This window comes from Chloroflexota bacterium (assembly GCA_018825785.1).
Classification (GTDB): Bacteria; Chloroflexota; Dehalococcoidia; order JACVQG01; family JAHKAY01; genus JAHKAY01.
Window position 1 is genome coordinate 57,672 of sequence record JAHKAY010000007.1, and the last position, 51,649, is coordinate 109,320.

The window sequence follows — 51,649 nt, forward strand, 5'->3', positions numbered from 1 at the left end:
TGGGGCTCTCCAGGTTCCGGTGACGGTGAGGGCCAGCCCGCCTACCCGTGGAGCATCGCGGTTGACCCATCGGGCAATGTCTATGTTGCCGACGTTTTCAGTCATCAAATTCAGAAGTTGACCAGTTCGATGGAGCCCATCACCAAGTGGGGCTCTTTGGGTTCTGGTGACGGCGAGCTCAACGATCCGCGTGCCGTCGCGGTTGATTCTTCGGGCAACGTCTACATCGCGGATAGTTCCAATAATCGCATCCAGAAGTTCACCAGTTCAGGGGAGTTCATCACCAAATGGGGCTCCGCGGGTTCCGGTAGTGGCCAGTTCAACCTTCCAGCGGGTTTGGCGGTTGATTCTTCGGGCAATGTGTATGTTGCCGATACTTTCAACAATCGCATCCAGAAGTTCACCAGTTCAGGGGAGTTCATCACCAAGTGGGGTTCTAGGGGTTCTGGTGACGGCGAGCTCAACGGTCCGCGTGGCATGGCGGTTGATTCTTCGGGCAATATCTACGCTACGGATACTTCCAATAATCGCATACAGAAGTTCACCAGTTCAGGGGAGTTCATCACCAAGTGGGGCTCTACGGGTTCTGGTGACGGCCAGTTCATAGGCCCGTTCGGCGTTGCAGTTGATTCCTCCGACAATATCTATGTTGCCGAGGTGAGCAATAATCGCATTCAGAAGTTCACCAGTTCAGGGGGGTTCATCACCAAGTGGGGCTCTCCGGGTTCCAGTGACGGCCAGTTCAGGGGCGCAACGGGCGTGGCGGTTGATGCCTCCGGCAATGTCTATGTTGCCGACTATTTGAATAATCGCATCCAGAAGTTCACCAGTTCAGGGGGGTTCATCACCAAGCGGGGTTCTTATGGCAGCAGGGAGGGCGAGCTCAACCACCCAATGGGCTTGGCGGTTGATGCCTCAGGCAATGTCTATGTTGCCGATAGGGAGAATCATCGCATACAGAAGTTCACCAGTTCAGGGGAGTTCATCGCCAAGTGGGGTTCTATGGGTGAGGGTGACGGCGAGTTCAACCATCCAATGGGCGTTGCGGTTGATGCCTCCGGCAATGTCTATGTTGCCGATAGCTGCAATAATCGCATCCAGAAGTTCACCAGTTCAGGGGGGTTCATCGCCATCTGGGGCTCCACGGGTTTTGATTACGCCCAGTTCCTGAATCCACGGGGCGTGGCGATTGATGCCTCCGGCAATGTCTATGTTGCCGATTGGGAAAATAGGCGCGTCCAGGAGTTCACCAGTTCAGGGGTGTTCATCACCCAGTGGGGCACCCCGTTCACTATTAGCGAACTCTATAGCCTAGGTCTAATCCAGTAACATGAGCTCGGCGGGCGTCGCACGGGCGAAAAAGGAGAGTGAAATGCGCCGGACACTATTGCGAACTGCGTTTACATTGGCCTTGTTCCTCTCGATGGTGACGTGTGGAGCACCCCAAGCTACCCCAACCCCTGCTGTGTCACCTGCGCCAACCCCCACTTCTGCACCCGGACCAATCACAGTTCCTAAAGCTGTCGCAATCCCCGTAAGCGTCGTCTGGGCCCGCCAGTTCGGCACACCGGATGAAGACCGCGCCCAGGGCGTGGCGCTGGACAGCGCACGGAACATCTACATCGCGGGCGATACCCTTGGTAGCCTGCCAGGCCAGACCTCAGCGGGGAGCTGGGATACCTTCGTGCGCAAGTATGACCCCAATGGCAAGGAGATATGGACCCGCCAGTTCGGCACACCGGATGAAGACCGCGCCCAGGGCGTGGCGCTGGACAGCGCAGGGAACTTCTACATTGTGGGCGAGACAGGTGGGAGCCTGCCGGGGCAGGCATCGGCAGGCAAGTCGGACGCCTTTGTGCGCAAGTATGACCCCAATGGCAAGGAGATATGGACCCGCCAGTTCGGCACATCCGATGTAGACACGGCCGCGGGTGTGGCGGTGGACAGCGCAGGGAACATCTACATCGTGGGCGAGACAGGTGGGAGCCTGCCGGGGCAGGCATCGGCAGGCAAGTCGGACGCCTTCGTGCGCAAGTATGACCCCAATGGCAAGGAGATATGGACCCGCCAGTTCGGCACATCCGATGTGGACACGGCCGCGGGTGTGGCGGTGGACAGCACAGGGAACTTCTACATTGTGGGCGATACCCTTGGTAGCCTGCCAGGCCAGACCTCAGCGGGCAGCTACGACGCCTTCGTGCGCAAGTATGACCCCAATGGCAAGGAGATATGGACCCGCCAGTTCGGCACACCGCTCCCCGATGTAGACACGGCCACGGGTGTAGCGGTGGACAGCACAGGGAACGTCTACATCGCGGGCACTGTGTATGGGAGCCTGCCCCGGCAGGCCGCGTTGGGCATGTGGGATGCCTTTGTGCGCAAGTATGACCCTGATGGCAAGGAGATATGGACCCGCCAGTTCGGCAGCTCGGTCACGGATAATGCCCGGGGCGTGGCGCTGGACAGCGCAGGGAACATCTACATCGCGGGCGATACAAATGGGACCCTGCGGGGGCAGGCCTCGGCGGGGAAAACGGACGCTATTCTGCTTCTGGCAGGAACGAGTCCTGCTCCGAGTGTGCCTCTGGATCCTTCGGACACAACAGCGCCTGTGGTTACCTGGGTCGGGTATTTCGGACGCGAATGGGAAACTGCAAGCATTGCTTGGAAGACCAACGAGCCAACTATCGGCCGAGTAGAATATTGCATATGGAATGGCCCGACCCCCGAATATGAGATGATTACTGATTGGACTGAGGAGCCAGATACCACCGGCGCTGTTACCCTGACAGAGCTTGAATGGTGGGTCACGTATCAGTACAGAGTGAGGGTGAAAGACGCTGGAGGAAACGAAGCAGTATCCGAAAATAAGAGTTTCTACACTTACATCCACGGATTCGTGAACCCCTAGCAGGGTGTTGAAAAAGTCCGACTTCTGTTCGCTCCAGCTTTGGCCGACTGAGGAGCGCTGAATTTGGCTGCTGAGAGGGGCTCCCAACCCCAGCAGTGGGTTGGGAGCCCCTTGCTGTTGGGGGTCGGGGGCCCCCTTTTTGAGCCTCTAGGATTCGCCCTTGATGTTGACGTAGGTAGCTGGCTTGTCAGCGAAGCCGCAGGAGCGCGTAGAGCAGCAGGGTCAGGGATACCCCTGCCACACCGGCCATCAGGTCATTGAAAGACGAGGACCGATAGGGGAGGAGCTTCTGGGCAGCCTCTGAGGACACTGCCAGGAAAAGCCCGAATATCAGCCCGAACAGGATTCGCATTCTCATGGGTTTAAGGAAGTCGGCGCTATAGGCTGCCACGAGGCCGGTAATCCCAAAAAGACCAAAATGGGCAACCTTATCCCAGTGGCTGAAGGCTCCAGCGGTGGGCAAGCCAACATCTCCGACAGGGCCAAGGAGCAGCCCGAGAAGGAAGAGAGTCCACAGGCCAAGGAGGACCATCTTTCGTTTCATGAGGGCCTGACTTCTGGCCGGGGGTAGAGGCCGGACTTTTCCACCAGAGTGGGGACTGCTTCCTCCTCCCAGCCCACCGCCATGATGTGGATTCCGTGGACGCCGGGGACCTGCCTTAGCTGCTCTATGTCCTCCAGGGCAATCTCTATCCCCTCCTCCTTGGCGACCTTGGCCCCCTTCATCCGCTCCACAACCTGGTCGGGCACAAAGCACCCAGGGACGGAGCTCTGCATATATCGGGCCATACCTGCCGAACGGAGGGGGATGATGCCCGCCAGGATATGGACCTGTTTGTCCAGGCCCCTCTCCCGGACCATCTCCATAAACCGGGCGAACTTGGGTATATTGTAGACCGCCTGGGTCTGGATGAACTGGGCCCCCGCCTTCACCTTTTTGGCCAGGCGGACCGCCCTGAACTCAAAGGGGTCGGCGAAGGGGTTCTCCGCCGCCCCGATGAATATGGGCACCTCCCCCGAGATGTCATCGCCGCAGAGGAACTTTTTCTCGTCCCGCATCTTCTTGAGGGCAGCGATGAGCTGGATGGAGTCCAGGTCAAAGACATTCTTGGCCGTGGGGTGGTTGCCGAACATCTGGTGGTCCCCGCTAAGGCAGAGGAAGTTGCGGATGCCCAGGGCTATGGCCCCCAGGACATCGCTCTGGATGGCGATGCGGTTCCTGTCCCGGCAGACAATCTGCATAACCGTCTCCACTCCCACCTGGCGGAGGAGGGCACACCCCGCCAGGCTGGAGAGGCGGACGATGGCGGTCTGGTTATCGGTGACATTCAGGGCATCGCAGTAGTCCTTTAGGCGGGTGCCCTTCCTGGTGACCAGGACGGGGTCGGTCCCCTTGGGCGGGCCCACCTCAGAGGTGACGGCGAATTGCCCCGCCTCCAGCACCCGTTGGAGCCTGCTTACAGGTTCCATCCTATTTCTCCTTCAGTTGCAGGTCCTGCCGGACGAAGCTCCGGGGGCCCAGGGCTTCGTTGGACTTCCAGTCCCGGACAGGTATCAGCTCCTCCAGGCTGGCCAGCTGGCCCAAGCGGGCCAGCCTATCGTATATCATCTGCCAGATGCAGGGGATGTCGGGGGAAATTTCACAGTGGCCCTCGCAGGAGCCGCCGCAGGGGCCATTGAAGAGGTGCTTGGCACAGCGGGCGATGGGGCAGAGACCGCCGGTGAGGTGGATGATGCAGTCCCCGCAGGCCACGCACCTTTCAGCGAAGACCCCCAGCTCCCGGGGGAGGCCCAGGAACATGGTATCATTGCCGGGGAGAACCGGCTTCTCGGGGAACATCTCGGCCACAAAATTCATCCCCACGCCGCAGGCCAGAGAGAGGACCGCGTCATGGCCCTGGATTAGCTCCCGGGCCTCCTCCACAAATTCCCTCTCGCACTGCCGCTTCACCACAAATTCCCCGAGCTCTTTTTGCTGACCGTTGAGCCGGCTTTGCAGGCGGAGGGTGGAGGCCAGGGTGGCCACCTCCTTTTCTCCCCCAGCCAGGCAGATTGCAGAGCAAGTATTGCAGCCCAGTACCAGGACCCGGGAGAAGGGGGCAACCATCGGGGCGATATCCTTCATGGGCTTCTGACGGGCCTTTATCATGCGGCCTCCTTGGCAGATGGTGCCAGGAACTCCGACAGGTGGGCAAACTCTTGCGGAGCAAGCTGCAGGAGCCTCACGACCCCCTCACCCAGCCCCGCCCCCTGGAGGAGCCTGTTGGCAGTCTCTACCCGGCACTGGGCCCAGCGGAGGGTCCGCTGGTAGGGGCAGTCGGCATCAGCACAGCCAATCAGCGTTATCCGTTCCGCCCCCAACTCTGCCGCCTGAAGGAGGTGCCTAACATCAATCTTTCCCAGGCAGGGCACAGGTACCATGCCGGAGGTATCAGCGCCCTGGAGGAAGACGGTGTCATAGCTGCAAAAGAAGACCGTTTCTTTTCTTCCCCCCTTCATGGCTGCCCGGACCCTCCGGGGGATGTCCTCCACCCCTGGCATGCGGAAGGCGATGGCCCCGGCAGGGCACTCACTGACACAGATACCGCAGGCCTGGCACTGGTCCACCCGTATATCCACCTTGCCTGCTGCCCGGACCACGGGGACCCCGTAGGGGCAGACCCGCACGCAGGTGAGGCAGGCGACGCACTTCTCCTCCCGGAGCTCGGCACCATTGCCGCAGTTCAAACAGCGGCGGCCCTCCCGGGCCCCAACCTGAGGGCTATAGCCCAGGTCCACCAGCTCAAAGGAGGTTATCCTCCGCCCCCCTTCTGAGAGGGGCAAGGGGTGTCTTTCTACCCTCTCTATGTCTTCCACCACCTCCGGGGCCAGAGCGCCCAGGGCTGAAGGCTCCTGGAAGGTGAATTTATCCCCGCGGAGGTAGGCATCCACGGCCAGGGCAGCCCGGCGGCCGTGGGCCATGGCCCGCACAGCCGAGCCGGGCCCCAGCACGGTCTCGCCGCAGGCAAAGACACCCTCCCTGCCGGTGGCCATGGTCTGGGGGTCAAAGACGAGCTGCCCTCTATCGTTCAGAGGGATGCCCAGCTTGGGCAGCATACCGATATCTGGGGCCTGGCCGATGGCCAGGATGATGATGTCCCCCTCCATCAGGGTGCAGCGGTCTTCGTAGAAGGAAGGGTTGAACCTCCCATGCTCATCAAAGACCGCCTTCACGGCCATGCAGTTTATCACTGCCACCTTGCCGTTGCGGCGGATAATCTCCTTGGGACCCCAAGAGCAATTGATTTCGATGCCCTCCTCCTGGGCCTCGGCTATCTCCCAGGGAGAGGCGGGCATCTCATGCGCAGCTTCCAGGCAGACCATGATGACGGTCTTGGCCCCTGCCCGCAGGGCGCTGCGGGCGGCATCCACGGCCACATTCCCCCCCCCGATGACAATGACCTTTTTCCCGGGGGGCAGGCGGTGGCCCTCAAGGTTTACGGCTCTGAGGAAGGGCAGAGCCAAGAGCACCCCTTCCCCCTCCTCCCCCGGGATGCGCAGCTTGCGGCTCAGGGGAAGGCCCAGGCTGAGGACGACGGCCCGGAAGCCCTGGTGCTTCAACTGCTCCAGTGTAATATCCCGGCCCAGGGCCTTGTCGGTCTGGATATCCACCCCCAGGGCCCGGATGGCCTCTATATCTCTCTTCACCAGCTCCCGTGGCAGGCGGTAGAGTGGGACGAAGTAGGCCATCGCTCCCCCTGGCATGGCCTCCCGCTCAAAGATGGTGACGGGGTAGCCCATGCGGGCCAGGTCATGGCCGGCAGTGAGGCCCGCCGGGCCCGCGCCAATGACCGCGACCTTCTCCGGGTGAGAGGGGGTGGGGGCGGGGACTGCCCCCGGCCTGCCCTGCTCCATAGCCACCCTCTTGAGGGCCCGGATAGACAGGGGCTGGTCCGCCTGCCCCCGGCGGCACTTCTCCTCGCAGGGGTGGGCGCAGATGGTAGCGCAGACAAAGGGCAGGGGATTGGTCTCCAGGACTATCTCCGCCGCCCGGTCGAAGTCCCCGGTGGCAACAGCTGCCAGGTAACCTCGAGCGTCCTGGTGGACGGGACAGGCATTCTGGCAGGGGGGCTGGACCATCGGCCTCATCAGAGGGCCGGCTCCAGGACAACAATCTCCTGGGCCGGGGGGAGCTGGTCTGCCTTGAGCTCTACCTCGCTCCCATTCACCTGCCGCACCCGAGGCTTGCCCTGAAGGAAAGGCTCTACCCCGGCAATGGACCAGCCGAGCCTGGGCGTCTTGTAGTGCATGGGGATGACCACCCCTGGGCCTAGCTGGTCCACCACCCCGCTGGCCCCTTTGGCATCCATGGTATAGAAACCCCCCACCGGGATAAAGAGGACGTCCACTTTTCCTATCTGTTTGGCCTCGGCATCGGTGAGGGGGCGGCCCAGGTCCCCCAGGTGGCACACCCGCAACTCGTCCAGGGTGAAGCAGAAGACGGTATTTTCCCCCCGCTCCCGCCCCCCTTTCTCGTCGTGGTGGGTGGGGAGGCCCATGAACTCAATGCCTTTGGCCTCTTTCGTGCCCGGCCCCTTCACTGCCTCCGCCCCGGCCACTGCTTTGGCGTTGTTGTGGTCAAGGTGGTCGTGGGTAATGATGACCACATCGGCCGATTCCTTTATTGGGCCGTAGAAGAGTCCCCCCATAGCGCCATAGGGGTCGGTGATGACCCTGGGGCCCTTCTCCGAGGTAATAAGAAAGCAGGCATGTCCCAGCCACTTGACCTTCAAACCTTTTCTCCTTTCTTTTCCAGCTACGGGGCCATGGCGTTCAACCTGGGGGCATCCACCTCAGGCCCTGGGGCTCATGGGTAGACCTGGTGGCCCCGGTCGTCCAGGAGGATGATAGCATTCTGGGTACAGCCCTTGGCGGCCCGCAGCAGGGTGTGGTCATCGGCGTTGAGGGGGTCCATCACCACGGCCCTGCCCTCCTTATCCAGTTCAAAGACCTCGGGGACCACCCCGATGCAGTTGGCGAGCCCGGTACACCGCTCCCGCAGGACGATAATCTTCATTCTGCTATTGTATTCCCGGCTCCCGGCCCACACAATTCCCCCTGGTGGAGAATATCATCTGGCTCCTTATGCGGCGTCCTGGATACCACAAAGTCAAGGGTTAGCTGCTTTCATGTCTTTGCGCTCTCCCTGGGCAGGGCGGTGATGGCACCGCCCGGCGGCCCCCGCCTTGAGAAGCCCTATCGCTTCGTGAGGGGGCGACCTTTTGCGTCTTTCAAGCTATTGGTGGCAATCAGAATAAGGTCAATCAACCACCAGACCCAGCCGGCAATACCGAGGGTTACCACAGCGATGAAAAGCTTCAGAATGCCAAGCCCCACATAGCCCAGATAGAATCGGTCAACAGCGATGTACCCCAAGAAGATGGAAAGCAGCAGGGCCGTTAGCCAGTCCTTCTCTCCAGCTGCCGGCCCAAGGCGCGTGCCACACTTAACGCAGACTTCGGCCTTCAGGTCGGTTTCGGCCCCGCAGTTCTGGCAGAATCTGTCTCCCCTTGGGGGCCTGACACCGCAGGCAACACAGAGTTCCGCCTGTACGGGTATCTCTTTTCCGCAGTTTCGACAGTACATATCTCCTCCTTAGCCTGCTTGCCCTCCGCTGATGCCCAGGGCCAAGTTTACCACGGTGCGTACACCCACACCAGTGCCCCCCTTTACCTGGTAGCCCCGGTCCCTCTCCGCCCTTGAGGGGCCAGCGATGTCCAGGTGGACCCAGGGGGTCTCCCCGGCGAACTCCTGGAGGAAGAGGGCGGCGGTGATGGCCCCACCCCAGCGGCCCCCGGTGTTCTTGATATCGGCCACGTCGCTCTTGTTCTGCTCTTTGTATTCCTCATCGATGGGCATGGGCCAGTGGCGTTCCCCCGCCTCCTTCCCAGCCTTGACTACCTTGTCCAGCAGCTCCTGGTTGTTGGAGAAGGCCCCGGAATAGAAGTCCCCCAGGGCCACATGGCAGGAGCCGGTGAGGGTGGCCAGGTCCACCAGCGGCTTCAGGCCCAGCTTATTGGCATAGGCCAGGGCGTCGGCCAGGATGAGCCGGCCCTCGGCGTCGGTGGAGATGACCTCAACGGTCTTCTGGCCAAAGATGCGGATGATGTCCCCCGGCTTCATGGCGGAACCGCTGGGGAGGTTTTCGGTGGCGGGGATGAGGGCGGTGACATTGATGGGGGGCTTGAGCTGGGCGATAGCCCCCATGGCGGCGATGACCGCCGCCCCCCCGGCCATGTCGCCCTTCATCTCCGCCATCCCCTCCGAGGGCTTGATGGAGATGCCCCCGGAGTCAAAGGTAATCGCCTTACCCACCAGGCCCAGGGCTGGTTCTGACGGGGGACCCCCTTTGTATTCCAGGATGATGAGCTTGGGGGGCTGGCTGGACCCCTGGGCCACCCCCAGGATGCCCCCCATGCCCAGGGCCTCCATCTCTGCCCTCTCCAGCACCCGGAAGCCGAGGCCCCGGGCCTCGGCCACCTTCCTGGCGGCCTCGGCCATGGCGGAGGGGGTGAGGAAATTGGCGGGCTGATTGACCATGTCCCGGGCCTGATTGGTGGCCTCGGCCAGAATCCGCCCAGTCCGCACCCCTTCTTCCAGTTGGGGGAGCCTCTTTTCATCCCTCTCCACCAGGAGGAGCTCCTTCATCTCCCTGCCCTCAGGCTTTGTCTGGTGCTGGGTGAAGGTGTAAAGGCCCAAGATGGCCCCTTCGGCCACAGCCTGGGCGGCCTGGCGGGGCTCCATGCCTCCTATTCCAGCCCCAAAGGTGATGGTGGCCGCCCTCGCCACCCCGGTCCTTCTCAATGCCCGGAGGCCCTCGGCCACGCAGCCCCTGGCCCGGTCCAGGTTGAAAGCCTCTTTCTTGCCCAACCCCACCACCGCTACCCTTTTGGGGGGGATTTTGCCCAGGGTATGGATGAGGGTTACCTCGCCCAGCTTGCCCTTGACCTCCCCTTCCTGGATGAGCTGGGTGATGGCACCGCCCAGGGCTTGGTCCACCGACCCTGTGGCCCCGGAGGGCTTATCCACCCCCTCAAACAGGTTCACCAGGACGGCGTCCACAGCCACCTGGGTGATATCGCCGGAGACCACCTTGATTTCCATGTTTCACTTCCCTTCCATCAGGGGGACTACCCAGTCAACCCCCAGTTCTTCCAGCTTGGCCCGAGAGGGGCGACCTTCCGGCCAGCCCATCATCCGGTAGTAGGTCTCTTTGGCCTCTGAAAAGGCCTTTCCCTCTATGCCCATCCCCTTGAGGGGGCCGGAGGGGTGGGGGGTGAGAAAGCGACGGGGCAGGACATCATCGGCCGGGGAGAAGCCCTCCCGCCGGTTGAAGGCCTGGGCCATGTTCAGGGCCCTCTCCCCCACCTTCATCAGTTCCCACACCGAGGTGTTCCAGCCGGTAACGGCCCGGACCAGCTCGGCCACTCTCTCAAGCCCCACAAGGCCGTAGACGATGACAAAATAGCAGGTGACGGCGCAGTTCAGAAAATGCACCCAGAAAGTGTAGTAGATAAGGAGGCGGACCTTGGCCGGGGAGAGGTCGGTGAGGGGGAGGGGCTCCAGGATGCCCAGGGCCTTCATGTCCTCAAGGTAAGGGCTCTTGCCCGTGAAGTTGGAGTCGTGCATGTTGTGGCAGTGGTCCGCCCCGGTGGGCGACATTATGTAGCCCAGGCCCATCCCCTGCTTGTAGCGGGGCTCATGCATGGGGACCTCCTGCCCCTTGATGTGGAGGGCCAGCTCCTGGGCGGGGGGGGCGAGCTTCTTGGCGGCCCGGGCTACCCCTTCGGCCAGGATATCCCCCAGGCCCTGACGGAGGGCAATCCTCTCCACCATCTCCAGCATGGCCCGGCTGTTGCCGAAGCGGAGCTCCAGGCCCCCGGTGTCACGGGAAGTGAGCAGGCCCCGCTCAAAGCACTCCATGGCAAAGGCGATGGTGGCGCCAGTGGAGATGCTGTCCAGTCCATAGCCGTTGGCCAGCTCACCCCCCTTGGCGATGGCCTTCAGGTCATCAACCCCGCAGTTGGAGCCCAGGGCGGCGATGGTCTCGTATTCCGGCCCACCATAGCGGGGGTCAACCTGATAGGGCTCCTCCACCTTGACCTCCCGCTTGCACTGGACGGGGCAGGCATAGCAGCTCCTCCTGTTCCCTGTCTGGATGGTGTCCCTCATGGCCTCCCCGCTAATCCTCCCCGCCCCCTCAAAAGAGCCGGCCTGGAAGTTGCGGGTGGGCAGGCCCCCCCGGCGGCTGAGGCCCCTCACGGAAGAGGCCGTGCCCAGGTCCCTTATGTCCTGGTTGTTCACCGGGGCGTTGTCCCTCACCCAGCGGGCGATGCCGGCCACCCCCTGGGGGTCGGCCAGGGCCAGCTTCTGGTGCCCCCGGACGGCAATGGCCTTGAGGTTCTTGGAGCCCATCACCGCCCCCATCCCGGTCCGCCCCGCTGCGGCATCCAGGTCGTTGATGATACAGGCAAAGCGCACGAGGTTCTCACCGGCGGGTCCTATCTGGACTACCTTAACACCCCCATCCCCCAGCTCCCCACGGATGGCCTCCTGGCATTCCAGGGTCTTCAGCCCCCAGAGGTGACGGGCGTCCTTTATCTGGGCCTGGCCCTCCTGGACAAGGATATAAACGGGCTTCTCTGCCCTCCCCTCCACGATGATGGCGTCAAAGCCGGCGAACTTCAGCTCTGCCCCCCAGTAGCCCCCCGCCTCAGCCTCCCCGAAGGCCCCGGTGAGGGGTGACTTACCCCCCACGCTGTGGCGGCCGGAGCCCCCCACGGGCGCGCCCGTCAGGGGCCCGGCGGCGAAGATGAGCCTGTTCCGGGGGCCCAAGGCGTCCACCCGGGGGGGCAGGTCCCTGAGGAGATAGTAGCCAACAAAGCCTTCCCCGCCGAAATACTGGCGGTAGAAGTTGTCGGAAGGCTCCTCGATGGCTATCCTTCCCGAGGAGAGGTCAACCCGCAGGACTCTGCCGATATATCCTGGCACGGTACTAACGGGTGGCCTCTCGGACTATCTTCTCCAGCACCGGGGAGACATCCCGGGAGGTGTCCACGACAAAATGGCGGCGGGCTATCTTTTCCCTCGTTTCCTTCATCCTCTGATAGACCTGCCAGTCGGCATCGGAGGGGGTCTGGTCAGCGGCCTTTCGGGCTTCCAGGCGGGCCTGGACCAGGGTGGGTGGGGCCTCCACCCAGACCAGGATGAGCCGGGCCCCCCGCCTCTCCGCAATATGGTAGAGGTATTCCCTGTTCCTCTCGGAAGTATTGGTGGCATCCAGGATAACCGGGATGTTCTTGCCCAGGAGCTCATCTATCAGGCGGTGGATGAGGCTGAAGAGATAAGAGCTCTCCTCGGCCGAGTAGGTAGGCCGGGGCAAGAGCGTTTTCCTCAGGGCATCGCTCTCCACCACCACGGCGGGGAGACGCCGATATAGCTGGTGACAGAGATGGCTCTTACCGGTGCCGGGCAGGCCGGAGAGGACGATGAAGGGCGGTTCCACCACAGGCTCAGGGAGGGGTCCCAGGCTTGCCCGGAGCCGCCCCAGGTCCTGGGCGAGGTTGTCCATCGTTGAATATTCTAGAGGGGGGAGAGGGTTTTATCAAGCCAGCCCGCCTTCAGGAGCTTCGGTCAAAGAGAAGGCGGTTGAGAAAGAGGGACTTCCGGGAGGAGGCCACCTTGAGGTCAGCCCTCAGCCCGGCGGTGAGGCGGCGGAGGATGATGGCCAGGAATACCCCCAGAAGGGCCAGGGTTATGCTCAGGGGCTGGCGGGAAATATAGCTGGCCAGGGGGAGGGTGGCGAAGGCAACCGCCATGCCCAGGGGCAGGCTCCGGCTGTTGGAGCCCTCCCAGAGGCGGACCAGGAGCGCCAGGCCCAGGGGTATCAGGGCGAAACGGAAGGCCGATGGGGCCAGGGTGAGGGCCATGGTGATGCCGGTGCTGTTGCCCCTGCCCCCGGTGCTGAGGAAGGGGAGAGGCCACATCTGGCCCAGGACCACCATCAGCCCCGCCAGCGCTACCCCCCCAGGCCCCAGGCCCAGGGCCCTCCCCACCAGCACGGGAATGGCCCCCTTGGCCAGGTCGCCCAAAACAGCCAGCAAGGCGGTCCATCTCGCCCTCCCCCAGAGGGCAATATGCAGGTCGGGCTCCTGCCTCAGGTCCACTCCCCTAAGCCTCCCCAGCAAATAGACCTGGGGCAGGGAGCCCAGCAGGTAGGAGCATACGGCCAGGAGGATGACGGAGAGCACCTAGTCTTCTGCGTAGTAGGCCAGGCCCACCACGCCCGGCCCGGTGTGGACACCCATCACCGAGGTGAACTGGGTAAGATACAGCTCCTGGGGCTGGAACTCCCGGATGATTTCTTCCCGCAGGGCGAGGGCCTCCCCCAGGGCGTTGGCGTGGAAGACGGACGCATGTAGCGGCCTCTTTCCCCCTGCCCTCTTCCGCATAATCTGCACGAGGCGGGAAAGGGCCTTCTTTCTGGTGTGGACCCTCTCCAGAAGCCCCACCTCCCCTGCGGAGAGGGTGAGGATGGGCTTTATCTGGAGGAGGGAGGTGACCCAGGCGGCCGCTTTGGGCACCCTCCCCCCCCTGGCCAGGTAGTGGAGGGTATCCAGCACCGCCACCAGCTCCACCCGGGGCATAATCCGTGTGGCCGTGTCCATCACCTCCTGAAGTTCCTTCCCTGCCCTGGCCGCCCGGGCCGCCGCCAGGACCACAAAGCCCTGGGCCATGGCCGCCGTGCCCGAGTCCAGGACCCGGATGGCAGTGCGGGGGAGCACCTCCCTGGCCAGCTCCGCCGCCGCACGGGCTGAGTCAAACATCCCGGACAATCTGGCCGAGACACTTATGCATAGGATGCTCCGGGTCTTCTCCCCCACCCTGCGGAAGACCTCCAGGTAGTCCCCCGGGGAGGCTGGGGAGGTGGTGGGCAACTTCTTGGCCTCCTTCAGCAGACGGTAGAACTCCTCAGGGGTCAGGTCCAGTCCGTCCCTGTAGACCCTGCCCTCGTAGACCAGGTTTACCGGCACCACTTCAATGCCATACCTTCCCACCTCCTCCTGGGGAAGGCAAGAGGTGCTGTCAGTGACTATGGCTACTGATGGCATTCGCCTGCTCAGGGGCTTTACCTTCGCCGTGGCCTATACTGCGTTCCAGGAGGGCCGGGCTCAGCAGCAGGCCCAGGGCCAGAAGGGCAAGGAGGATGAAGCCGATATAGCCCACCAGCCCCTGGACGCTCAGGGCCACCAGGATAAGGATGAGGAGCTCGGGGGTGAGGAGGGCTCCCGTCTTGAAGAGCCTCTGGCGGAGGCGGATGAAGGTGGCTGCCGCTACCGCCAGGGTGAGGAAGCTGAGGGCAATCCAGGCGTCGGCGTCATGGCCCTGGCGCACAAACTCCGCCCACCTGCCCTGAAACCGAAGGGCCAGGACCCAGCCCAGGATAACGGGGAAGGGCAAAAGCACCATGGAGCCGTAGAGCCAGTCCCGCTTCACCGCCTGGACCGCAACGGTGGAGAGGAGCCACCAGGCCAGGGGGATATAGGCCAGGATTACCACCTGGGCCCAGAGGGGCAGGGAGAGGAGAAACAGTCCCACCCCCAGGACCAGCAGGAGAAGATATCCCAGCCAGGGGAAGAGCCATGCCGGTTTGCCATGTCTCCACCCGTAGAAGGCCATGCCCAGGATGGCAACAAAGAAGAGCATCAGCCAGCCCAGATTCCGCCACAGGTGCAGGGCAAAGAAGAGGGCAAAGACACTGTGAGGCAGGGCGGCCAGGAAGGCCCAGCGCCAGCTCCCCTGGCTGTAGGCCTCGTAGAACTGCTTCGCCAGGAGCTGGGGAGGCCCCATGGCGGAGAAGGCTAGCCTTGCCGCCTCTTCGGGCGTCGCCCCTTCCTGACATAGCTCCTGGGCCCTGTCCTCCAGGTGGGTGGTAAGTTCCCTGACTATCTCCCTTTCGCTGGAGGGTTCCACGCGGAGCCTGGCGGCCAGGTTTCTCAGATAGAGCTTGAGCTCTGCCGACATCTCTTGTCTACGAGGCTGGGGCAGGCCTCAGGACCAGGTTCACGGCGGTGGCAAAGCCCTGCCATTCCTGGGTCATCCTGGCCAGGTTCCGGCTCCCCTTCTCCGTGAGCTGGTAGTATCTCCTCTCCTGGCCGCCGGGGAGACGCTCCCAGCGGGAAGAGAGATAGCCCTGCCTCTCCAGACGGTGGAGGGCCGGATAGAGGGTCCCCTCCCGAAGCTGGAAATAGCCCTGACTCCTCTTCTCCAGCTCCTTGATAATCTGATAGCCATACATGGGCTTCTCACTGATGAGGGTGAGGAGCAGGGAATCGGTATTGCCCTTTAGTAGCTCTCTGACATACTTCACGGGATACCTCGCAATGCTATGTGCGGGCATCATAGCACCGGCCCCTGGCCCTGTCAACGCCATTCGGCTTGACGGGGGATAGGAGAATAATTAGCATAAGAGAAGATGGCCGCCAGACCTTCTCTCATTGCCATAGATGGGCCAGTGGCTGTGGGCAAGACCAGCCTGGGCAAGCTCCTGGCCCGCTGGCTGGGCTATACGTTCGTGGACACCGGGAACATGTACCGGGCCCTCACCTGGAAGGCTTTGAAGCTGGGCCTGGACCTGGACCAGGAAGAAAACCTGGGGGAGCTGGCCGAAAGGACCCGGATGGAGCCCTGGGGAGTTGACGGCTTTCTGGTAGATGGGGAGGGGGTGGGTAAAGAGCTCCGCAGCCAGGAGGTGGAGAAGGGGGTCTCTCTGGTGGCCCGTCACCCCCGGGTGCGCCTGGCCATGGTGGCCCTCCAGCAGCGTCTGGCCCAGGAGGGAAGGGTGGTGATGGTGGGAAGAGACATCGGCACGGTGGTCCTGCCCCAGGCCCAGGCCAAGTTCTTCCTCACCGCCACCCCCGGGGAGAGGGCCCGCCGACGCTTCCGGGAGCTAGAGGAACAGGGGGGAAACCCGGTATATGACGCCGTTCTCAAAGACCTGGAGAGGAGAGATGGCATAGATAGCAGCCGGGCAAACTCTCCCCTCCGTCCCGCCCTCGATGCCCGCCTCATTGATACCGACGGGCTGACCCTGGAGGAGGCGGCCCAGAAGGTGCTCTCTCTGCTGGAGGGAAGATAATGGCCAAGACCTACTACCCCAGTGTTTGGTTTGTGAAGTCCCTCCTTCTCACCCTGACCCGCTTCCAGGTGGTGGGGGGGGGAAATGTGCCAAAGACGGGCCCCCTTATTGTGGTCTCCAATCACCTGAGCCAGGCCGACCCGCCCATCATCGGCGCTGGCATCCCCCGCCGGATAGTCTTTATGGCCAAGGAGGAGCTCTTCCGTTCCCCCCTCATGGCCCTCATAGTGAAAGGCTTTGGTGCCTTCCCTGTAAGGAAGCAGGGAGCCGACCGGGATGCCCTGCGGCAGGCCCAGGAGGTCCTGGAGAAGGGCCTGGCCCTGGGGGTCTTCCCCGAAGGGACGCGGAGCAAGACCGCGGTCCTCCAGCCGGGAATGCTGGGGGCAGCCTTCATCGCCCTGAGGACCGGGGCCCCTGTCCTGCCCGTGGGCATCTGCGGCACGGAGGAACTCAGGGGTGCCGGGTTCCTGCGGCATCCTGCCATCACCATCAATATCGGGGAGCCCTTCACCGTGGCCCCCGCCCAGGGCCGCGTCACCAGGCAGGCACTCCAGGACCTCACTGCCTATATCATGGAGAGGATAGCCCAGCTCCTCCCTCCCTCTTACCAGGGGGTCCATGACAAGGGGGTTGTTGTTGGCCGTTGAGCGGGCCCGGGAGATGGGCCTCTGCTTTGGTGTGCGCCGGGCCATCCGCCTGCTGGAGGAGGCCGCCAGAGAATTTGGGTCCCTGGACAGCCTGGGCCCTGTGGTCCATAACCGCCAAGTGGTGGAAAGGCTGGAGGGGATGGGGGTCAGGGTGGCCAGGGGCCCGGAGGACCTGGTGAACCGGGTAGTGGCCATCGCCTCCCACGGCCTTGGCCCCCAGGATATGAAGGCCCTGGAGGGGAGAGAGGTGATAGATGCCACCTGCCCTATCGTGGCCAGGGCCCAGCGGGCCGCCCGGGACCTGGCCCGGGCAGGTTTCCAGGTGATTGTCTTCGGCGACAGCCTTCACCCCGAGGTGAGGGGCCTCCTGGGGTGGGCGGGGGACGGTGCCCTCGCCACCGAGGCCCCCCTCCGCTTCCAACCCTGGCCCAAGAGGCTGGGCCTCCTCTCTCAGACCACCCAGAGCCCGGACGCCTTTGCCACCTTCATCGCTTCCGCCCTTCCCCCTGCCCTGGGCCGGGGGGCGGAGCTTCGCATTGTCAATACTATCTGCCAGCCCACCCGCAGGCGTCAGGCGTCTGCCCTGGAACTGGCCCGGCGGATGGAGGTGATGCTGGTGGTGGGAGGAAAGACCTCGGCCAACACCCGCCGCCTGGCCGAGCTTTGCTCCCCCCTGGTGGAGGTCCACCTGGTGGAAAAGACCGATGACATAGACCCCGCCTGGCTAACGGGGAGAAGAAGCATCGGCCTCACCGCCGGGGCCTCCACCCCCGATGAGGTCATTATGGAGGTGGAGGCCAGGCTCCGGGCCCTGGCGGGCCGGGGATAGACTTGAGAACAAGCCATCTCCGGACGGCAACCCTTGTCCTCCTCCTGCTGGCCCTGGTTACCGGGAGCGTCATGCTCTACTGGCGCTATCCCCGGACGCCCTCCCTGGAGATAGTCCTCCCTTCTCCCACCCCCCTGCCGTCACCGACCTTAGAGGGGCCTTCCCCCACCCCCCAGAGGGTGGACATCAACCGGGCGGAGCCCTGGCTTCTGGAGGCCCTTCCGGGCATCGGCCCCCGCCTGGCCGAGGCCATCGTCAGCTACCGGCAGGAGAATGGCCCCTTCCGCACCCCCCAGGAAATCCAGCGGGTGCCCGGGATAGGGGTGGAACTCTACGAGAGGCTAAAAGACATCATCACGGCAGGGGAGTAGCTTGGCCCTGTTCTCCATGAGCCTGGGCGGGGTGGTGGGGCTGGTTGCCAGCGCGGCCCTCCCCTGGCTCCTCTTCCTGGTCCTTTCTGTCCTCGGCCCGGCTCTGGCCTTTTTCCTTCGCCGCCGGCGTGGCCTTTTCCTCGCCGCCCTGGCCCTGATGGCCCTGGGCGTGGGGGGCCTGCGGGTGAAGGCCCTTCCACCACCCGGGGAGGGCCTGGTCCCCTTCCTGGGCCGGGAGGTAGACCTGGAGGGGGCGGTGGTTGATGGCCCCCAGCCCGCCGACGGCCTCCAGATGGTCCGCCTCAGCGTGGAAAGGGTAAATGGGGAGGAGGCCCGGGGGGAGGTGGGGGCCCTTCTCCCACCCCCCCTGGAGCTGGGTTACGGGGACCGGCTCCGTTTGAGAGGAAGGCTGGAGGAGAAATCTCCGCTTATCTTCCGGCCCCAGGTGGAGCTTCTGGAAAGGGGAAAGGGCTTTCTGCCCTGGCTCCACCACCTGCGTCTCGGACTGTCTGGAGCCCTGGCCCGCGCCCTGCCTGAGCCCCAGGCCTCCCTTTCCCAGGGCATCCTCCTGGGACTGCGCGGGAGCATCCCCCAGGACCTGAGGGACGCCTTTTCCCGGACCGGGACGGCCCACATCCTGGCCATCTCCGGCCTCAATGTGGGGATACTGGCAGGTATCCTCCTCAGCTTCTTTGCCTGGGCATTGGGGCGGGAGAGGCCCACCTATCTGGTCCTGGCCTTTCTGGGGATATGGCTCTATATCTTCCTCAGCGGCCTCATGCCCTCGGCGGTGAGGGCGGGGGTGATGGCCTCCATTTTTCTGATGGCTGAGGGCCTGGGCAGACAGCGCTCGGGCCTGGTGGCCCTGGCCTTTGCCGCCGCTCTTATGGCGGGGCTGAGGCCCTCCCTGCTGGGGGAGGTCTCCTTCCAGCTCAGCTTTCTGGCCATGGCCGGCCTGGTGGTCCTGGCCCCTCCCTTCCAGGCCCTGGGGAGGCGGACAGCCCTGCCCGGGTCCATGGTGGACGGCGTGGCCTACAGCCTGGGGGCCATCCTGGCCACCTGGCCCCTCATCGCCTACTACTTCGGCATCGTATCCCTGGTGGGCCTTCCCGCGACCCTTCTCGCCCTGCCCTCCCTGGCTGGGATCATTGTCTCCTCCGCCCTGGTGGCCGGTCTTGGCCTCATATTTTCTCCCCTGGGCTATGCCCTGGGCTGGGCCGCCTGGCTCTTCACCAGCTACCTCCTGGTGGTGGTGGAGCTCTTTTATCGCCTCCCCCTGGCCTTCTTCCGGGTGGAGTTCACCCCAGCCCTGGTCTGGGCCTACTACCTGGGCCTGGGCCTCCTCATCTCCGGAGTCGCGATGGGTAGGAGGTCCCTGGCCCTCCTGAGGGAAAGACTCCCTCCCTTCTGGGAGCGCCTGCCCCGGAGGGGACTTCTCCTCGGCCTCTTTTTCCTTTCGGCTCTGGTCTGGTCGGCGGTCCTGTCTTTGCCCGACCAGAAGCTCAGGGTGAGCTTTCTTGATGTCGGGCAGGGCAGTGCTGTCCTCATCCAGAAGGGCACCGTTCAGGTCCTGGTGGACGGGGGGCCCAGCCCCGGGAAGCTCAACCAGGCCCTGGGCCAGGCCCTCCCCTTCTGGGACAGAAAGATAGAGGCGGTCGTCCTCACCCACCCCCACTCCGACCACCTCACCGGCCTCCTGGAGGTGCTCAAGAGGTATGAAGTGGACACGGTCCTTGACCCGGAGCTGGAGACGGCCTCTGCCCTCTACGAAGAATGGCGCCGGCTCCTTGAGGAGAAAGGTGTCCCCCTGCTCCGGGCCCGAGCCGGGCAGGAGCTCAGGCTGGGGGAGGTGACGGTGAAGGTGCTGAATCCCCAGGTGGAGTACCTCCAGGACCTGGACAACAGCAGTGTGGTCCTGCGCCTGGAGGCGGGGAGGGCCAGCTTCCTCCTGACCGGGGATATCTATCGGGCGGGGGAACTGGAGCTCCTGGCCCGGGGTGCCCTTTTGGAAAGCTCCGTCCTCCAGGTGGCCCATCACGGCAGCGGGGACTCCACCTCTGCCTCTTTCCTGGCGGCCGTCCAGCCTTTGGTAGCGGTAATCTCGCGGGAAGAGAAGGAGGACCACGCTGACCCTGAGGTGGTGGCCAGGCTGGAGGCCTTGGTGGGGGAGAGGCTCTACTTCACCTCCCGCCAGGGGACCATAGTCTTCACCACCGACGGCCAGAGGCTCTGGGTGAGGACATCAGGATGAGTTTGCCCGCTCGCTTTCGTCACACTGAAGCCGTTGGCGGTGGGGTACGTCCCAGAATCAGAAGTTTGACACGCTGGCGGGATTATGATAGTATAATACATAGGACCTGAGAGTCCACCAAATCGATGAGAGGAGGTGTATTGTGAGGGTTCAGGCGATGCTAGGAGTTTGGCAGGTTGATAAGTGAGGCCCTGCTGTCTGGCAGGGCAGGCAAAGCTTAGACCGGGCTCGAGATAGGGAAGCGGAGCCAGTCTGAGGCACAGAGGCTCAATGCGGTGGTAACACCGAGAGTGAGTCGGGTCTAAGGAGAAGCGAATAACAGAAGGAGGGCGTCTGCAGAGGCGCGCTCCTTCATTTTTGTCTGCTTGATGTTGTGGGTGGGACAATGTTCCCGCGAATGTCGATTGAACTTGCCTCCCTGGGACGGTTATAGACAATCTCCAAAGATAGAACTTTACCCCAAAGGGGGCCTCGGTTATACTTGAAGACATGCTGGGGCGGAGGGATTTTCTCAAGGGCCTGGCCCTGGGGGGAGGGGCGGTGCTCCTGGGGGCCTGCGCCCCTGACTCCTCTCCTGCCCTGACTCCTCCCCTGCCCCTGTCCCCTCTCCGGTCCCTTTGGCAGTCCCACACAAGGAGGAAGAGGCCATGACCAGAGTGGTGCTGGCGAAGACAAAGGAGAGGGCGGCGGGGGTGAGGCGGGCCCTGGAGCTTCTGAAGCCCCCTTCCCCTTCGGGCCAGGATGTCCTCCTCAAGCCCAATTTCAACTCTGCCCACCCCACCCCAGGCTCCACCCACGGCGATGTCCTGCGGACCCTGGTAGCTTGGCTCAAGGAAACGGGAGCCAGGACCATCACCGTGGCCGACAGGAGCGGCATAGGGAATACCAGGAGGGTCATGGAGGAGAAGGGAGTCTTTGACCTGGGGCGGGAGCTGGGCTTCCAGGTGCTGGTCCTGAACGAGATGGAAAAGGGGGACTGGGAGCCTATACAGGTGCCCGGCGGGCACTGGAGGGATGGCTTCTACTTTGCCCGCATCGCCCGGCAGGCCCCTTACATCGTGCAGACCTGCAATCTCAAGACCCACCGCTTTGGAGGGCATTTCACCCTCTCCCTCAAAAACACTGTGGGCCTGGTGGCCAGGACCCTCCCCGGCCAGACGCGGAACTATATGTTTGAGCTCCACTCCTCCCCGAACCAGCGGCTCATGATTGCCGAGACAAACACCGCCTATACCCCGACCCTTATCCTCCTAGACGGGTTGGAGGCCTTTGTGGAGGGGGGACCCGAAGCGGGCAAGAGCGTGGAGCCGGGGGTCATCATGGCAGGAACGGACCGGGTGGCCATAGACGCCGTGGGGGTTGCCATCCTGAGGCACCTCGGCACCACCCGGGAGGTGAGCCGGGGTCGCATTTTCCAGCAGGAACAGATAGCCCGGGCGGTGGAGTTGGGGCTGGGGGTGGACAGTCCCCAGAAGATAGACCTGGCCACCCCCGATAACGAAAGCGCGGACTTCGCCGAGACCATCGGGAAAGTCCTGGTTGGAGGATAGAGAAGTCATGTCTCGTATTGACGGCCGCAACAACAACCAGCTCCGCCCCACCACCATAACCCCTGGCTATTCCGCCTTTGCCGAGGGCTCGGCCCTGGTAGAGGTGGGCCTCACCCGGGTGGTGTGCACCGCCACCCTGGAGGACAGGGTGCCCTTCTTCCTCAAAGGCAGCGGCCGGGGGTGGATAACGGCGGAATACGGCATGCTCCCCCGCTCCACCCTCACCCGCAGCCCCCGGGAGAGGAACGGCCGGACCCACGAAATCCAGCGCCTCATCGGCCGCAGCCTCCGGGCCGTGGCCGATATGTCCACTTTCGCGGAGAGGACCTTCACCGTGGACTGCGATGTCCTCCAGGCCGATGGGGGGACCCGGGTGGCGGCCATCACCGGCGCCTATGTGGCCCTCTACCAGGCCATGCTCGGCCAGGTGAGGGCAGGCCTCCTTGCCTCCGTTCCCTTGCGGAGCCAGGTAGCGGGGGTGAGCGTGGGGGTGGTGGGCGGGGAGGAGATGCTGGACCTGTGCTACGACGAGGACTCCCAGGCCGGGGTGGACTTCAATGTGGTGATGACGGCCCAGGGGCATTTCGTAGAGGTCCAGGGCACCGCCGAGGCCCACCCCTTCCCCCGCCCCACCCTGGACTCCCTCATCAACCTGGCCGAAAAGGGCATAAAAGAGCTCTTCATCATCCAGAAACAGGCCCTCAAAACCCTCCATGCCTGAAGACCTGCTGCTTGTTGACACCCACGCCCACCTGGAGGAGATCCCGGACCTGGACTCTGCCCTGGCCCGGGCCCGGGGGGCAGGGGTGAAGGCCATCATCGCCGTCGGCTCTGACCTGGCCTCCTCCCATCGGGCGCTGGAGATTTCCCGGGACCACCCCGGCTTTGTCTTCCCCGCCCTGGGCGTCCACCCCACCAGCCTTGGAGGGGAAGAGGCGGTCTTCCATTTTATGGAGGAGAACCTTGACAAAGCGGTGGCGATAGGGGAGGTGGGGCTGGACTACAAGGTGGCGGGGCCGGGGGACCTCAGGGAGGCCCAGAAGAGGGCCTTTGCCCGGTGTCTGGAGATGGCCCGCGCCCGGCGGAAGCCCGTGCTGGTCCACGCCCGCGGGGCCTGGGCCGATGCCTTTGACCTGGTCAAGAGGTCAGGGGTTGAGAAGGCGGTATTCCACTGGTTCAGCGGCCCGCCGAAGGTACTGGAAGAGATCCTGGCCTCGGGCTACTTTGTCTCGGCCACCCCGGCGGTGGAATACAGCCCCGGGCACCGGTCGGCTGTCCAGCATGCCCCCCTGTCCCAGTTGCTATTGGAGACGGACTCCCCGGTCCGGTACCGGGGGAGGGACTCGGAGCCGGCCGATGTGATGCGGGTGCTGGGGGAAGTTGCCCGGCTCAAAGGGATAGAGGAAGCGGAGCTTGCCCGTATAACTACCGCCAACGCCCTCGCCCTTTTCGGGATAAGAACTGCCGGCATTTGAGCCCCCACCTATCTGAGTTTCCCTATCAGTTCCTCTCTTGAAGTGTTGTTCCAGAGACCTACTCTAGTGAGGATGTCGGACAGAGTGCCTTTGGCCAGAATGCGGTGAGCCGGGACGGTGATGTTGTGCACGCCAAGAGGCGTAGACTTTCGCAGCCTTATGTGACTGCCCCGCTGTCTGACGATTGCATAGCCCAGGGATTGGAGCAATCTGAGGACGTCGTCCCCGCTAGCCTGAGGCAGCTTTGGCATTGGCTAGCTTTACCTCGGATAGGGTGAGAATGGTGATGGGCTCGTTCGTGTCGCCCAAGTGGGTAGCTACAGCCTCCTTGATGTTCTCAAACAGCTCGTCCAGGGTTTTCCCCTGAGTGAATATATCCTCCCCTATCCCCCGGGCGCACCAGAATTCGCCGTCAAAATAGGTCTCAATCTTTACCAGCATTCTCCGCCTCCAAGCGTGATTATACCAAAAAGGCGGCGGCCTTCTAGCCCTGTGCCAATATTGATGAAGGGCAGCCGGGCAAAGATAACCCCTATGTAGGTTATCGCCAGGACAACGGCACCTTTCAGCATATAAACCGGCGACCATTATACCTGACCCTGGCAAGCCCCTTGAGTTCTTGTCCTGTCAGATGTATTCCAGCTGTCTAAGGACTAGAAAACTGGCATTCATGCATGATAGAGCGTCAAATCTTTCGATGCCATACGATTTGGTGAACGGTTCTCTGGGAACACCGAGTCCATCTAACATATCTTTGGTAAGACCGAGCCCGAACCGGATGTAGTCATTTAGGCGAATCCTGATGAAGTCTTTGGCGTCCTTGTCCACCATTTGGTCAATGATTGGGTATTTCTGAACCTTGGCGTCTCGGATATATTCCACAACTTCTGTTGCCCCTGCGTCTAGGAGTTCTTGTATGAAAGCTTGTTCAGAAATTCCATGCTTCTGGTCAATTTGCTCGAGACCTTGCGAGACACGTTGTTTTGCCGCTTCCGCCTCGTATAGGATGTTATAGTAGTGGATGTAGATATTCCTCAACTTCCGAACAAGGTGTGCTTCTTGCTTCATTCTGGCGTCCAACAAGGCGCTGGGCACCTTGTTTATCAAGTCCTTGAAGCTGGGGCGCTTTCCCCTAAAGCTCATGCTGCTGATGTTATCACCCAGCTTCAAGATGAGCGCCAACTCAACGGCAAGAGAGCTATACCAGATAGAAGCATTGTCGAACGCCTCTATGTACGCGTAGACTCCGTCAGCAAAGAATCTTGTTGGAGGCTCAAGTCTCTTATTGCGTCCAAGCAAGCTGTGCACTAGTTGCCTGACGGTTTCGACCTCTCTTGCCCGACCCTGTCTGTATTCGGCGGGGAACTGCCCTTCAATGGCAGGAGACATAGGCGCAAAGCTCCTAGCCCGGCCTTACCTGACCCTGGCCGAATACTATCCACTTGTAGGTGGTGAGTTCTTTGAGGCCCATGGGGCCGCGGGCGTGGAGCTTCTGGGTGGAGATGCCCACCTCCGCCCCCAGGCCGAACTGCCCCCCGTCGGTGAACCGGGTGGAGGCGTTGACATAGACGCAGGCAGCATCTACCTCGTTAAGGAAGCGCTGGGCCGAGGTGTAGTCCTCGGTGATGATGGCCTCGGAGTGGCCGGAGCCGTATTTCTCTATGTGGGCCAGGGCCTCGTCCAGGCTTTCCACCACCTTCACCGCAGCGATTAGCGCCAGGAACTCCTTCCCCCAGTCCGACTCCTGGGCGGGGACCAGCTTCAGGCCGGGGACTGCCTCCAGGACGGCGAAGGCTGCGGGGTCGGCCCTTAGCTCCACGCCGGCTTTCCCCAGCTCTCTGGCCATGTGTGGGAGGAAGCTGGGAGCGATATCTTTGTGCACCAGCACGCAGTCCAGGGCGTTGCACACCGTGGGCCTCTGGACCTTGGCGTTATAGACGATGCTTGTCGCCATCTCCACACTGGCCGAGCCGTCCACATAGGTATGGCAGACGCCGATGCCACCGGCTACCACCGGCATGGCGGCGTTCTCCACCACATAGCGGATAAGGCCCTCCCCGCCGCGGGGAATCATCAGGTCAATATGCTCCCTCATCTTCAGCATATAGCCCACCAGGGCCCTGTCGGTGTTCTCAACGAACTGGACGGCCCCCGCGGGCACCCCCCCCGCCTCCGCCTCCTCCCTCACCAGCCGGGCCAGGGCGGAGCTGGAGCGCACCGCTTCCTTACCCCCCCTCAGGATGACGGCATTGCCCGACTTGAGGCAGAGGACGGAGATGTCCACAGTGACATTGGGGCGGCTCTCGTAGATGGCCCCGATGACCCCCAGGGAGACCCTCTTCTTGCCCACGATGAGGCCGTTGGGCAGGGTGCGCATATCAAAGACCTCGCCCACAGGGTCGGGGAGGGCTGCCACCGCCCGCACGTCCGAGGCCATGCCGGAGAGGCGCTGGGGGTTGAGGAGAAGCCGGTCCAGCATGGCCGGGGCCATCCCCGAGGCCCGTCCCTCCTCATAGTCCTGCTGGTTGGCCTTCAGCACCTCTTTCTGCCTTTTCTCCAGGGCCAAGGCGATATTGTTGAGGGCCCGGTTCTTTATCTCCGTGGAGAGCAGGGCCATCTTTTTTGAGGCGGCCCTGGCGGCCCTGGCCTTGGCCTCCAGCTCGGCTATGCCTGCGGTTGTCATCGTCCACCCCCTACTAAACACCTATTCTAGTTTCCCCACCCCTGCCAGTAAAGCCCTGTTATAATGGCGGCATGAAAGGGCGGCTCCTCCTCTTTGACGGCCATGCCATCGCCCACCGGGCCTACCACGCCTTTGAGCGCAGCCCCGAGCGCCTGAGCACCAAGAAGGGCGAGGTGGTGAGCGCCGTCTATGGCTTCGCCCAGATGCTCCTCAAGGCCCTCAACGATTATAAACCTACCCACTATGCCATCGCCTTTGACCTCCCCACCCCCACCTTCCGCCACCTGGCCTATGAGAAGTACAAGGCCCAGCGTCCCCCCGCGCCCGACGAGCTAAGACAGCAGTTTGTCCGCGTGAGACAGCTGGTGGACGCCTTCCGCATCCCCGTCTTTGAGGTGGCGGGCTATGAGGCCGACGATGTCATCGGCACCCTAACCCGCCAGGCAGGGGAAAAGGGCCTGGAAACCATCATCGTCACCGGCGATGCCGACGCCATGCAGCTGGTATCCCCCACCGCGAAGGTCCTCTACCCCCGGCCCAGGGGCAGCTTCGGCGACGCGGTCCTCTTTGACGAGGCGGGGGTGGAGGCGAAATACCAGTTGGCCCCCTCCCATCTGGTTGACCTCAAGGCCCTGGCCGGGGATGTCTCCGACAACATCCCGGGGGTGCTTGGGGTGGGGGAAAAGACCGCCCTCAGGCTCATCCAGCAGTTCGGCAGCCTGGAGGGGGTCTATCAGCACCTGGACGAGGTGGCCCCCCCGAAGCTCCAGGAGACCCTCCGGCAGGGCCGGGAATTGGCCTTCAAGAGCCAGGAGCTGGCCACCATAGTCAGGGATTTGCCTATAGAGCTGGACCTCGAGGCCTGCTCGGTCAGGGCCTATGACCGGGCCCGGGTGGCGGAACTGTTCCGGGAGCTGGAATTCGTCAGGCTTCTTTCCATGCTGCCCCAGATAGTGGGGCCGGAGGCCATGCCCGCCGAGGTGAAGAAGCCCCAGGGCGAATACAGGGTGATAAACACTCTCCCCGCCCTGGAGGAACTGGCAGCCCGGCTGGAGGGGACCGAAACGCTGGCGGTGGACATAGAGGCAACCGGCAAAGAGGAGAGGGCGGCGGAGCTGGTGGGGATATCCCTGTCCTGGCGGCCGGGGGGGGCCTGCTACATCCCCCTGGGCCACCGCCTTCTGGGCCAGCCGGAACAGCTCCCCCTCCCCCTGGTGGCGGGAAAACTCCGCCCTGCCCTGGAGGCCCCGGGCCTGCCCAAGGTGGCCCACAACGGCAAATACGACATGACGGTCCTGGGCAAATACCAGGTGAGGGTGAAGCCCCTGGCCTTTGACACCATGGTGGCCGCCTGGCTCCTGGGGGAAAGGGCCGTTAATCTCAAGGCCCTGGCCTTCTCCCGCCTGGGGGTGGAGATGACACCCATCTCCGCCCTCATAGGCAGCGGGGCCAAGCAGATTTCCATGGCCCAGGTCCCCATGGAGCAGGTGGCCCCCTACGCCTGCGCCGACGCCGACTTCACCCTCCAGCTCAAGGCCGTCCTGGAAGAGCAACTGAAAAAGGAAGGGCTGGAAAAGCTCTTCTATGAGGTGGAGATGCCCCTGGTGCCCCTCCTTCTCAGGATGGAGCAGGCGGGGGTGGCCCTGGACCTCAATCTGATGAGGGAAATCAAGCAGGCCATGGACCAGGAGGTCTTGCGCCTGGAGAAGGAGATATACCGGGTGGTGGGCCACACCTTCAACATCAACTCCACCCAGCAGCTGGGGCAGGTCCTCTTTGAGGAGCTGAAGCTCCCCCACTCCCGCCGGACCAAGACGGGCTATTCCACCGAGGCGGCGGTGTTGGAGGAGCTAAGGGATGTCCATCCCCTTGTCCCCCTTCTCCTGGACTACCGCCAGCTTATCAAGCTCAAGAACACCTACGTGGATGCCCTCCCCGCCCTGGTGAGCCCGGAGACGGGCCGCCTCCACACCAGCTACAACCAGACAGGTACCGTCACCGGACGCCTCTCATCAAGCGAGCCCAACTTGCAGAACATCCCGGTGCGGGGGGAGTGGGGGAGAAAAATCCGCCAGGCCATCATCGCCGGGGACGGCCGTCTCCTCCTGTCAGCGGACTATTCCCAGATAGACCTGAGGGTGCTGGCGCATCTTTCCCAGGACCCCAGCCTGGTGGAGGCCTTCTTGAGGGACGAGGACATCCATACCGCCACCGCCGCCCAGGTCTTCGGCGTGGGGCTAAACGAGGTGACCCCCGATATGCGGCGGGTGGCCAAGACGGTGAACTTCGGGGTCATCTACGGCATGAGCGAGTATGGCCTGGAGCAGGCTACCGAGCTCTCCCGGGAGGAGGCAGCCAAATTCATCGCCGCCTACTTTGAGAAGTATCCCGGGGTCAACGCCTACCTGGAGGAGACAAAGGAGAAGGCCCGCAACCAGGGCTATGTGGAGACCGCCCTGGGACGCAGGCGCTATATCCCGGAGATTAACTCCCCCAACCGCCAGTTGAGGGAGTCGGCGGAGAGGATGGCCATCAACATGCCCGTCCAGGGCACCTCCGCCGACATCATAAAGCTGGCCATGCTCTCCATCCAGAGGGAGATGGACCGCCGGGGCCTCAGGAGCTTCATGACCCTCCAGGTTCACGACGAGCTGGTCTTTGAGGTCTACCCGGAGGAGCTGGAGGAACTCAAGGGCATCGTCAGGGAAATCATGCCCCGGTCCCTGGACCTGCGGGTCCCCCTCAAAGTGGACCTCAAGGTCGGCAAAAACTGGGGGGAGATGGAATGAAAAGGGAGGGGGTAACCGCGGAAGGCTCTGGCCGTTATAGGAGGGTGAAAGGAGTATAGTATGTCCAGGAGACTAATGAGGGCACTGCTCGGATTTCTCTTGGTCTTGCCCCTGGTGGCGGCGATTGGGTGCGCTACTCCCCCGTCGCAACGGGCCCCTCTTCTCCCCCAGGGCTTTGATGTCGCCCTCCTGCCCAATGTGGACATCCAGGGCTACATCTATGTGAACCAGCAAGCCCAGCTTTCTATCTCCGCCACCCTCTCGCCCGGGTTTCCTGCTGGCGTTGGTGTGAACTCGGCCAGTGGGTGGTTCGGGCCGAGTGTAGAAGCCTTCGGGGCTGCTCTTGACATGCGGAGGGAGACCGAGGCGCAGCTTCTGTCCGGGCTGCGGACCCTGGGGGCCTTGCCTTTATGGGCCCTGGCCTCAGGGCGCCGGGTGTTCCTGGCGGCGGGCTCGGGGGTGTGGACGGAGAATCTGAAGGCTGCCCTCTTTACCCAGAGGATGAGCCCCCTGGCCACCAAATATCCTGCCATCTGGGGGGATTTTGCCTACTTTCCCGGCAGTCCCCCGGCCAGACCGGTTGGGGGAGGCTTTTTGAGAATCGACGGCGAACTGGTAGGGTCCCTGGGTCCGGCGCTGGGCTTCCCTGTTGCCACCCTTACCCAGCCCCTCCTGGCCGCAGGTATCAGCTATGCCCCCTTCCTTCTCTACGCCGACGGGCCCATTGAGCTCCCTGAAAGGATTGACGGCGACCTATTCAAGAGGGTGGGCCTGCGGGCCCTGGTGGTCGGTCACTCCGGCTATCCCCCCCTCCTGTTTACCCTGGGGTTCAATTCATTCGTCCAGCAGGCAGGCCTGAGCAGGACCACGGTGAGAGGCATGGACATCTATACCTATCCAGCTCCGGCCCCCGGCATTGAGATGCTCCTGGGGCGTAAGGAGAACCTGCTCTACATCTCCATTGCCCCCACCAGAGAGATGGCGGAGGGGCTCCTTTTGAGCGCCCTGGAGTGAGGCCTGAAGGACCGGGTTGCCCGAACTCCCTGAGGTAGAGACCATCAAGGAGGGCCTGCGCCCTAGGCTGGCAGGCCAGAGAATCACCGCGGTGGAAGTGTTGCGGGCGGGGGCAGTGAAGGCCCCCCATGCCGAGGACTTCTGCCGGGGCCTGGCGGGGAACCGTATTCTGCGGGTGGAGAGGAGGGGCAAATACCTTCTTTTCCCCCTGGAGGATGGCAGGTATCTTATTGTCCACCTCAGAATGACCGGTGTCCTCATCTGGGACGGGGGGGACGTTCCCTATGTCTCAGTCCGGTTCTATCTGGAGGGAGGCCACCGTCTGGTCTTCCAGGACCGCCGCCGGCTGGGGGCCCTCTGGCTGGTGGCAGACACAAACACAGTAGTCGGGGGCCTGGGCCCCGAGCCCCTGGGGCCGGAGTTCACCCTGGAGGCTTTCAGGGAGAGGCTAAGAAAGCGCTCGGCCCCCGTCAAGGCCCTCCTCCTGGACCAGCACTTTCTGGCGGGCCTGGGGAATATGTATGCCGATGAGGCCCTCTTCCAGGCCAGGGTCCACCCCTTGAAAAAGGCCCAAGCTCTCTCCCAGGCCGGGACCGCCGGGCTTCACCGGGCCATAAAAGAAGTCCTCAGCAGAGGCATTGCTTTGAAGGGGGCCAGCGTGGACACCTATCGCCTGCCCGACGGGGGCAAAGGGGGTGCCCATCTAGTCTTCCAGGTGGCCCACCGGCGGGGCCTCCCCTGCCCCGTCTGCTCCACCCTCATCCAGAGAATCTCGCTGAGGGGGCGGGGGGCCTACTTCTGCCCTAGCTGCCAGGGCCTTCCTTAAGCCTTAGCAAGGTCCGGCGGGCCAGCTCCCAGGAGAAGCCCCGCCTCAGGAGATAGGACAGCATCCTCTTCGTGAAGGTCTCCTCGTCCAGGCCCTTGAGGCTCTTGGCCTTTTTTCTGGCGGCGCGGAGAGCTGATTCATCCTCGTCCAGGCCCTGGACAGTCTCCCGGGCCAGCTCCGGGTCTATCCCCTTCCGCAGTAGCTCCTGCTGAATGAGCCTTTTGCTCCTGGGGGAGGCTGTTTCCCGCCCCTCCTTCCAGAAGCGGGCGAAGGCCCCCTCGTCCAGGAGGCCCTTGCCCTTGAGGCGGGCTATGGTCTCCTCCACGGTGTCGGGGGGGAACCCGTGGCGGCCCAGCCTTTCCCGCACCTCCTTCTCGCTGCGGGGACGGTAGGAGAGAAGGCGCAGGGAGAAGTCCCGGGCCTGCTCCACGGTATCCTTCCTGGTGAGGGCCTCGACCTGTTCCGGCGAGAGCTCCTTTCCTACCTCCAGGCCCTGGGCTGCCTCTTTTGCCAGGGCGAAGGCGAAACGGCCGTCAAGGAAAAGGTTAACCCTCTTGCCCCTCTTCTGGGGCCGGATGGCGGTGATGGTGGGCATGGGACCTACTGGTCTGTCTGGGACTCTTCTTTGAGGAGGCTCTGGGGGGTTGAGGAGGTGCGGAGCTTCTTTTCCAGCTCCTGGGCCAGGGGGGGGTGCTCGCGGACGAAATCCTTGGCGTTCTCCCGCCCCTGCCCCAGGCGGATATCGCCGTAGGAGTAGAAGGCCCCCTGCTTTTTGATGAGGCCCACCTCCACCCCCAGGTCCAGGATGTCCCCCTCCTTGCTGATGCCCCGGTCAAACATTATGTCAAACTCGGCGGTGCGGAAGGGCGGGGCCACCTTGTTCTTCACCACCTTGGCCCGGACGCGGTTCCCCACCACCTCAGTCCCCACCTTGATGGCCTCCAGCCGCCTCAGGTCAATGCGGACAGAGGCGTAGAACTTCAGAGCCCTCCCCCCGGGGGTTACCTCGGGGTTGCCGAAGAAGACCCCCACCTTTTCCCGGAGTTGGTTGATGAAGATGACTGAGGTGTGGGACCGGGCGATGGCGGCGGAGAGCTTCCTCAAGGCCTGGGACATGAGGCGGGCCTGGAGGCCCACATAGGCGTCGCCCATGTCTCCCTCCAGCTCCACCCGGGGGACCAGGGCGGCCACGCTGTCAATAACGACGACATCCACCGCCCCGCTTCTCACCAGGGCCTCGCATATCTCCAGGGCCTCCTCCCCGGTATCGGGCTGGGAGATGAGGAGCTCATCCACGTTGACCCCGCAGTGGGCGGCATAGGTGGGGTCCAGGGCGTGCTCGGCGTCAATGTAGGCGGCCGTGCCCCCCGCTTTCTGGGCCTCGGCGATGATGTGCTGGGCCAGGGTGGACTTGCCCGAGGCCTCGGGGCCGAAGATTTCGGTGACCCTGCCCCTGGGGATTCCTCTCACGCCCAGGGCCAGGTCCAGGGCCGGGGAGCCGGTGGGGATGACCTCCACGGCCATACTGGCCTGGGCCTCCCCCAGGCGCATGATGGCCCCCCGCCCGAACTGCTTCTCAATCTGGGCCAGGGCCAACTCCAGTGCCTTTTCCTTCTCGTCCTTCTCGGGCTTCACTTTATGTATCATATCACTGACCGGTACCCAATGAAAGGGGCAAATGGCACACTTCAGGCCACGATATCCCGCCTCCGGAAGACGGACAGGGAGAGGGCGAGGCAGATTAGGGCCAGGCCCCAGAATATCCCCAGGCCCCACCAGTCCGGCTGGCCAGTGCGCATGATGGGCTCCGGCGAAAAGTAGTGGAACAGGGAAAACCGGCCCGCCCAAGTGTAGCCCTTCAGGGCAGGGGCGACGAAATTGAGGATGTAGAAGGCCGCAGTGATGGTCCCCGAAAGAAGCAGGGTCCTCCTCGGGTCCAGGGTGAGGCAGGAGAGGAGAAGAGAGTAGCTCCCCACCGCCAGGACGAGGGAAACCCCCTGGAACAGGGCCAGCGCGGTGTTCCCCAGGCTCATCGTTTCATCAAATACGGCCATTCCAGCCAGAAAGCCCAGGAAACTGCCCATGGCGATAATCCCCACCCCCGCCAGGAAGACGGCGAACTTGCTCAGCACCAGGCGGGTGCGGGAGAGGGGCTGGGCCAGGATGAGGTCCATGGTCCCCCGCTCCACCTCCCGGGCTACAATCCCCCCGGCAGCGAAGATGGCGTAGATGACCACGACAGCCGCCCAGCTACTCAGGAACTCCGCCGCCACAAAGGCCTCCAGGGAAAGGCCTATGCCCGAGGGCAGGTCCTGGAGCCCCGCCATGGCCTTAATGCTCTCGGGCATCTTCTCAAACATCTGCTCGTATCCCGCTTCCTTCATGACGGGGTACAGGTAGAAAACAAGCAGGGCATAGAGGCCCATGAGGCCGGACCAGGCCACCAGGCCCCACCGGGCCGCCCTGAGGTGGCTGAGGAAGAGGTGCGGGCTCATCCCGTCTCCTTCTTGTAGAACTTCATGAAGGTGTCCTCCAGGGAGGCCTCCGCGAAGACCATCTCCTCCACCGGCAGGCGGGAAAGCCAGGGCAGGAGCCTGTCTATATGGCCGTGGACCGCCAGCTCCAGGTGTTTCCCCTGGCGGGAGAGGACCTCTACCCCCTCCGTCTCCAGGGCCTGGGCCGGGACCTCCTCCCTGAGCCAGAGCTGGAGCCGGCGGACCTTCTTCAGCTTCAATGCCCCCACTTCCTCCACCGCCGCCAGGTGCCCCTCCCGGACTATGCCCACACGGTCGGCCACCCTTTCCACCTCGGGGAGGATGTGGGAGGAGAGGAAGACGGTCTTACCCCGGCCCTTCTCCTCCATGAGCAGGGTGTAGAACTCCCTCTGCACCAGGGGGTCCAGGCCCAGGGTAGGCTCATCCAGGATGAGGAGGTCCGGGTCATGCCTCAGCGCCTGGATGACCGCCAGCTTCTGCTTCATCCCTCGGGAGTAGCCCCTGATGGGCCGCTTAAGGTCCAGGTCCAGGCACCGGGCCAGGTAATCCTGCCTTTCCCGGAAGTCGCCCCGGTGGAAACGGCCCAGGAGGCCCAGGAGCTCCCCCCCTGTCATCCCCTCGTAGAAGGCCACCTCCCCGGGCACATAGCCGATGCGCTGGCGCGCCTCTATGGAACCGGCCTCCTGGCCCAGGACTTCGGCCCGGCCCCGGGTGGGGTGGAGGAGCCCCAGGAGGAGGCGGATGGCAGTGGTCTTCCCCGCCCCATTGGGCCCCAGGAAGCCGAAGATTTCACCTTTTCGGACCTCCAGGTCCAGATTCTCAATGCCTCTCACCCGGCCGTAGAACTTGGTCAGGCCGGAAGTCATGATAACGGCCATATTTCGTCATACTATACCACATTTTCAGCCTCAGCTTGACCTATCCCAGCCGCCCGGTTTCATAATGGGAGCGGCCAGGGAGAGCCTTGCCCTCCCTGGCGGGGGTTTCAGGGGGCGCCCCCCCTGAAACTCAAATACCCCCCCTCTCCCGGGGGGGGGAGGGGGCCGGGGGGGGAGGGCCTCTTACCCAGATTGGCCTGCCTTGACACTGAAGTCCCTACCCTATAGACTGGGGAACCGCCAGGCAGTTTTTCCCCGGGAGGTGGGTTGAACGACGAGTCGCGGGGGCTGGTGACGGTCTTCACCGGAAACGGGAAAGGCAAGACCTCGGCAGCCCTGGGCATCGCCCTGAGGGCCCTGGGACACGGGCTGAAGGTCCGCATTATCGCCTTTATGAAGGGGGACTTCTCTTACGGGGAAGACAGGGCCCTGGAGAAACTGCCCAACATCAGCCTGGAGCGCTTTGGCCCCCCTCGTTTCTGTGACCCAGAAAATATCAGCGAGGAGGATAGGGCCGAGGCCCAACGGGCCCTCCAGGCCGCCCGGGAGGCCCTCAGCCGGAGGGAGTATGATGTGGTGGTGTTGGACGAGGTGAATGTGGCCACCGCCTGGGGCCTTATCCCTGTAGAGGAGGTGCTGGAGCTGGTGAAGAAAAAGCCCCCCCAGGTGGACCTGGTCCTCACCGGCCGCTATGCCGATGCCCGGCTTATTGACCTGGCCGACATAGTAACCGAGATGGTAGAGGTAAAGCACCCCTTCCGCCAGGGCACAAAAGCCCGGCGGGGGGTTGATTACTAGGCGCATGGGGCTGGAGGAACACCTGGGGGCGGGGGAAACGGTCCTGGGCCGGGCAGGGTGCTTTCATGCCACGGAGAAACGGCTCATCCGCTATGATAAGTGGTTGTTCTATGAGGAGATGCAAGACTTGGTATACGCCCATCTAGCCTCCCTGTCCCTGGTGAAACATCCCAGGGCCATTATCGGCTATGCGGGTGGTGCCCTCCATGGCCTGGGGGTGGCTGGCCTTCTGGCCAGGCTCTTTTTAGAGCTGGTATATCCTCGGGTGGCCCTCCCCTCAGCCCCTTTTATCATAGTCTTACTCCTGGGGGCAGCCCTGTTGGCACTGTGGCTGCTCCTACCCCGCAGGTACTACCAGGTGAGGGCAGTGTGGTTCAGGGAAAAGGATGACTCCCGGTGGCAGATTGGGCGGGTGAAGTCGGCCGATACCCGCCGCCTGGTAGCCCAGGTGCGGGAGCTGTGGCTCAAGGGGAAAGGATAACGGGAAGAGCGGGGAAAAGGCATCCATGGTTTTTGCCATACTAGTTTAGAAAGGAGGCGGGAATTGCAGATTACCCTTAGCGTCATCAAGGCCGATATAGGGGGCTACGTGGGGCATTCCAGCTCCCACCCCGACTGCCTGGCGAGAGCCGGGGAGCTCCTGGAGAAGGCCAAAAAGGCGGGGCTCCTGATAGACTTCCATGTCACCAACTGCGGGGATGACCTGGAGCTCATCATGACCCACCAGCAGGGGGAGACCAGCGAGCGGGTCCACCGGCTTGCCTGGGATGTCTTCATAGAGGCCACCAAGATAGCCCGGCAGCTCAAGCTCCACGGGGCGGGCCAGGACCTCCTCTCCGACGCCTTCTCCGGCAATATCCGGGGTATGGGCCCCGGGGTGGCAGAGATGGCCTTCCAGGAGCGGGAGGCGGAGACCATTATCATCCTTATGGCCGATAAGACCTCCTCCGGTGCCTGGAACCTCCCCCTCTACAAGATGTTCGCCGACCCCTTCAACACCATAGGCCTGGTCATCGCCCCCAATATGCACTCGGGCTTTTCCTTTGAGGTGCTGGACATCAAGGAGCACCAGAAAATCCTCTTCAACGCGCCGGAAGATATCTATGACATGCTGGTGTTCATGGGGGCCCCATCCCGCTTTTGTGTCAAGGCGGTCTACCACCGGGAGACCAAGGAGATTGCGGCCGTCTCCTCCACCGAGAGGCTGGCCCTGATTGCAGGAAGATATGTGGGGAAGGACGACCCGGTGTGCGTGGTGCGCTCCCAGGGCCAGTTCCCCGCCGTGGGGGAGGTGCTGGAGCCTTTTGCTTATCCCTTCTTTGTGGAGGGGTGGATGCGGGGCTCCCACCACGGCCCCTTGATGCCCGTGGCTGTGAGGGAGGCCAACCCCTCCCGTTTTGACGGTCCGCCCAGGGTCACTTCTCTGGGATTCCAGCTGTCCTCGGGCCGGCTGGTGGGCCCCCGGGACATGTTTGATGACCCTGCCTTTGACCAGGCCCGAAAGATGGCCAACGATATGGCCTACCACATGCGCCGACATGGCCCCTTTGAGCCCCACCGCCTACCCCTGGAGGAGATGGAATACACCACCATGCCCCAGGTGATGAAGAAGGTAACCGGGAGGTTCGTCAAGGTCTGAAGCGGCTTCTCATTGGCACCCGCAACCCGGGCAAGCTGGGGGAATACCGCCTCCTCCTGGCCAGTTCTGGCTTTGAGCTCGCCACCCCCCAGGAGCTGGGCCTGGAAGCGGACGAGGCCGAGGGGACCACCAGCCTGGAGGAGAACGCCGTTGCCAAAGCAAAGCTCTATGCCCGGAAGGGCGGCCTCCTCACCCTGGCCGAGGATTCGGGCCTTTTCGTGGATGCCCTGGGCGGGGCGCCGGGGGTGCTTTCGGCCCGCTTCGGGGCCTCGGACCGGGAAAGGATAGACCGGCTGCTGGGGGACCTGAAGGGTATACCCCGGGAGGAAAGGGGTGCCCGTTTTGTCTGCGTCATCGCCCTGGCCGAGCCGGGCAAGCCGTTGGGGGTCTTCCGAGGGGAGGTGGCGGGGGAGATAGCCGGCGGGCCCACGGGTTCCTCCGGTTTTGGCTATGACCCCGTCTTCTTTCTGCGCGGCCTGGGCAAAACCATGGCTGAGCTTTCCCCGGAGGAGAAGAACCGGATAAGCCACCGGGGCCAGGCCGCCCGTAAGGCCCTCATGGTTCTGCGCGGCCTGTTGACAGGGGCCTAGGCCACTTCTAATATTGGCTCATCTCGCTGGGGTAAGGAGGGGAACATGCAGGTTTCAGCGGGCAGGCTTACAGGGATAAAGGTGGTCCTCTGGGTGGGGATGGTCCTGGCGGCGTTCTGGGCTATAGGCAATCTGGTCTTCCCCGAGGCCGTGCACGAGGCCACCGCCCCGGCCGGGGAGCCCTTCACCAGCTCCCTCAATACCGCGAGCCTGGAAATAGGGGCCCTTGCCCTCGCCTGGGCGTTCGCCTTGGCGATGGCCATACGGAGGCCCCTGGAAAACCCGGGGCTCCTCTTGGCCATTATTGCTGCCATGCTCATCATCGGGCTCGTAGGAGTCTACATTGAGGCGTTCGTCTCCGAGCGGCCTACCGCCATTATGTGGGGCACCGACATCGTGTTGCTGGCCCTGGGGGTGGCCCTGCTGTTGCTCCTTCCCCGCGCCAGGAAGGCTTAGCTTCTCCAGGCAAGCCCTGCCGATTTTTGTTAAGATAATAGCAATATGACTGGCCTCTCCGACTCCTTCCAGCGGCCCATTAACTATCTGCGCATCTCCATCACCGACCGCTGTAATCTCAGGTGTTTCTATTGCATGCCCGAGAAGGGCGTGCCCCTCCTCCCCCGGGAACACCTCCTCACCTACGAGGAGATAGCCCGGGTGGTGGGGGCGGCAGTGGGGCTGGGCATCACCAAAGTCCGGCTCACTGGGGGGGAGCCCCTGGCCAGGGCCGGACTGGTGGACATGGTCTCCATGCTCTCCAGGATTGAAGGCCTGGACGACCTCTCCCTCACCACCAACGGACTCCTGCTGGCAGACTTCGCCGCAGCCTTGAAGAGGGCCGGGCTCAAAAGGGTAAATGTCAGCCTGGATACTTTCAACCCCCAGCGCTTCCGCCGCATCACCGGCGGGGAGGGGCTGGAAGCGGTCCTCCAGGGGATTGAGGCGGCAAAAGAGGCGGGGCTGAATCCGGTAAAGGTCAACACTGTGGTCATACCGGGGGTGAACGACGATGAGCTCCTGGCCTTCGGCCAGAGGAGCCTGGAAGGCTGGCATGTCCGCTTTATCGAGCTTATGCCCTTCGGCCAGGCCGGGGGCCTTCCCACCCTTTACGTTTCCCAGATGGTGGCAAGGCTTGAAGAGGCTTTTGGCCCCCTCACCCTCGCCATCAACAGGGGTGGCGGGCCTGCCCGTTATTTCCGCCTCCCCGGGGCCAAAGGCACCATCGGCTTCATCTCCCCCATAAGCCAGCACTTCTGCTTTGCCTGCAACCGCCTCCGCCTCACCGCCGAGGGAAAACTGCGCCCCTGCCTCCTGCAGGAAACCGAGGTGGACCTCAGGGCCCCACTCCGCAACGGGGCCTCCGCGGGGGAACTGGAGGGCATCATCCGGAAGGCGGTGGCCCAGAAGCCTCTCAGACACTGCCTTGAAGAAAAGAAGCCCCAGGACGCCAAGTGCATGGCCCGGCTGGGGGGCTAGGCATGATAGAGGTCTATACCGATGGGGCCTGCCTGGGAAACCCCGGTCCCGGCGGCTGGGCCGCCCTGGTGGTGGACGCAGGCAAGAGGCTTGTCTTTGAGGGCCGGGAAGAGAAGACCACCAACAACCGCATGGAGCTGAGGGCCGCCATCGAGGGCCTGGCCCGCACCGCTCCCGGTTCCCAGGTCGTCCTCTACAGCGATAGCCAGTACCTGGTCTACACCATGACCCGCAACTGGAAGCGCAAAGCCAACCTGGACCTGTGGCAGAGGCTGGACGCCCTGTCCCGGGAGCGCCATGTGAAGTGGGAGTGGCGGCCCGGGGAGGAAGGCCCTGACTTGGCGGAGGCCCACCGCAGGGCCGATGGGATGGCCGGCATTAAAGCTGACCAGCCTGTCCGCATGGTGGATGTAGGGGGCAAGCCGGTAACCCGACGGGAGGCGGTGGCGAAGGCCCTGGTAAAGCTAAGCCCTCAGACCCTGGCCCTCCTCCAGAAGGGCGGACTGCCCAAAGGGGACCCCCTGGCTGCCGCTCAGGTAGCGGGAACCCTTGCCGCCAAGGATGTCCCCCACCTCATCCCCCTCTGCCACCCCCTGCCCATAGATGAGGTAAAAATAGACCTCCGCCTGGACAGCAGTAGCGGGACAGTGGAGATAACGGCCTCGGTGCTGGGGGAGGCCAGGACTGGCTACGAGATGGAGGCCCTGACCGCAGCGGCGCTGGCCGCCCTAACTATCTACGATATGGTCAAGGCCCAGGACCCGGGCCCGACAATAGAGATAAGGCTCGTCAGCAAGAGCGGCGGAAAGAGCGGGACGGTAGTCCTGCCCCAGGAGTTCAGGCCACTTTCTTGATGATGGCCTCCCAGTGCTGGGGCCCTTTCTCCTGGGAGTTCCACTGAAACCGGCCGCTGTGCTCCATCATTAACTGGTAACTCAGGGGACGGGGGTCGTGGTCATTGACCAACAGCAGGCTGTCCCCCGGAGCCAGGCTTTCAAAGATTTCAAGTATCTTGGGACGGCGCTCCCAGGGAGGCATGGACCGCACATCCAGGGTCAGCGTCTTGGTCTTCGCCATAGGAACCTCCTCTGTTGCCAACTATAGCGGGCCCCTCACCAGGCTGATATGACCAAAGTCACAACTCAGCAGGGGCAAGCCCTTGCCCGGTGGGGTGGGGTGGGATATACTGACGAACACGGAATAGGCAAAGAGCTTTATTGGGAGGGCGTGAGATGAGGATTTCCTGTCTTCAGGAGAATCTAAGCCGGGGGCTGGGAGTGGTGGGGAGGGCGGTGCCCACCCGCGCTACCCTGCCCATCACCAGCAATGTCCTCCTGGCCACCGACCAGGGGAGACTCAAGCTAGTGTCCACCAACCTGGAGATTGCCCTCACCTGCTGGATAGGGGCCAAGGTAGAGGAAGAAGGGGCCATCACTATCCCCGCCCGTCTCCTGGAGGCTTTCGTCAACTCCCTCCCTGCGGACAAGGTGGACCTCACTCTCTCCGGCCGCAGCCTCCAGGTGAAATGCGCCCGCTTTGAGGCCCGCATCTCCGGCCTGGACGCCGACGATTTTCCCCCTATCCCCAGGGTCAGCGAGGGGGTGTCCACCAGGGTTGAGGCCCCCGCCCTGCGCCGGGCCATCGCCCAGGTGGTCTTCGCTGCCGCCACCGAGGATACCCGCCCGGTGCTTACGGGGGTGAACGGGGAACTGGAGGGCCAGACCCTGACCCTGGCCGCCGCCGACGGTTTCCGCCTGGCGGTCCACGGGCTGGCACTCCCCTCCCCCGTCCCCGGCCGCACCGTGGCCATCATCCCCTCCCGGGCCCTCGGCGAGCTCTCCCGCCTCCTCTCCGACCAGGAGGAACCGGTGGAGATGGTCCTCAGCCCTCAGAAGGGCCAGGTGCGCTTCACCCTCAAGAACACCGAGATGGTCTCCCAGCTCATCCAGGGGACCTTCCCCAACTACCAGCAGCTCATCCCCCAGAGCTATACCACACGGGCCGTGGTGAACACCGCCGAATTCCTCCGGGCCACCAGGACCGCCTCCATCTTCGCCCGGGACGGGAGCGGCATTGTGCGGGTGGTCGTCACCCCCGGCGGGGAGCTGGGGGTGGGCAAGCTCACCATCTCGGCCCGGGCCGAGGAGATAGGGGAGAATGTGGGGGAGATAGATGCCCAGGTGAGCGGGGAGGGGGGGAAGATAGCCTTCAACAGCAAGTACCTGGGGGACGTCCTGGGCGTGATAGAGACAGAGAAAGTGTCCCTGGACACCACCAGCCCCTCCAGCCCCGGCGTCCTCAAGCCCGTCGGCGCCGAAAACTACATCCACGTCGTCATGCCGATGTTTGTCCAGTGGTGAGTACGTTCGGCTGAAGGTAACCTCTGATATCTACACCTTCCGCACTAGCGGTGACCTTTAGGTCCAGGTAGGTGTAGGCATCTTTCTTGTCCTCATTTGTGCAGTTGTCCAGGTCAGGCGCTATTCTAGCGCATAGCTCTGTTAGCTTGGCTTCGTAGTCGCCCATCTTGGCAATATTCTCTTTGGTCTGAATCAAGGCGGCAAGCCGCGTCTGGTCAGCTTCCTTTTCCTTCTTGGTCTGGTTCATTTCGTCCAGTACTACGTCAGGCGTAAACCCCAGCTTGAATGCCTGCATTAGACGCCGTTCTTGACCGGCATACTGCTTTAGCTTTCTATTGAGACCCTTGATTTCCTGGTCAATCGTGCCACTTGATACCTGGCTCTGTTCCGCTTCGGTATGCTTCCGTATTTCAGCCAGGAGAGTTCCAGGGTGACGCAGGACGCTTTTCACCTTTTCCCATACCGCTCCTTCAAGCCATTCAGCCTGAATATACCGGGCATCGCAAATCTTCTTCCGTGAAGCAGTCGGGTATGTACCGCGACAGTGATAGTAACGGTAGTTGCCCCTGAGACAGCTTCCAACGAGCGGACTACCGCAGTACCCGCAGACGGCAAAACCCGTTAACGGGTATTCGTGCATAGCCTTACCAGGGTGCAGTTCCCTTGACTTAGCCAGGGCAGCTTGCGCCCGTTCGAATAGCTCTTGGCTGATAATGGCAGGCGTAACATCGGGAAGGACGTGCCAGGATTCTTGAGGCGTCTTCTTGTGCTCTTTGCCGGAAGTCTGACCGAAATACGTTGTCCCTGTATAAGCTACATTGCGGACTATCCGGCCTACCGTCCGAGGCTCCCATTTCTTACCGGACTTCGTAGGTATGTTTTCCTCGTTCAAAGCCCGGGCTATCTTGAAACAGCTATCGCCGTCAGCCACCATTTCAAACATGCGCTGGACTATCTTGGCTTCCCGTTCTATCGGTATGCGCTTCTTGTATTCCCCAATCCATTGGTAGCCATATATCCCTATGCCAGTCCCTTGTGGCAGTTTGCCGCTCTTGAGCATAGCCTGCTTACCACGTCCAGTAGCATCCCGCCGCCGTTCAGCGTCTAGTTTAGCCGCATAGCCCTTGATATAGAATACCAGCTTGCCCACTTCGGAATTGTCCACGGTCTCAGTAGCGGCTTCCAGCGCAACGCCGTGCTTTTCTAGTTCCTGCATTAGGATGACGCCATGCACAGGGTCACGGGAGAAGCGGTCAAGGCTATAGACTACAACCGCATCAACCTTGTCCGAGCGTACGAGTTCCCGCAATTCAGCCAGCTTAGGACGTTCAAGAGACAATCCCGACCAGGCTTCGCTTAGTTCATGCCCGACTTCGTACCGCCTAGCTTGGCAATACTTCCGGCAGGCTTCAAGTTGAGTCTGCAGGCTTGTGCCATCCTGTTCTTGGCCCTCGGTACTTACACGGCAGTAGATAGCAGCTTTCATTGTTCACCTACCCTCTAAATAATACCGTTGCCGCCGCTGCTAGGACGACTGCTGCAGCGTTTATCAAGCCAACCCATAGCATCATGCTCTGATTCTTCTTGTCTCGTCTCATCTCATTGTGGCCTGCGGGTTCATATCCAGATTGATAAGGGAAATAGTATTTGCAGCCACGGCTTTCTGTTACCAGTTTCTTCGCCTTCTCCCTTTCCGTTTCTCCACCAAAACCCCCAAGTGACCAGACACGATGGAAGCATCCAACTACAGTCCAGCTTTCTCCATCTTCCGCAAAGTAAATGTAGGAATCACCCGAATGCAAGCTTTGTCTGCTATCAGCATGACACTCTCCAAAATTGCCTTCTAAGGTTGTGACTCCCGCTATATCTGTCCTTCCCCAACGATAACCCAGGAAACCGCAATCAACACATTTTGCTGTTCGTCTGATATGTAATCCTAGTTTGAGCATGGTCTTCTCCTTTCCTACAATTCCGTCTTGCCTTATTCCAGTAGGGAGAACGGCATTTTGGACACTGTTTTGGCTTGCGTGGTATTCGTGGTATCCAGACATGACCGCAACGTGTGCAGGTCAGCTTAGGCAGTTCAATATCGTCATTCATGCTTCTAGTGTATGAGCATACTCATACGGTGTCAATACCCTTTGATGATGGAAAACCGAGTTTTCCCCAGCAGCCCGCCACCAGCGTAGCCGGAGCCACTCCTCTTTGAGGCAGTCTCTGTGCCAGGCGGGGCATTCTTGGCTCGCCCCTTTGGGGCTTGCCTCCTTGTTCGCTACGGCGGACGCGGGAAAGGGAGAGCTTGTCCGCCTTCGCTCTCAAGGCATATTGTTCGACCAGTGTGCGACAACCATGTGCTACACGCTTTTGGCGCCTATCCTGATTGCGGCATCAACCAGGTCGCGGACCGGCTTCTCCATGTTACCGACCGACCCTCGACGTTTTGCCACATCCGCAAGGAACTCATCAGATAGCAGTATGGCCCGCAGGTCCTCTTTGAGCTTGAATATGGCCGTGGCTGTGCCAACCCCCGGACAAATGGCAGCCACGCAGGACACAGCGCACCCCCGAAGCTGTCTCAATAGGTGGTCATAACGAACCTGTCTCGCCTTCATGCGCAAGACGCCGTAGGCTTGGCCGAACAGGCTGAAGCTTTGCTGAAGCAACGCCCAGTAGTCCTTCGACTTCCAGCGTGCCTGGTTGCCCTTCGACCCTTTGTTGCACACCCGCAGCCAGTCACTTGTGCAGTACCTCCATATATCAGGCGCCCGCTGCTTCAAGTCCTCAAAGTTCTCCACGCTCATTTCCTTCAGGAACTTCCTCCGGCATTGAAACTCGAACCGGACCACCGGAGTCTCGCCGTCCCACCCCTGAGCCGTCCATACTTCACGCATCCATTCCTTGTTTGACAGCGTGACTTCGTATGTCTTGTCATAGACCCGCGCCGAAAGGTCGCCAGCGCCGAACTTGTAGCCTGTACCACGCCTCCCGCTCACATACCATTCCACCTTCGCAGGCTCGGAGTATTCGACCTTTGCCCGTGCCCTTGAGACGATTTCGTTCTGAATGTCCACCTTCGGGAAGGGCATAGCTACGTCAATGCACAGGTCAGCCCGTGACACCTTGGCACCCCTAATCACCGCCCATTTCGAGAGCCATTGCCTGAACGTATCGACCGCCCCGTCAATCCCGTTTGCCCACAGGTTTTGACTGCTGAACGTGACATAGACTTCAGGCAGGACCGAACCGCCTTTCGCCTCTTTTGCCACACGTACCGTCACGTCAGCGTTGCGCATGACCCACTCATACCCCTTTGCCCCACGGGGCATCATGCTGAACTCAATCCCGAACCATTCTACCGTGCAGCCCTTGGCGTCAAACAGCTTTTCCCCAGCCTTCGCCTTGGCATCGCCCAACGCCTGGAAGTTGTTCACGTCCACGTAGCTTTGGATTGAGAATCCCATCACCAGGGTGTCCACACCCCAACCCACCACTTTCATCCTAATCCGCGCTACTACTCAGAGCCCCCCTGTTAGTTAGTGAGGGGGGCTTGACGGGCGGCGGCTTCCGCCCGCCGCCCACGCCGACCGTGCCCGTTGATGTTGCGCCGTTGACTTGTTCTGCTACCTTGCCAGCTACGCTGGCTGATTGTGCCCTTCCCAGTAGCCTCGAGAACAGCCTCCTCCCGGCCTCCTCCTGGGCACATGTAGGTGGACGCGTTTCAATCCTGAATCTGACTTCAGGATCCCTTGCGGACCGCCTCTTCCCACTTCCAGACCGCGCCATACTCTCATCATTGCATCCATACCCCTTCAAAGTAACCGTGTGTTTTTTGAACAACAACAAAGAAGCCACCTTGACTGGTGGCTTCTGCACAGTGAAGAGGCGGCTACCTAGCCGAGCGGCTTCTTCCCACGCCTCTCATATCCAACCGCATCGTCGCACGCCCGCACCTTCTTCTGTGTATTCTTCAGATCCAGCGTGTCGTTGCCCTTTTCGGCCTCAGAGTTCAGGAATCCCTCAATGCCGGAGTTCACGACCCTGCATTGATACCAAAGCCTAGCTGCATCTAGAAACTTCCTGTCATGACGCAGAACCATCTTGGCCTTCTTGCCAGCGGCCACCATCCTTCGATGCATTCGGCTCATTGGCTGCTTGTGCAGTACCTCTTCGAAATCGTAAGTCTTGCCCTTGAACTTCCGCACTTTGTAGATTCTGCGTAGCCTATCCAATGTCATCTCACGATGCTCAAACGCCGTGCGATACATTACTGCCAATACCAGCCAAGGAGGATTCGCCGTCGGAATCACTTTGTATTTGCCTTTGGCTACGTCCTGTTCTCTGTTGAATCCCACTAGGATAAATTCAAGGATTAGACCAAACAAATCTGCCGCGTCTCTGTATTCCCCTTCCAGCGACTCCAAAGCCGCCTTCCATTTGCCTTCAACAATTCCCTTCTCGAAGTCCGGCTCGTCTACCAACCTTAGTAAGTCCGTCCAGGGCCTATTCACGTCCCCCTCAAATCCTGACTCCGGAAATCTCACCTTGTCTTTCCATTCTTCCTTTTCTGAATCTGAAACTTCGGACATTAGTGCATCGTAGAAGCTCTTCACGTCGGGTTTCCCCCAAGCATCTAGTATGTCTCGGTAGATCGCGCCAGCCCGCTCCGAGTTGCTACGCACGATTTCCACACAAGCCATAGCATATGCCATGGCCAGAGCCTCGGGGGGCCAACGATGAGCGTCTCCCCCGAACCAAGACGGCTCCTTGTTGTTCTCCATGCCTTGAGCTATTCTAGCATTGACTACGGACATTTTCCCACTCAGCCGTTCTTCTGGCATTCATGCTATAATCCATCAGGTCTTGCATAGGAGGACACATGGCCTACTACCTGGACCTTTTCTCGCCCGAAACGTACAAGGCGTTTTCCGAATCACCACGCGACATTTCTGGCTTTCGTCCAAGGCAACGCGACGCAGCTCGAACAGTCAACATTGGCGACAAGCTAGTCTGTTACGTAACCAGAATATCAAGATGGGTCGGCGTCCTCGAAGTGACGAGCCCTCTTTTTGAGGATTCGACGCCCCGCTTCTACGAACGGGACGACCCATTCGTTATCAGGTTCAAAGTCCGACCGGCGGCATGGTTGCCATACGAACTGGCGATTCCCATCCACGAAGACCGTGTCTGGAATACTCTATCGTTTACTAGGAACTACCCGAAGACAGGTTCACACTGGACCGGATTCTTACGAAGCAGTCTTAGACAACTAAAACAAGAGGATGGGGAGTCCCTTGAGAAGATGCTTCTCCGTCAAGCTGAGGACCACAATCCCACACTTTACCCTTTAACTGAACATGACCGAAACAGACTGCGATATATTAGAATACGCACCCAGGACAACATAGACGTCACCGTGACCATACCGGATGACACAGGGCAACTTCCTTTGCCCGTCGATGAAGAGGCCAGTCGGAAGGAATCTAAGAAGATACAAGCTCTAATTGCAGAAATTGGCGAACGTATGGGCTTTACGATATGGATACCCAAGAGTGACCGCTCTAGGGTGGTTGAGTATTGGAAACCCCAAGAAGGTGTTCTATTAGACAGGCTACCATTCAACTACGACGAAACAACCATTCAGACGATAGAACGAATCGACGTCATATGGCTAAGACGCCGCTCCATAGTCAGGGCATTCGAAGTCGAGCATACAACCTCGATCTTCTCCGGCATTCTCAGAATGGCGGACCTAATGGCGTTGCAGCCTAACCTCGATATCCATGCTCATGTCGTGGCTCCTGTGGAGCGCAAGGACGACGTATTCGAAGAAATACAAAGACCAGTTTTCACGTTACTTGAGAAGGGACCCCTTTCTCGGTCATGCTCTTTCATAAGCTATGATGCTTTGAGAGAACTGGCGAATCAAAAACATCTGGTACATATGACAGACTCCGTTATCGAAGAGTACGCAGAGAAGGCGTCGGAGGAGCTGTAGCCTTCCCCTTGTACGCGTGGAAGGGAAGACATTCCGATATTATTTACAGATACCGTGTGTTATCATTGCCAGGCATCCCATTGCGAGGAGGAGACCGCGACAAGTATGGCTAAGTTTCTGACAACACGACAGACCACATCCGAATTGGAGAGCATCATAACAAACGCTCGCACTGAGTTGGTACTTATCTCTCCATACATAAGAATAGCTGACAATCTCTTCCCAAGCTTGCAACTAGCTGACCGCAAGAAGGTACGCACCACCGTGGTCTATGGGAAACAGGAACTTGACGGCACCGTCCGCAAACAGCTTTCACAGCTTGAACATTTGACGCTCCGTTTCCTTGAAAAGCTGCACGCTAAGTGTTACTACAACGAAACCAAAATGGTAATAACATCGCTCAATCTCTATGATTTCTCTGAAGGCAATTTTGAAATGGGGATACTGGTTGACGCTCAATATGATTCTGAAGTCTATGCCGCTGCAAAAGAGCACGCCCAACTGATTATCAACACATCGCTTGCTCTTAAACCAGAAAGAGCATCGGGCAGACAATTGGCCACACCCGATGTCCCCCTTCTCAAATTGCTGCATTCAGCCCACACTGGCTACTGCATCAGATGTTCCAAGAGCATACCCCTCGATAGAAGTAAACCCTACTGCATAGAATGCTTTCAAGAATGGAACAAGGACCCGAACTACAAAGAGAAGCACTGCCATTATTGTGGTGGACGAACTCAGGTAATATTCGGGTACCCATTTTGCCGGGCCTGTTTTAGGAAAGTCAGCCGCTAGACGCGCAAATCTCCCATTTCACAACACTTCAACCTTTTACGCAAACGTACGCATGGAAGGGCAAACATCCCGATGTTTGTTCAATGGTAAGTGAACCACCTGATGACTGCGTGGACGTAAGTACAATGGGGATGACGCCCTTGATTTCAGTGCTCTCCTGAGTGCTGACAACCTTAATGTCTAGGGCGTCAAGGGCGAGGCGTTTGTCCTGAAGAGTACACTGACCTAGATTCTGTCTTACTCGCTCGCAGTAGTCATTCAGCTTCATCTCAGCCTGGCCCAGCTTGCAGATTCTCTCTCTGGCCTGATTGAGCACTAGGAGACTGGCTTCGTCTGTCTCGCGGTCTTTCTTCACTTGGTTCAACTCGTCTAACAGGTCGTTCTCATCGATTTCCTCATGACGGAAGAGCGTGAGCAGACGCTTCTTGTCGTGGTCATAGCGCTTCAGTTGTCGCCGCAGGTTGGCTATTTCCTTGTCCAGAGCAGTTCCATCGCCTTGAGTAGAGAGATAGAGCCTCTCTGACAGCGGCCTCGAACTTGCTTCTTTCCCAACCCGTAGCCGACTCTTGAATCACAGCCGATGAGATTCATGTACCTCCAAGCCCAACTTAGGGGCATTTGGCAGCATATCGTCCTCCCACTGAACATCTGCCCCGTATCCTTTTAGCTGGTCTTCAGTGCTGAGTCTGATTATCACAAATGCCTTTAGCATCTTTCTTCTGCTCCCGTAGACCGCCAAACACAGGAAACCCTCGCCCGGATAGCTGCTGCCTTCATCTACGCTCCTTCCTTTGCGCTTCAAGCCAGAGGTCAACGGCTTGTCGAACCAGGGCCGTTATCTTGCCACGCCTCTCAAAAGCCTCTCGGCGCAACGCCTCATACTGCTCCGGCATGAGGTAAGTAGACACCCTAACTGTAGGTTGCTTTGCCATCGCCACCTCCACGAGCACTATAGTGCTTCAGTGTCATACTGTCAAGCCCTATTGGAAGGTATAGTGGCTTGTGCGAGCTAACTCAGTCGCAGTCTTTCTTGAAAATGCTCGCTCCGAGGCTTGCGAATTAGCTCAATTAGTGGCATTTCGAGAGGCATTCGCCACCAGCACCAACCGCTCGCAAGTGGGAACTGTATCGAGTGTTCTCTCTTACAGTTTGGTGACATTATCTCCAAGGGCGTTTGCCACCCAGATGTTGGTACCGTCAAAGCAGATGGCGGATGGAGAGGTGCCAGCCCCGTAGGTGCCGACCCAGCCGCCGTCGCTGGCCCTGAGCTTCGTGACATCATTGCTACCGGCGTTCGCCACCCAGATGTTCGTGCCGTCAAAGCAGATGGCGGAGGGAGATGTACCAGCAGCATAGGTGCCCATCAAGGCGCCATCGCTCGCCCTGAGCCTGGTGACGTTATTGTTGCCGTAGTTCGCCACCCAGATGCTGGCGCCGTCAAAGCAGATGGCGGAAGGAGCGATGCCCGCTACGTAGGTGCCGACTAAGGCGCCGTCGCTGGCCCTCAGCTTCGTGACACTATTGCTGCCGTAGTTCGCCACCCAGATGTTCGCGCCGTCAAAGCAGATGGCAGAAGGACCGGTGCCAGTGGAGCGGTTGGCGAGCCAGCCGCCGTTGCTGGCCCTGAGCTTCGTTACGTTGTTGCTGCCACGGTTCGCTACCCAGATGTTGGCGCCGTCAAAGCAGATGGCAGAAGGACCGGTTCCTACGGCGTAGGTGCCGCTCGAGGCGCCGAGCTTCGTGACGCTGTTGCCATCCTTGTTTACGACCCAGATGTTGGCACCATCGAACGAGACAGCAGAAGGACGGCTGCCAGCGGCGTAGGTGCCCGTCCGGGCGCCGTCACTGGCCCTGAGCTGCGTGACATCATTGCTCCAGTTGTTTGCCACCCAGATGCTGGCGCCATCAAAGCAGATAGCAACAGGAGCGGTCCCCACGCCGTAGGAAATGCCCGTCTGGTTCGCTTCATACCAGCGTAGCATGGCAACCTGAAGCGGGCTCATGGCCGGCCCGGGCAGTGCGGGAGGCCCCTGGGGTCCGGCAGGCCCGGTGTCGCCCTTGGGTCCGGCTGGCCCTTGAACGCCGGCAGGTCCCTGCACACCAGCAGGCCCTTGAACGCCAGCAGGCCCAGCGACCCCGGTATCGCCTTTAGGACCAGCAGGTCCGGCAGCCCCGGCGGGCCCTTGTGGGCCAGTAGCACCGGTATCACCCTTGGGTCCGGCAGGCCCTTGAACACCGGCAGGCCCTTGAACACCGGCAGGCCCTTGAATACCGGCAGGCCCGGCGACCCCGATATCGCCTCTAGGACCAGCAGGTCCGGCGGCCCCGGCGGGCCCTTGTGAGCCAGCAGCCCCGGTGTCACCCTTGGGTCCGGCTGGCCCTTGAACGCCGGCAGGCCCGGCGACCCCGGTATCGCCTTTAGGACCAGCAGGTCCGGCAGCCCCGGCAGGCCCTTGAGAGCCGGTAGCACCAGTGTCACCCTTGGGCCCCCCAGCAGGACCAGCGGGTCCAGTGTCACCCTTTGCTCCCGCGGGCCCCTGGGGTCCAGCAGGTCCAACAGGTCCTTGTGCCCCCACGGGGCCCGCCGAGCCCTGGCACGAGGTCAGAAGAGCGACCAACACCAATAGAGAAACCAATGCCGCGGAAAGAGCCAATCGCTTCATTCTCTTGTCCTCCCTGGATGCGATTGTAGTGCCACCCTACAGCCAGGTCAACGGGATATCTGGGGAAATGGGACCTTTGTTGTGCTGGCCCGCCAGATGGGACCTTAACCCTTCACTGGCAGACCATCCTTGTTGCCCCGAAAAAAGGGTGCTGTCCCTGTCGTATCTGAGCCCCCATATCTGAGAGGTGGCAGCGGAAAAAGGTTCCTTTCTATGAGGTAGGCCCAGGCGCCAGTATGCCGGAGGGGTGGACAGCCGTCCCCGGGTCCCCCGGGAACCGCAGTCGCCAGCGCCCGACAGTATGAATTGTGTTTGAATTGCCCCGGGAATGCCAGGGACACCCTTGAAAGGGGAGTGGGCAGGGCCCAGGATGGTCAGGGTTGGCAGCCCAGTCTGAGGGGTTTGCTAGAGGGGGACCGGAGATGCCCACAAGGGTGCTGAATATCGGCAGGGTGTGGGGCCCGACCATCTTGCTACTCTGTTTGGTAGCCGCAGGTATCGGTTTTGACTGGCTTATCGGTTTCAAGTGGTTCGCCGTCGTGACCAGCCTGTTCTTCCTTGCTCTCCTGGTGCTCATCGCCCACGACGTATGGGGCTAGATAGAGGCTGCGCTCTCCAGAGGAAAGGAGGACGACGGCCCAGGGGTTTGAAGCTCAAGAGAATCCCCTCCGCTCCACCCGGTCTTCCGTAGTCGCCCTCTTCATAGCCACATCTCTACCACTTCTTCACACCATCCCCGCCTTGTTTTACCCGTTCATTAACCACGCCGTACCAAAATTCGAGGCGTCATCAGGACAGAGAAAACCGAAGGGGGTAGGAGAAATGGTAGTGGTTGAGATAGAGGATCTCCCAAAGAAGATAACCTGGATTGGTTGCCTTCGTGAGCCGTGTGCGCAGGAGAAAAAAGGGGGACAAGATGACGAGAAGCCAAGCCATGCTTAACCGCATTCTTCTAGCTGTCATCGCCTCGGTTGCCGCCGTATTGTTTGGCCTTTCGGCCCTCGTATACCCGAACTCCCTTGTTGCCATTGGCGTGGCTGCGACCGCATTCTTTGGCGCTCTGGCTATAATTTTCTTCATACCGGCGTCCTCCCCAAACCGGGTGCAGGCACGCAAGGACAAGATTGAGAAGCTTCCAGTGCAAGCAGAGCAGCTAGTTCAACAGGTCAGGGAGATTAAGGAGGCGTTCAGTGGCTGGAGGGCTGTGCCTGGCGCTGAGCGCCTTCGCCACCTGCTGAGGGAACAGAGCCCGGGGGACCGCATGGCGAAGGCAGCAGAGCTGGCCAAAGCCAATAAGCACCGCGAGGCCGTAGAGCACCTGGCGGCCTGCCTGGGACCGGAGCTGGCCGCAGCCGACCGGGCTGCCATCTGCCTCCTGATGGGCAACGCCTACCTGGCAACAAGCCTGCCCGTCCAGGCGGAGGCCGCCTACCGGAA

The 51,649-nt window shown here is 61.5% G+C and carries 57 protein-coding genes (1 of these 57 running past the window's edge); 26 read left to right on the forward strand and 31 right to left on the reverse strand.

The window, feature by feature from the left end; all coding sequences use genetic code 11:
- Positions 1 to 1,329, forward strand: the 3' portion of a protein-coding gene (locus KJ624_01850; protein MBU2008587.1) for an SMP-30/gluconolactonase/LRE family protein. Its footprint begins 450 nt before the window's first position; the window shows 1,329 of its 1,779 coding nt (coding positions 451-1,779); its start codon lies off the left edge, out of view; its stop codon occupies positions 1,327 to 1,329.
- Positions 1,330 to 1,465: 136 nt separating this feature from the next.
- Positions 1,466 to 2,911, forward strand: a complete 1,446-nt coding sequence (locus tag KJ624_01855) for an NHL repeat-containing protein (protein ID MBU2008588.1) — start codon at positions 1,466 to 1,468, stop codon at positions 2,909 to 2,911.
- Positions 2,912 to 3,098: 187 nt separating this feature from the next.
- Here the strand turns inward: KJ624_01855 and KJ624_01860 are convergent, their stop codons facing one another.
- From KJ624_01860 to KJ624_01925, 14 genes are all read right to left on the reverse strand, one after another.
- The gene (locus KJ624_01860) at positions 3,099 to 3,455 is read right to left on the reverse strand and encodes a VanZ family protein (protein ID MBU2008589.1); all 357 of its coding nucleotides are present in this window, start codon (positions 3,453 to 3,455) and stop codon (positions 3,099 to 3,101) included.
- Entirely contained in the window at positions 3,452 to 4,381 is a 930-nt protein-coding gene (locus KJ624_01865; protein ID MBU2008590.1) for a methylenetetrahydrofolate reductase, read from the reverse strand. The genes KJ624_01860 and KJ624_01865 overlap by 4 nt, the downstream gene beginning before the upstream one ends.
- A gap of 1 nt (position 4,382) precedes the next feature.
- Entirely contained in the window at positions 4,383 to 5,060 is a 678-nt protein-coding gene (locus KJ624_01870) for a methylenetetrahydrofolate reductase C-terminal domain-containing protein (protein MBU2008591.1), read from the reverse strand.
- Positions 5,057 to 7,030: an FAD-dependent oxidoreductase gene (locus tag KJ624_01875; GenBank protein MBU2008592.1), complete on the reverse strand. Its 1,974-nt coding sequence runs from the start codon at positions 7,028 to 7,030 to the stop codon at positions 5,057 to 5,059. Before KJ624_01875 ends, KJ624_01870 begins: the two co-directional genes overlap by 4 nt.
- Positions 7,031 to 7,038: 8 nt before the next feature.
- Positions 7,039 to 7,683 carry an MBL fold metallo-hydrolase gene (locus KJ624_01880; GenBank protein ID MBU2008593.1) on the reverse strand — a complete coding sequence of 215 codons (645 nt, stop codon included), beginning with the start codon at positions 7,681 to 7,683 and terminating at the stop codon, positions 7,039 to 7,041.
- Positions 7,684 to 7,757: 74 nt separating this feature from the next.
- Positions 7,758 to 8,000, reverse strand: a complete 243-nt coding sequence (locus KJ624_01885; GenBank protein MBU2008594.1) for a ferredoxin — start codon at positions 7,998 to 8,000, stop codon at positions 7,758 to 7,760.
- A 146-nt stretch (positions 8,001 to 8,146) separates the two neighbouring features.
- On the reverse strand, positions 8,147 to 8,536 hold the full coding sequence (locus tag KJ624_01890; protein MBU2008595.1) for a TM2 domain-containing protein: 390 nt from the start codon (positions 8,534 to 8,536) through the stop codon (positions 8,147 to 8,149).
- Positions 8,537 to 8,545: 9 nt separating this feature from the next.
- Entirely contained in the window at positions 8,546 to 10,054 is a 1,509-nt protein-coding gene (locus tag KJ624_01895) for a leucyl aminopeptidase (protein ID MBU2008596.1), read from the reverse strand.
- A gap of 3 nt (positions 10,055 to 10,057) precedes the next feature.
- A complete protein-coding gene (locus tag KJ624_01900; GenBank protein ID MBU2008597.1) occupies positions 10,058 to 11,941 on the reverse strand; it encodes an aldehyde ferredoxin oxidoreductase family protein in 1,884 nt (627 codons plus the stop codon).
- Positions 11,942 to 11,945: 4 nt separating this feature from the next.
- Positions 11,946 to 12,521, reverse strand: a complete 576-nt coding sequence (locus KJ624_01905) for an ATP-binding protein (GenBank protein ID MBU2008598.1) — start codon at positions 12,519 to 12,521, stop codon at positions 11,946 to 11,948.
- 49 nt (positions 12,522 to 12,570) lie between these two features.
- Positions 12,571 to 13,200, reverse strand: coding sequence for a glycerol-3-phosphate acyltransferase (locus KJ624_01910; GenBank protein ID MBU2008599.1), 630 nt, complete (start codon positions 13,198 to 13,200; stop codon positions 12,571 to 12,573).
- Positions 13,201 to 14,061, reverse strand: a complete 861-nt coding sequence (locus tag KJ624_01915; protein MBU2008600.1) for a DegV family protein — start codon at positions 14,059 to 14,061, stop codon at positions 13,201 to 13,203.
- Entirely contained in the window at positions 14,036 to 14,974 is a 939-nt protein-coding gene (locus KJ624_01920) for a hypothetical protein (GenBank protein ID MBU2008601.1), read from the reverse strand. The genes KJ624_01915 and KJ624_01920 overlap by 26 nt, the downstream gene beginning before the upstream one ends.
- 7 nt (positions 14,975 to 14,981) lie before the next feature.
- Positions 14,982 to 15,350, reverse strand: a complete 369-nt coding sequence (locus tag KJ624_01925) for a PadR family transcriptional regulator (GenBank protein ID MBU2008602.1) — start codon at positions 15,348 to 15,350, stop codon at positions 14,982 to 14,984.
- 75 nt (positions 15,351 to 15,425) lie between these two features.
- On the opposite strand from KJ624_01925, the gene cmk reads away from it, so the two are divergent.
- The 9 genes from cmk to KJ624_01970 all read left to right on the forward strand — a co-directional run bounded on the left by cmk (position 15,426) and on the right by KJ624_01970 (position 23,211).
- Complete coding sequence (gene cmk, locus KJ624_01930; protein MBU2008603.1) at positions 15,426 to 16,088, forward strand: (d)CMP kinase; 663 nt, start codon at positions 15,426 to 15,428, stop codon at positions 16,086 to 16,088.
- The gene (locus KJ624_01935; protein MBU2008604.1) at positions 16,088 to 16,735 is read left to right on the forward strand and encodes a 1-acyl-sn-glycerol-3-phosphate acyltransferase; all 648 of its coding nucleotides are present in this window, start codon (positions 16,088 to 16,090) and stop codon (positions 16,733 to 16,735) included. Before cmk ends, KJ624_01935 begins: the two co-directional genes overlap by 1 nt.
- Positions 16,725 to 17,564 carry a 4-hydroxy-3-methylbut-2-enyl diphosphate reductase gene (gene ispH, locus KJ624_01940; GenBank protein MBU2008605.1) on the forward strand — a complete coding sequence of 280 codons (840 nt, stop codon included), beginning with the start codon at positions 16,725 to 16,727 and terminating at the stop codon, positions 17,562 to 17,564. The genes KJ624_01935 and ispH overlap by 11 nt, the downstream gene beginning before the upstream one ends.
- 2 nt (positions 17,565 to 17,566) lie before the next feature.
- A complete protein-coding gene (locus tag KJ624_01945; GenBank protein ID MBU2008606.1) occupies positions 17,567 to 17,935 on the forward strand; it encodes a helix-hairpin-helix domain-containing protein in 369 nt (122 codons plus the stop codon).
- A gap of 1 nt (position 17,936) precedes the next feature.
- Positions 17,937 to 20,186: a DNA internalization-related competence protein ComEC/Rec2 gene (locus KJ624_01950; protein ID MBU2008607.1), complete on the forward strand. Its 2,250-nt coding sequence runs from the start codon at positions 17,937 to 17,939 to the stop codon at positions 20,184 to 20,186.
- A 489-nt stretch (positions 20,187 to 20,675) separates the two neighbouring features.
- Positions 20,676 to 20,837, forward strand: a complete 162-nt coding sequence (locus KJ624_01955; protein ID MBU2008608.1) for a twin-arginine translocation signal domain-containing protein — start codon at positions 20,676 to 20,678, stop codon at positions 20,835 to 20,837.
- Positions 20,834 to 21,736, forward strand: coding sequence for a DUF362 domain-containing protein (locus KJ624_01960; GenBank protein MBU2008609.1), 903 nt, complete (start codon positions 20,834 to 20,836; stop codon positions 21,734 to 21,736). The genes KJ624_01955 and KJ624_01960 overlap by 4 nt, the downstream gene beginning before the upstream one ends.
- 7 nt (positions 21,737 to 21,743) lie before the next feature.
- On the forward strand, positions 21,744 to 22,457 hold the full coding sequence (gene rph / locus KJ624_01965; GenBank protein MBU2008610.1) for a ribonuclease PH: 714 nt from the start codon (positions 21,744 to 21,746) through the stop codon (positions 22,455 to 22,457).
- Entirely contained in the window at positions 22,450 to 23,211 is a 762-nt protein-coding gene (locus tag KJ624_01970; GenBank protein MBU2008611.1) for a TatD family hydrolase, read from the forward strand. The genes rph and KJ624_01970 overlap by 8 nt, the downstream gene beginning before the upstream one ends.
- 8 nt (positions 23,212 to 23,219) lie before the next feature.
- On the opposite strand, the gene KJ624_01975 is transcribed toward KJ624_01970, so the two are convergent.
- Genes KJ624_01975 through KJ624_01995 form a run of 5 tightly spaced genes read right to left on the reverse strand, consistent with a single transcriptional unit; the run spans position 23,220 to position 25,894 of the window.
- A complete protein-coding gene (locus KJ624_01975) occupies positions 23,220 to 23,462 on the reverse strand; it encodes a type II toxin-antitoxin system HicA family toxin (protein ID MBU2008612.1) in 243 nt (80 codons plus the stop codon).
- On the reverse strand, positions 23,440 to 23,652 hold the full coding sequence (locus tag KJ624_01980) for a type II toxin-antitoxin system HicB family antitoxin (protein MBU2008613.1): 213 nt from the start codon (positions 23,650 to 23,652) through the stop codon (positions 23,440 to 23,442). The genes KJ624_01975 and KJ624_01980 overlap by 23 nt, the downstream gene beginning before the upstream one ends.
- Positions 23,643 to 23,783, reverse strand: a complete 141-nt coding sequence (locus tag KJ624_01985) for a hypothetical protein (GenBank protein ID MBU2008614.1) — start codon at positions 23,781 to 23,783, stop codon at positions 23,643 to 23,645. The genes KJ624_01980 and KJ624_01985 overlap by 10 nt, the downstream gene beginning before the upstream one ends.
- Positions 23,784 to 23,838: 55 nt before the next feature.
- Positions 23,839 to 24,600, reverse strand: a complete 762-nt coding sequence (locus KJ624_01990; GenBank protein MBU2008615.1) for a hypothetical protein — start codon at positions 24,598 to 24,600, stop codon at positions 23,839 to 23,841.
- Between the two features lie 13 nt (positions 24,601 to 24,613).
- Positions 24,614 to 25,894 (reverse strand): glutamate-5-semialdehyde dehydrogenase, encoded by a 1,281-nt coding sequence (locus KJ624_01995; protein MBU2008616.1) that lies wholly within the window; start codon positions 25,892 to 25,894, stop codon positions 24,614 to 24,616.
- A 71-nt stretch (positions 25,895 to 25,965) separates the two neighbouring features.
- Between KJ624_01995 and polA the strand changes: the two genes are divergently transcribed.
- From polA to mutM, 3 genes are read left to right on the forward strand one after another with little or no spacing between them, the layout of a single operon-like run.
- Positions 25,966 to 28,683: a DNA polymerase I gene (gene polA / locus KJ624_02000; protein MBU2008617.1), complete on the forward strand. Its 2,718-nt coding sequence runs from the start codon at positions 25,966 to 25,968 to the stop codon at positions 28,681 to 28,683.
- A gap of 60 nt (positions 28,684 to 28,743) precedes the next feature.
- Complete coding sequence (locus KJ624_02005) at positions 28,744 to 29,697, forward strand: hypothetical protein (GenBank protein MBU2008618.1); 954 nt, start codon at positions 28,744 to 28,746, stop codon at positions 29,695 to 29,697.
- A 16-nt stretch (positions 29,698 to 29,713) separates the two neighbouring features.
- Entirely contained in the window at positions 29,714 to 30,523 is an 810-nt protein-coding gene (mutM, locus tag KJ624_02010) for a DNA-formamidopyrimidine glycosylase (protein ID MBU2008619.1), read from the forward strand.
- Here the strand turns inward: mutM and KJ624_02015 are convergent.
- The 4 genes from KJ624_02015 to KJ624_02030 are packed head-to-tail and all read right to left on the reverse strand — an operon-like array spanning position 30,501 to position 33,896.
- A complete protein-coding gene (locus tag KJ624_02015) occupies positions 30,501 to 31,118 on the reverse strand; it encodes a recombination regulator RecX (GenBank protein MBU2008620.1) in 618 nt (205 codons plus the stop codon). The genes mutM and KJ624_02015 overlap by 23 nt on opposite strands.
- 5 nt (positions 31,119 to 31,123) lie before the next feature.
- Positions 31,124 to 32,170, reverse strand: coding sequence for a recombinase RecA (gene recA, locus KJ624_02020; protein ID MBU2008621.1), 1,047 nt, complete (start codon positions 32,168 to 32,170; stop codon positions 31,124 to 31,126).
- 41 nt (positions 32,171 to 32,211) lie between these two features.
- Positions 32,212 to 33,018, reverse strand: coding sequence for an ABC transporter permease (locus KJ624_02025; GenBank protein MBU2008622.1), 807 nt, complete (start codon positions 33,016 to 33,018; stop codon positions 32,212 to 32,214).
- The gene (locus KJ624_02030; GenBank protein MBU2008623.1) at positions 33,015 to 33,896 is read right to left on the reverse strand and encodes an ABC transporter ATP-binding protein; all 882 of its coding nucleotides are present in this window, start codon (positions 33,894 to 33,896) and stop codon (positions 33,015 to 33,017) included. The genes KJ624_02025 and KJ624_02030 overlap by 4 nt, the downstream gene beginning before the upstream one ends.
- A 267-nt stretch (positions 33,897 to 34,163) precedes the next feature.
- On the opposite strand from KJ624_02030, the gene cobO reads away from it, so the two are divergent.
- The 7 genes from cobO (at position 34,164) to moaC (ending at position 39,253) form a co-directional block, all read left to right on the forward strand.
- Positions 34,164 to 34,694, forward strand: a complete 531-nt coding sequence (cobO, locus tag KJ624_02035; GenBank protein ID MBU2008624.1) for a cob(I)yrinic acid a,c-diamide adenosyltransferase — start codon at positions 34,164 to 34,166, stop codon at positions 34,692 to 34,694.
- Positions 34,684 to 35,175 carry a hypothetical protein gene (locus KJ624_02040; GenBank protein ID MBU2008625.1) on the forward strand — a complete coding sequence of 164 codons (492 nt, stop codon included), beginning with the start codon at positions 34,684 to 34,686 and terminating at the stop codon, positions 35,173 to 35,175. The genes cobO and KJ624_02040 overlap by 11 nt, the downstream gene beginning before the upstream one ends.
- A 63-nt stretch (positions 35,176 to 35,238) precedes the next feature.
- Positions 35,239 to 36,333, forward strand: coding sequence for a fructose-1,6-bisphosphatase (locus KJ624_02045; GenBank protein MBU2008626.1), 1,095 nt, complete (start codon positions 35,239 to 35,241; stop codon positions 36,331 to 36,333).
- Positions 36,330 to 36,923 (forward strand): RdgB/HAM1 family non-canonical purine NTP pyrophosphatase, encoded by a 594-nt coding sequence (gene rdgB / locus KJ624_02050; GenBank protein ID MBU2008627.1) that lies wholly within the window; start codon positions 36,330 to 36,332, stop codon positions 36,921 to 36,923. Before KJ624_02045 ends, rdgB begins: the two co-directional genes overlap by 4 nt.
- A gap of 45 nt (positions 36,924 to 36,968) precedes the next feature.
- Complete coding sequence (locus KJ624_02055) at positions 36,969 to 37,379, forward strand: hypothetical protein (GenBank protein ID MBU2008628.1); 411 nt, start codon at positions 36,969 to 36,971, stop codon at positions 37,377 to 37,379.
- Positions 37,380 to 37,424: 45 nt separating this feature from the next.
- Entirely contained in the window at positions 37,425 to 38,399 is a 975-nt protein-coding gene (gene moaA / locus KJ624_02060; GenBank protein MBU2008629.1) for a GTP 3',8-cyclase MoaA, read from the forward strand.
- A 2-nt stretch (positions 38,400 to 38,401) separates the two neighbouring features.
- On the forward strand, positions 38,402 to 39,253 hold the full coding sequence (moaC, locus tag KJ624_02065) for a cyclic pyranopterin monophosphate synthase MoaC (GenBank protein MBU2008630.1): 852 nt from the start codon (positions 38,402 to 38,404) through the stop codon (positions 39,251 to 39,253).
- On the opposite strand, the gene KJ624_02070 is transcribed toward moaC, so the two are convergent.
- Positions 39,237 to 39,458 carry a DUF2249 domain-containing protein gene (locus KJ624_02070; GenBank protein ID MBU2008631.1) on the reverse strand — a complete coding sequence of 74 codons (222 nt, stop codon included), beginning with the start codon at positions 39,456 to 39,458 and terminating at the stop codon, positions 39,237 to 39,239. The genes moaC and KJ624_02070 overlap by 17 nt on opposite strands.
- A 173-nt stretch (positions 39,459 to 39,631) precedes the next feature.
- Here KJ624_02070 and dnaN point away from each other — a divergent pair, with 173 nt between their 5' ends.
- Positions 39,632 to 40,759 (forward strand): DNA polymerase III subunit beta, encoded by a 1,128-nt coding sequence (dnaN, locus tag KJ624_02075; protein ID MBU2008632.1) that lies wholly within the window; start codon positions 39,632 to 39,634, stop codon positions 40,757 to 40,759.
- Here the strand turns inward: dnaN and KJ624_02080 are convergent.
- The 4 genes from KJ624_02080 to KJ624_02095 form a co-directional block, all read right to left on the reverse strand.
- Entirely contained in the window at positions 40,734 to 42,245 is a 1,512-nt protein-coding gene (locus KJ624_02080; GenBank protein ID MBU2008633.1) for a recombinase family protein, read from the reverse strand. The two genes, dnaN and KJ624_02080, sit on opposite strands and share 26 nt — an antisense overlap.
- A 7-nt stretch (positions 42,246 to 42,252) precedes the next feature.
- A complete protein-coding gene (locus tag KJ624_02085; protein MBU2008634.1) occupies positions 42,253 to 42,708 on the reverse strand; it encodes a hypothetical protein in 456 nt (151 codons plus the stop codon).
- A gap of 405 nt (positions 42,709 to 43,113) precedes the next feature.
- A complete protein-coding gene (locus KJ624_02090) occupies positions 43,114 to 44,139 on the reverse strand; it encodes a hypothetical protein (protein ID MBU2008635.1) in 1,026 nt (341 codons plus the stop codon).
- A 510-nt stretch (positions 44,140 to 44,649) separates the two neighbouring features.
- The gene (locus tag KJ624_02095; protein ID MBU2008636.1) at positions 44,650 to 45,537 is read right to left on the reverse strand and encodes a hypothetical protein; all 888 of its coding nucleotides are present in this window, start codon (positions 45,535 to 45,537) and stop codon (positions 44,650 to 44,652) included.
- A 98-nt stretch (positions 45,538 to 45,635) separates the two neighbouring features.
- Here KJ624_02095 and KJ624_02100 point away from each other — a divergent pair, with 98 nt between their 5' ends.
- Both KJ624_02100 and KJ624_02105 read left to right on the forward strand, forming a co-directional pair.
- The gene (locus KJ624_02100) at positions 45,636 to 46,754 is read left to right on the forward strand and encodes a hypothetical protein (GenBank protein ID MBU2008637.1); all 1,119 of its coding nucleotides are present in this window, start codon (positions 45,636 to 45,638) and stop codon (positions 46,752 to 46,754) included.
- A 105-nt stretch (positions 46,755 to 46,859) separates the two neighbouring features.
- On the forward strand, positions 46,860 to 47,549 hold the full coding sequence (locus KJ624_02105) for a hypothetical protein (protein ID MBU2008638.1): 690 nt from the start codon (positions 46,860 to 46,862) through the stop codon (positions 47,547 to 47,549).
- Between the two features lie 773 nt (positions 47,550 to 48,322).
- Here the strand turns inward: KJ624_02105 and KJ624_02110 are convergent.
- The 3 genes from KJ624_02110 to KJ624_02120 all read right to left on the reverse strand — a co-directional run bounded on the left by KJ624_02110 (position 48,323) and on the right by KJ624_02120 (position 50,106).
- A complete protein-coding gene (locus tag KJ624_02110) occupies positions 48,323 to 48,499 on the reverse strand; it encodes a hypothetical protein (protein ID MBU2008639.1) in 177 nt (58 codons plus the stop codon).
- Positions 48,500 to 48,691: 192 nt separating this feature from the next.
- On the reverse strand, positions 48,692 to 49,531 hold the full coding sequence (locus KJ624_02115) for a hypothetical protein (GenBank protein ID MBU2008640.1): 840 nt from the start codon (positions 49,529 to 49,531) through the stop codon (positions 48,692 to 48,694).
- A 17-nt stretch (positions 49,532 to 49,548) separates the two neighbouring features.
- Positions 49,549 to 50,106 (reverse strand): hypothetical protein, encoded by a 558-nt coding sequence (locus tag KJ624_02120; GenBank protein ID MBU2008641.1) that lies wholly within the window; start codon positions 50,104 to 50,106, stop codon positions 49,549 to 49,551.
- Between the two features lie 528 nt (positions 50,107 to 50,634).
- Between KJ624_02120 and KJ624_02125 the strand changes: the two genes are divergently transcribed.
- Both KJ624_02125 and KJ624_02130 read left to right on the forward strand, forming a co-directional pair.
- Positions 50,635 to 50,811, forward strand: coding sequence for a hypothetical protein (locus KJ624_02125; protein MBU2008642.1), 177 nt, complete (start codon positions 50,635 to 50,637; stop codon positions 50,809 to 50,811).
- 317 nt (positions 50,812 to 51,128) lie between these two features.
- On the forward strand, positions 51,129 to 51,649 hold a 521-nt coding region (locus tag KJ624_02130), incomplete at its 3' end, for a hypothetical protein (GenBank protein MBU2008643.1).

What these genes read in the sequence shown, in the direction of transcription:
- KJ624_02125 (MBU2008642.1), top strand. Translation starts at nt 50,635, where the DNA reads ATGCCCACAAGGGTGCTGAATATCGGCAGGGTGTGGGGCCCGACCATC.
- rph (MBU2008610.1), top strand. Translation starts at nt 21,744, where the DNA reads ATGTCTCGTATTGACGGCCGCAACAACAACCAGCTCCGCCCCACCACC.
- KJ624_01985 (MBU2008614.1), bottom strand. Translation starts at nt 23,783, where the DNA reads ATGCTGAAAGGTGCCGTTGTCCTGGCGATAACCTACATAGGGGTTATC.
- moaC (MBU2008630.1), top strand. Translation starts at nt 38,402, where the DNA reads ATGATAGAGGTCTATACCGATGGGGCCTGCCTGGGAAACCCCGGTCCC.
- KJ624_02105 (MBU2008638.1), top strand. Translation starts at nt 46,860, where the DNA reads ATGGCTAAGTTTCTGACAACACGACAGACCACATCCGAATTGGAGAGC.
- KJ624_02115 (MBU2008640.1), bottom strand. Translation starts at nt 49,531, where the DNA reads ATGCTACGCTGGTATGAAGCGAACCAGACGGGCATTTCCTACGGCGTG.
- KJ624_01915 (MBU2008600.1), bottom strand. Translation starts at nt 14,061, where the DNA reads ATGCCATCAGTAGCCATAGTCACTGACAGCACCTCTTGCCTTCCCCAG.
- dnaN (MBU2008632.1), top strand. Translation starts at nt 39,632, where the DNA reads ATGAGGATTTCCTGTCTTCAGGAGAATCTAAGCCGGGGGCTGGGAGTG.
- KJ624_01905 (MBU2008598.1), bottom strand. Translation starts at nt 12,521, where the DNA reads ATGGACAACCTCGCCCAGGACCTGGGGCGGCTCCGGGCAAGCCTGGGA.
- KJ624_01995 (MBU2008616.1), bottom strand. Translation starts at nt 25,894, where the DNA reads ATGACAACCGCAGGCATAGCCGAGCTGGAGGCCAAGGCCAGGGCCGCC.
- recA (MBU2008621.1), bottom strand. Translation starts at nt 32,170, where the DNA reads ATGATACATAAAGTGAAGCCCGAGAAGGACGAGAAGGAAAAGGCACTG.
- KJ624_01920 (MBU2008601.1), bottom strand. Translation starts at nt 14,974, where the DNA reads ATGTCGGCAGAGCTCAAGCTCTATCTGAGAAACCTGGCCGCCAGGCTC.
- KJ624_01925 (MBU2008602.1), bottom strand. Translation starts at nt 15,350, where the DNA reads ATGCCCGCACATAGCATTGCGAGGTATCCCGTGAAGTATGTCAGAGAG.
- KJ624_02005 (MBU2008618.1), top strand. Translation starts at nt 28,744, where the DNA reads ATGTCCAGGAGACTAATGAGGGCACTGCTCGGATTTCTCTTGGTCTTG.
- KJ624_02085 (MBU2008634.1), bottom strand. Translation starts at nt 42,708, where the DNA reads ATGCTCAAACTAGGATTACATATCAGACGAACAGCAAAATGTGTTGAT.
- KJ624_01890 (MBU2008595.1), bottom strand. Translation starts at nt 8,536, where the DNA reads ATGTACTGTCGAAACTGCGGAAAAGAGATACCCGTACAGGCGGAACTC.
- moaA (MBU2008629.1), top strand. Translation starts at nt 37,425, where the DNA reads ATGACTGGCCTCTCCGACTCCTTCCAGCGGCCCATTAACTATCTGCGC.
- KJ624_02025 (MBU2008622.1), bottom strand. Translation starts at nt 33,018, where the DNA reads ATGAGCCCGCACCTCTTCCTCAGCCACCTCAGGGCGGCCCGGTGGGGC.
- KJ624_01955 (MBU2008608.1), top strand. Translation starts at nt 20,676, where the DNA reads ATGCTGGGGCGGAGGGATTTTCTCAAGGGCCTGGCCCTGGGGGGAGGG.
- KJ624_01990 (MBU2008615.1), bottom strand. Translation starts at nt 24,600, where the DNA reads ATGTCTCCTGCCATTGAAGGGCAGTTCCCCGCCGAATACAGACAGGGT.
- KJ624_02080 (MBU2008633.1), bottom strand. Translation starts at nt 42,245, where the DNA reads ATGAAAGCTGCTATCTACTGCCGTGTAAGTACCGAGGGCCAAGAACAG.
- KJ624_02015 (MBU2008620.1), bottom strand. Translation starts at nt 31,118, where the DNA reads ATGCCCACCATCACCGCCATCCGGCCCCAGAAGAGGGGCAAGAGGGTT.
- KJ624_01935 (MBU2008604.1), top strand. Translation starts at nt 16,088, where the DNA reads ATGGCCAAGACCTACTACCCCAGTGTTTGGTTTGTGAAGTCCCTCCTT.
- KJ624_01860 (MBU2008589.1), bottom strand. Translation starts at nt 3,455, where the DNA reads ATGAAACGAAAGATGGTCCTCCTTGGCCTGTGGACTCTCTTCCTTCTC.
- KJ624_02095 (MBU2008636.1), bottom strand. Translation starts at nt 45,537, where the DNA reads ATGGAGAACAACAAGGAGCCGTCTTGGTTCGGGGGAGACGCTCATCGT.
- polA (MBU2008617.1), top strand. Translation starts at nt 25,966, where the DNA reads ATGAAAGGGCGGCTCCTCCTCTTTGACGGCCATGCCATCGCCCACCGG.
- KJ624_01980 (MBU2008613.1), bottom strand. Translation starts at nt 23,652, where the DNA reads ATGCTGGTAAAGATTGAGACCTATTTTGACGGCGAATTCTGGTGCGCC.
- cmk (MBU2008603.1), top strand. Translation starts at nt 15,426, where the DNA reads ATGGCCGCCAGACCTTCTCTCATTGCCATAGATGGGCCAGTGGCTGTG.
- KJ624_01975 (MBU2008612.1), bottom strand. Translation starts at nt 23,462, where the DNA reads ATGCCAAAGCTGCCTCAGGCTAGCGGGGACGACGTCCTCAGATTGCTC.
- KJ624_01970 (MBU2008611.1), top strand. Translation starts at nt 22,450, where the DNA reads ATGCCTGAAGACCTGCTGCTTGTTGACACCCACGCCCACCTGGAGGAG.
- KJ624_01875 (MBU2008592.1), bottom strand. Translation starts at nt 7,030, where the DNA reads ATGGTCCAGCCCCCCTGCCAGAATGCCTGTCCCGTCCACCAGGACGCT.
- KJ624_01870 (MBU2008591.1), bottom strand. Translation starts at nt 5,060, where the DNA reads ATGATAAAGGCCCGTCAGAAGCCCATGAAGGATATCGCCCCGATGGTT.
- KJ624_01960 (MBU2008609.1), top strand. Translation starts at nt 20,834, where the DNA reads ATGACCAGAGTGGTGCTGGCGAAGACAAAGGAGAGGGCGGCGGGGGTG.
- KJ624_01865 (MBU2008590.1), bottom strand. Translation starts at nt 4,381, where the DNA reads ATGGAACCTGTAAGCAGGCTCCAACGGGTGCTGGAGGCGGGGCAATTC.
- KJ624_01895 (MBU2008596.1), bottom strand. Translation starts at nt 10,054, where the DNA reads ATGGAAATCAAGGTGGTCTCCGGCGATATCACCCAGGTGGCTGTGGAC.
- KJ624_02030 (MBU2008623.1), bottom strand. Translation starts at nt 33,896, where the DNA reads ATGGCCGTTATCATGACTTCCGGCCTGACCAAGTTCTACGGCCGGGTG.
- KJ624_02055 (MBU2008628.1), top strand. Translation starts at nt 36,969, where the DNA reads ATGCAGGTTTCAGCGGGCAGGCTTACAGGGATAAAGGTGGTCCTCTGG.
- KJ624_02100 (MBU2008637.1), top strand. Translation starts at nt 45,636, where the DNA reads ATGGCCTACTACCTGGACCTTTTCTCGCCCGAAACGTACAAGGCGTTT.